Origin of the sequence: Paenibacillus sp. PCH8, from assembly GCF_002968835.1 — a bacterium.
Classification (GTDB): domain Bacteria; phylum Bacillota; class Bacilli; order Paenibacillales; family Paenibacillaceae; genus Paenibacillus.
In genome coordinates, this window is sequence record NZ_PKQK01000004.1 from 461,373 (window position 1) to 519,043 (window position 57,671).

Sequence of the window (57,671 nt, forward strand, 5' to 3'; positions counted from 1 at the left end):
GAAGTGCTGAGATTAAACGGCGTGATCTGGATACGAATGATGTATTAATCGAGATTAAATATGCCGGCATCTGCCATTCTGATATTCATACTGCCCACGGTGAATGGGGCCCTGTGAATTATCCACTCGTTCCTGGACACGAGATTGCGGGAATTGTAACGGATGTAGGAAGCGGAGTCTCCAAATACAAAGTCGGTGATCGAGTAGGGGTCGGATGTATGGTTGACTCATGTGGCGAATGTGAGAACTGCCGCAAAGGTGAAGAACAATATTGTCTCAAAGGAAATATTCCTACCTATGCCGGGGTAGACAAATACGGTGAGCCTACACAGGGCGGATATTCATCTCACATTGTCGTCGTAGAGGATTTCATTGTTCGAATTCCTGATAACATTGCGCTTGATGCTGCTGCACCATTGCTCTGCGCCGGGATTACGACATATTCACCACTGCATCACTGGGGAGCTGGCCCAGGTAAAAAAGTAGCTGTTGTGGGTATGGGTGGCCTGGGTCATATGGCTGTCAAAATTGCACATGCAATGGGTGCAGAAGTAACTGTTCTGTCCCAATCCTTGAGCAAAAAGGAAGATGGATTGCAATTTGGTGCCGAGCATTACTATGCCACAAGTGAGCCAGAAACATTCGAGAAACTTGCGGGTACGTTCGATCTCATGATTAATACGGTAAGCGCGAATATTGATATTAACGCGTATTTCTCACTGCTTACGCTGGATGGTACGCTCGTGAACGTGGGTGCACCTGCAGAGCCATTGGCAGTCAACGTATTTTCTCTCATCGGTCATCGTCGTTCATTCGCAGGATCCATGATTGGTGGCATCCGTGAGACACAGGAAATGCTGGATTTCTGCGCAGAACATGATATTGCTCCTAACATTGAAGTGATCTCGGCTGACCAGATTGACGAAGCATACAAACGTGTCCTTGCTTCCGACGTGAAGTATCGATTCGTTATTGATATCAGCACAATGTAAGATGCATGGTCATTGTTTCAAATAATAATTGTAGACAAGAAGAAGCAACTGTCGCTTACGACAGTTGCTTTCTTTGGTATATCTCTTTTTAGATGGAGAAAGATCACTGAAATAAAGTGGATAAAAAAATACTTTACCGATCGTTCTACAATTGATATACTAAACTCAAGTTAGATCTAACTATTTTTTTACCATAAGTTGAACGATCGTTCTCAAATCTTTAGTGTTATCCCAGTTCACCCATCGAAGGAGAGAATACAATGAAATATACCGTGATCACAGGAGCAAGTTCAGGAATTGGATATGAGACAGCATTGGCATTTGCAGCACGTGGCAAAAATTTGATTTTGGTAGCTAGAAGACTGGATAAATTAGAAGAGCTGAAATTAGCGATTCATACGAACCATCCGGATTTAGATATCATCGTTCGTACGAGTGACCTTTCTGTTCCGGATCATGCACACACACTGTATAACCACTTAACTGAATATGACATTGAGACATGGATTAATAATGCAGGGCTTGGCGAAGGTTCTTTGGTGGCAGATCAGAATCTGGATAAAGTATCAACCATGCTGCGTGTTAACATCGAATCTTTGACGATTCTATCCACATTATACGTACGAAATTACGCTGATGTAGAGGGAACTCAGTTGATTAACGTTTCGTCCGCGCTCGGATATACCATTGCTGTTGGCAGTGTTGCATACTCTGCATCTAAATATTATGTTAGTGCCTTTACCGAAGGATTGGCGAAAGAGCTTGAACTGAAAGGTGCGAAAGTTAAAGCCAAGATTCTGGCACCAGCCATCACAGAAACCGAATTCGTAAAAAAATCAATCGATGCTGAAGATTTTGATTACAAAGCAAATATGTCCAAATACCACACAGCCAAGGAAATGGCAGGCTTTATGGTTGAACTGTATGACAGCAACGAAGTAGTAGGGATTGTTGACCAGAACTACAATTTCAATATCAGAGGTCCTATTTATCCGGTGATTGGATAGTTTAAAGGATTAGAGGATGAATAATGGCGTACAGGTGAAGCTAAAACCTTACGCCATATTCAAATCCATTATGGATCATTGAAGTTAGTGCTTGATGTATAAATAACCTACACGGGAGAGACAGAATATGAAAGCAGCTCAATTGAGCAAATATTCAAAAGAAATTCAACTGGAGCTGAATGAAGTCAAAGTACCTGAAATAAAGAGCCATGAAGTTCTTGTTAAAGTAAAAGCAGCAGGTGTGAACCCACTCGACATCCTGATTGGTAATGGAAGTATTCGAATGATGTATGACTATACGTTTCCTTTAACTATGGGAAATGAATTATCTGGTGTCATTGAGGCTGTCGGAAATGACGTCGAGAATTTTCATGTGGGCGACCCTATATATACGAGATTGCCGATGAGCCACATTGGAGCTTTTGCCGAGTATGTAGCCGTTGATGAAAAGGCGATAGCCATCATGCCTGATACGTTATCCTTTAATGAAGCGGCAGCTGTGCCTCTTACAGCCTTGACTGCTTATCAAGCACTTCAAGACGTACTTCATGTTCAGCCTAATCATAAGCTTTTCATTCCTGGAGGTACAGGTGGTTTGGGCGCCATGGCGATTCCGATCGCGAAATCAATGGGGCTCTATGTGATCACAAGCGGAAGCGAACGAGGCAGATCTCGTTTAATGTCGATTGGTGCTGATCGGTTTATTAATTACCAAGAGGAAAACTATGCGGATCTGTTATCAGGTATAGATTACGTCATTGATACCTTGGGAGCGAAGGAAATCAAAGCAGAGCTGAGTATCCTGAAACCTCAAGGCAAACTGGTATCACTCAAAGCTGCACCGAACTATCGTTTTGCGGTCGAACAGGGATTTCCCTTGTGGAAAAAGCTGTTGTTCGGTTTGGTAGGCTCACGTATGGACATGTTGGCACGGAATAATCAGAATGAATATCATTTTTTGTTCGTACAGGCGAATGGAAAACAGCTACAGGAAATCACAGATCTTGTCGTACAACAAAACATTAAGCCATCAATAGATTCTACCTATAAAATGGAAGACATTAATCAGGCATTAACGAAAGTATCGACCGGTCACTCTCAGGGGAAAGTAATTGTGACGTTCTAAACAATGAGTTGAACTTTCACCGAAGGGGTTTTGAAGTTACATATTCGTGATAGAATAGGAGTGAATTGTATTGTTCATTTCATAAAATCAGGAGAAGAAGTGGAATGAATAATAATATATATTTCTTAGTATAGGGAGGGGTATAATGGAGAACTTTGCAGAATTCTTGGCACGCATCGATAACCCGGAACATCAGGCACGGACAGAAGAAGTCTTGAATTGGATCACTGAAAAATTCCCGAGTTTAAAGCAAAAAATCGCTTGGAATCAGCCGATGTTTACCGATCATGATACCTTTATTATTGGTTTTAGCGTCTCCAAGAAACATTTGGCCGTTGCTCCTGAGAAGGCTGGAATGAACCATTTCTCGGAGGATATCGTTAAAGCGGGTTATGAGCACACCAAAGAGTTAATTCGTATGAAGTGGAATCAGCCCATTGATTTTACCTTACTGGAGAGAATGATCGAGTTTAATATAACGGATAAAGCAGATTGTTCAACATTTTGGCGCAAATAAAGGATTAAATGATCCAAGCAGAGAGAAGCCCCCAATCTTCCAACTGTGGAAAATGGGGGCTTCTGTATTAAAGCCAGAGCACTCACTGAGCACCTACAACAGCATGAGGTACATAAGGTTCTTCGAGGAATGCAATGTCCTCCGGGGCCAACTGAACGGATAGTGCACCTACAGCATCTTCCAGATGCGATATTTTGGTGGCTCCGATAATCGGAGCGGCAACCGTATCTTTTTGTAATAACCAGGCTAGGGCAATGTGAGTCCGAGGTACACCATACTTGTCTGCCATGGAGGCTACTCGCTCCACAACCATTCGGTCGGCATCGCTAGTTGCATCGTACTTCGATTTCTGAACCGCGTCGGTCTCGGATCGATGCGTGGTTACGGACCAGTCCCGTGTTAATCTGCCTGATGCAAGAGGGCTATAAGGCGTTACACCGATCTTTTCTTCCTTGCATAAAGGCAGCATCTCTCGTTCCTCTTCACGGTATATGAGATTGAGGTGATTCTGCATGGAGACGAACTTGGTCCAACCATTCTTTTCAGCCACATGCAATGCTTTTTGGAACTGCCATGCGAACATGGCTGAAGCGCCAATATATCTTGCTTTTCCGGATTTCACCACATCGTGTAAAGCTTCCATCGTTTCTTCAATAGGGGTGTTGTAATCCCAGCGATGAATGATGTACAGATCTACATAATCGGTTTCCAGTCGTTTGAGACTTTTATCGATCTCACTCATGATAGCCTTTCTGGAAAGACCAGACCCATTGGGTCCTTTATGCATCTGTCCATGTACTTTGGTTGCGATGACTACCTCATCACGATTGGCGTAATCTTTCAATGCTCGTCCTAGATATTCCTCACTTGTACCAAGTGAATAAATGTTAGCTGTATCGAAGAAATTAATCCCTAAATCAAGAGCTTTTTGGATGACAGGGCGAGAGTCCTCTTCGTTAAGTGCCCATTGATGCACCCACTTGCTCGCGTCTCCAAATCCCATGCATCCCAAGCAAAATCGGGACACATCCAAGCCTGTATTACCCAGTTTTACGTATTCCATATAATGCACCAACCTTTCTATTTTAAGTTATATTATAACCACTTATGGATGACCTATTTATATTGTATTATGTCATAACGAATGAACTAACCTATACCACATTTCTATCATAAACTTGCCTAATCCTCTCACAATCTTAGATTCCGTTGATTATATGCAGGTTCGCATATGAAAAAACAAGCCATTCGTATCTCCGTTGGAGGTTCAAATGGCTTGTTCTTAAATAGTAGGAGAAGCGATGACTACAAATGAATACTATTGTTTAATCATGGTTTGATGAATCCATTCACTCATTGTGGTTAATTGAAGATTTGCTTGGATGTTCTCATCCAGTTCATGGTACCGCGGAAGAAGATCTGTATGTCCATCGATCCACTGATACAATCCTTTAAGACCTGCTGCAGTCTCATCTCCCAATAAATGCTGAATCGCTGCTTCAAAATGATCAAAAGGTAGAGACATAAAGCTGATGTCTTCGCCCAGTGAAGCGCTAAATTGTTCGGCTAATTGTGCACCTGTCAGGGCTTCCAATCCGGGTGCTGGTATAATGCTTCCTGCCAGTTCCGAATGAGTCAAGGCATAGTAGTGGAATTGAGCTGCATCGTTTAAACTAATCCAGGAGATCGGCTTGTCTGCAGGTACCGGGTAGGCCAAAACGCCATTATTCAATATTCCGGGAATCAGGAAGTTTTCCAGATATACAATGGGCTCCACAATGATATATGGAAGACCACTTTGCTGTACTTCGTGGATAACTTCACGTTTCAATTCAATTCCTGTTGATTGGGTGATGGGGCCAGGAACAAAGGTACTTGTGTTAACCACAATCAATTTAACGTTTGCCTGTAAAGCAGCGCCAATTGCGTTTTTGGTGTATTGTCTAATCTTATTCGGATTGAACTCGACAGGCAGGTTCAAAAATACTTTCGTGACACCCTCATGTGCTGCATGGAGTCGTTCAACATCTGACAGATCCCCGAGGAAGGCTTCAATGTTTTGTTCTTTTAGCGTGTTTGCCGTTTCCTCGTTTCGAGTAATCGTGCGCACCTCACAACCGTTTTGAACGAGTAATTTGGCGACAGCGCCGCCTTGTGAACCCGATGCTCCATATACTAAAAATCGATCATTGTGTGTCATAGTGGTCAATAACTTCCTTTCAAATCGTGATTGGAATGGATGAGTTAATACTCAGCATTGACCTCAGCATAACGGATTAAGAATGGGAGCGTAAGTACGCACATTAATGATATAAAGTATCCCTTGAGATACTATGGGAAGGTGGTTACATATGTTTTGATCCCCAATCACCTAGTTGAAACAGAATCGAAGTCAGACTTTGTCCTTTCTCAGTCAGGGAATACTCGACTTTAGGTGGAACTACGGGGTGGGTAACACGGTTGATCAAACCGGCTTCTTCAAGTTCTCGTAATTGCCTGGTTAACGTGCGATGCGTAATGGGGTCAAGCATTTTCTGCAATTCATTGAATCGAATGGTTGAATGGCGGATGAGCCGATTTATAATTAATAACTTCCACTTCCCACCAATCATATTCACTGCAAACTCAACCGGACAGCGGTCCTCCACAGGTTGTATGTTCACGTTCGTATATTCCTCCTAAAAAGCATCATGTCATAGCTCATGTTTCGTTCATTCTATCTAATATATAAATGGGTGTATAGCTTATAGCCCATTCAGGGTATACACCCATGCCCAGGGCATAAAAAAAGATGCCCCCAGTTCAATGCTCAAGGGACATCTCCTTCAATATAATAATCATTCAACTCAGACAGAGATAAAAAAAGGATTGAACGAAAAATAACGCCATGATATAATCTATAGCGCGATTGACAATTCGATTGATAATAAAGGATTAATCATTATTTATCCTAATTTAATTTTACATCCGACATTCCGATTTGTCAATGCTCTTTTTTGGTCCTAATAAATGGAAAAGGGAGTGGACTCATTCATGGTAGAAGCAAACGAATGGAAGTTGGAAGAAGAAAGACTGTTGCAGGTGAGGAACAAACTTCAGGCACGACTCGACGAGCTGGAGCCGAAGGTTGCCGGACTGCATGAACAGGCTGCAGAGATTCGTAAACGGTTTTGGGAAGAAGTTACGATTAACACAGGCTCGTATACGGATTTTGAAGATGCATTCTATACAATCAATCAACAGTCGAGGGTACTTGCCGAAAGGGAGCGCGGACACAGGCTGTTAGTACAGCAATGGAAAAATATAAATCGGCTGCTCCCGACCCCTTATTTCGGTCGTATCGACTTCAAGGAAAGGGGTATCTCTTTCACCGAACAGATATATATTGGTGTTTCCTCCTTCTTGGATGAAGATGGGTTGAACTTTCTTATCTATGACTGGCGGACCCCGATTGCGAGCTTGTACTATGATCATTCTCCAGGGTCAGCAGATTATGACACACCGACAGGACTAATTGAAGGTACGATGGAGCTCAAACGACAGCTTCAGATTCAACATGGACAGATTCACAGCATGTTTGATGCGGATGAAACGATTGGTGACGAGCTGTTGCAGCAAGTGCTTGCCAAAGGCGCAGACTCTCAGATGAAAAGCATTGTAGCTACGATTCAGAAGGAGCAAAATACGATCATTCGTGATGACCGAAGTCGGATGTTGATCGTACAGGGAGCCGCAGGCAGCGGCAAAACCTCAGCAGCGTTGCAGCGAGTGGCCTTTTTGCTATATAAGCACCGTCAGACCATTAAAGCCGATCAGATTGTACTGTTCTCGCCGAATCCGATGTTTGCAAGTTATATCTCGACTGTACTTCCGGAGCTTGGTGAAGAGAACATGCAACAGACGACGTTCCAGGAGTATCTGAACTATTGGTTGGAGTCGTCTTTGAGACCCGAAGATGCCTTTGATCAGATTGAATATGTGCTAACCGAGAAGGAAGATCCGGGGTATGGTGCGCGTCTTGAGGCGATCCAATACAAGGCTTCAGATGTTTTTCTGCAGGCTTTGCAGAACTATGGTGTATGGCTTGGACAAGAAGGTATGCAGTTCAACGCAATTCATTTTCGGGGCCGCGAGTTCATTACTGCGGATCGAATGAAGGCACAATTCTATAGTTATAATCCTCAACTGTCGCTGTCCAATCGTATCCTTCTTTTGCAGGAATGGCTGCTGAAGGAACTTGCTTCACTGGAACGTCTGGAGCGGGAAGCGGACTGGGTTCAGGAAGAACTGAACTATCTGGACACGGATGAATATGTGGAAGCTTTCGGCATGTTGCACAAAGAAAAGTCCGTATTCGATGTCGCAGAGAAATATGCAGCCCGAGAGAACGGGAGTAACGGACATGTACAAGATGAAGGTGCCTTTGACTTTGCAGAAAGGGAAGAAGAACTGCTTCGCCGAAAATTGGTGAAAAATATATTTAAACCGCTCCACAAAGGTGTGAGAAAATTCATGTTTGTGGATGTGAAAGGCATATATGAACAACTATTTGTTAATGAATCCACATATTCGAAGCAAACCAACGGGGCGGTTGCCCCACCGTATTGGCCAGAGATTTGCAGACAGACGAAGGAAATGATGCTCCAGAATAAGCTACTTCATGAGGATGCTACTCCCTATCTATATGTGAAAGAGCTGATCGAGGGCGTTCGGACAAATACGGAAATCCGGTATGTCTTCGTGGATGAAGGTCAGGATTATTCGGCGTTTCAATACGAATATCTCAAAAAGCTGTTTCCTCATGCCCGTATGACCGTGCTTGGCGACTTCGGGCAAGCGATCTTTATGCAGGCTACCGATATAGCGGCATCCGAATCACCGCTCGTTCAGCTATATGGAGAAGCTGAAACCAAAGTGATCCGGCTTGCACGCAGCTATCGTTCGACCCGCGAGATTGTTGAGTTCACGAAGGGCATGTTGCCAGGTGGGGAAGAGATCAGGCCGTTTGAGAGGGGGGATCGTAAACCTCTGCTGACCAGAATAAACGGTAATGAGAAGCAGCGTGATACTCAGATTTTGGCAGACATTATGGCGCTCCAGACACAGCGATTCGATTCTATCGCTGTGATTACGAAGACCGCTGCCGAAAGCCGACAAGCCTATGAAGGTTTACGAACTCAAGGAGGCGATGCTCTACAGCTTATTACGAAGGAGACACAGATCTTTGAAAAGGGAGTCATGGTTATTCCTGTCTACCTCGCCAAAGGTGTCGAGTTCGATGCGGTCTTGATCTATGATGCTTCCCCGGAAGCCTATAGTCAGGAATACGACCGCAAGCTTCTATATACAGCGTGTACGCGGGCAATGCACCGACTTCATCTCTATACAACAAACGAGTGGTCACCCTTTGTGCAGGTGTTACCTGCGAATCTGTATGATAAGGAATCGCACTGATACAAATTAACATATAATATTCTTTTTCAAGTCGCCTATGGCGGCTTTTTTATTATACAATTCAAGCTTTATCCTAAAGATCGACTAAGTCATTAAGTGTAATGATTCTCTTGTGACATGTCTTTGAAATAGTCTATAACAACATTGCGAAACTCTGAAGCTGCTATAGAGATGTATCTGCGTTTGTGTGACATCAAAGCAATCTCACGCTTCAGTTGATGGTCCTCCAAAGGGAGGTATCTAACGCGAATTAGTGGATTTCTTGCTGTACTTGGTATGAATGCGAGACCAATTCCTGCTTCTACTAGCGCGATTAATCGTGCAGGTTCGTCTCCCTCGTACACATACTTGGGTACGAATCCGGCGGCCTCGCAGATGGAGTCTATCTGATCACGGACCCCGTAACCTTTCTTGACGCCTACAATCCATTCATCCTGAAGTTCTGTTAAAGATATACTGCTTCGATTCGCGTATGGATGACTAAGGGGAACGGCGACTACGATAGGATCTACATAAAGAATCTGACATTCGATTCCATCCCCTTGAATAGGAGGAGAGGATAGACCAAAATCGACATCGCCTCGATGCAGAAGGGTAGACAACTCCTTTAATGTAACCATTTGTACATGAAATTGAATATTGGGCTTTTTCTTTCGGAATTCCTGGAGTATGCCTGGTAATGTGCTCGCGGTGGTCACTGCCAACTGGAGGGTACCTTGATTCGGATGGGTCAGATCTGCAATTTCCTGTTTTCCTTGTTCCAATTCAAATAAGGCTTTGTCCGTTCGGCGAAGAAAGGCTCTTCCATAATCGTTTAATCTAAGCTTTCTTCCGATTCGGTCAAATAGAGGTGCGCCAAGATCATCTTCTAATCGTTGTAACGTTTTGCTTAGTGAAGATTGTGTGACATGCAGCATTCCTGCCGCTTCTGTAACATGCTCACATCGCGCCAAGATCTGAAAATATTGTAGTTGTAGAAGTTCCATAGAGTATCCTTCTTTCATTCCTTCTGAGTCATCAAATCATAACATAAAATGCGTTGGAATAAATAAGAAATGTCGATTACGATAGCAGAAGTAGAAGGAGGTATCATACAATGAAAGCTCAAAATAAATGGTTAATGCTAGCTGTAGGCTTGGGAATCATGTTGAATCCATTAAACTCTTCCATGATTTCTGTAGCCATTACAAGATTACAACAAGTGTATCAACTGGATTATACAGCGGTCTCATGGATAATTTTTTCGTTCTATATTGCGAGTGCTGTTGCTCAACCCGTCATGGGCAAATGTAGTGATTTGTTTGGACGCAGAAAAATATTTCTCATGGGTCTGGTTGTCGTCTTTGTTTCATCGATGTTGGCCCCATTATCACCGAGCTTCTCGTATCTCATCATCTTCCGAGTAATTCAATCCATTGGTACGAGCATGATGGTTGCAGTTGGAATGGCGATTGTAAGAATCTACGTTACTGAAAAACAGGCGATGGCCATATCGATATTGGCGATGTTCCTGTCTGGTGCTGCCGCAATCGGTCCATTTATTGGTGGCTTATTGATTCACTGGTGGGGTTGGCCCAGCATATTCTTGATGAATGTTCCTTTTGTAGCCGCAAGTTTTTGGTTTGCCTGGAGGAACATTCCCAAGGATAAACCCATTCAATCCCCTCAAGATCAAGCCAATCGTTCATGGCTAGCATCGATTGATATACCGGGTATCCTGTTGTTTACCATAGCTCTGGTGACGCTGCTAATTGGGGTACTTTCAGTCAAGTCAACCGGTCATATATCTTTATGGAACATGGTGACCATGGGGTAGGTATGGTAACGCTAACCATGTTTGTACGCCAAGAATTAAACACGGCTACTCCCTTTATACCGCTCCGGGCATTCGTTCAATATCCTGAAATGACTTGGGTGAATGTACAATTTATGCTCGTTAATCTTCTGTTCTACACCTTGTTTTTTGGAATGCCGTCTTACTTACAGCAGGTGCGTCATCTGGATGTGGCCCATACAGGAATGGTCATGCTGATGTTGGGTTTATGTTCGCTCGTTAGTTCTCCAGTCGCTGGACGATGGATTGGCAGATCAGGGCCTCGTCCCGCTTTAATCGTTTCAGCCATGTTGATGATCATTGGCTCCGTTTTGATTGTGGCATTGGATGAAAATTCGCCAATAATGAATGTGATCTTGCCCTTGGTTATATTTGGAATTAGTAATGGGTTGAACAGTGTGGGGATGCAAGCAGCTTTGTTCAACCATACCCCGAAAGAAATGATTGGTGTGGCATCGGGTATTTTTAATACGTCCAGATATATGGGTACCATTTTGTCATCACTATTGATTGGAATGGTCATGGGGGATTCGTTCAGTATAACGGGATTTCAATGGCTGGGGGTTATCCTTATGGTATTAGCAGTATCCTTAACGCTTATGACCTTACGACGTCAGCATCCAACGAAATTGACGTAATATGGTTTCGGATAACCTGATTGAATGCTGGTGGAAAGTGGATATATGGGTATTCAGACCACTTTCTGATCGGGATATTGACTTAACCCCTCACCAGTTCTGGTGGGGGGTTAAGTCTGCTATTTTTACCCTTTAACTGCACCGGCTGTAAGGCCGCTGACGATGTACTTTTGACCGAATAAATAGAGAATAAATACAGGCAATGAAGTAAGCACGAGATTGGCAAAGATCAGGTTCCAGTCCCGGCTGTATTTCCCGTAGAAATTGTAGATGGAGAGTGGCATCGTCCAGGTGGAGCTGTCTGTGAGGAAGTACACCGGAATAGTGATGTCGTTCCACACGGACATGAAGACCATGATCGCTACCGTTGCGTTAACAGGCAGAATGAGTGGGGTCACGATGCGGAAAAACACACCGAACACACTTGCACCTTCCAGGAACGCCACTTCATCCAGCGCTCTTGGAATGGTTTTGATGAAGCCGCTGTACAAAAATACGCTGAATGCCGTATTCAGAGCGGCATAGATCAGAATGACACTCGTAATACTGCCGTAGAATCCCAATCCCTGTACGACACGTATAGTCGTAATGATCGACATCGGTGCAATCAGTCCCATGAAGAAATACATGTAGATGGTGCCCGATAATTTGGTTTCCCGACGTGCTAGAATGAATGCCGCTGCCGAAGAGGCAACGATGTTAATGATAGATGAAACGCCTGTAATCAAGATACTGTTGAGAAATGCTCGCGACAGACCGCCTTCCTGGAAGACGCGAACATAGTTCGAGAATTGCCATGTGTCAGGCAGACTCAGGGAGAAGCTGAGCACTTCGGCACTGGTTTTGAATGAACCCAAGATCAGAATGACAAGGGGTAACAGGACGACCAGGGAGGCCAGGATCAGGAAACCTTCCACAATAAAGTTGCGGATGGCGAGTTTGCGTGTGTAGCCCATATTATTCCGTAACCTCCTTACGCCGCATGAAGACCAATAGCGGTATGGCAATAATCGTTACAACGACGAACAGAAGTGTGTTGACCGCAGTACCAAGTCCCCAGTTGCCTTCACCGAAGGAACGCAGGATGATTGTACCCACGACCTGGGAAGCATTACCTGGGCCACCACCTGTCATGACGTAGACTTCCGAGAATACTTTAAGTCCACCGATCAAGGTCAACATCAGGTTAATGTTGATGGCTGGCAGCAAGAGTGGCAGTGTGATTTTGAAAAAACTTCTCCACGAGCTTGCCCCATCAATCTTGGCTGCTTCGTAATACTCCTGTGAGATGGACTGCAGACCGGCCAGATAGATAGCCATCTGGAACCCGGCGCTTTGCCAGATCGAGACGATGGCAATCGTCCAGATGACAATGGAAGGGTTGGTTAGCCAAGCTTGGCTTAATGAATGTAAGCCTACGGCTTCCAGCAAATTGTTAATTGTACCTTCTGTACGCAACATGGGCGTGAACAGAATACTGATCACAAGAATGCTGAGTATGGAAGGGGAGTAGAAGATAGCCCGCAACAGGTTTTTGGTTCTTAATCGCATGTTAAGTCCTACAGCCAACAATAGACCGATAACGTTTTTGCCAACTACTGTGACGATCGCAAATATGGCGGTGTTTTGCAGCGCCAGAATCAGCGTTTTGTCCGAGAAAATCTTCCTGAAATTATCCCAACCGATGAACTTGAGCTCCAGCCGATCCAGTCGCCAGTCCGTGAATGAATAGTAGAAACCAGCGATAGCAGGCACGACGAAAAAGATGGAGTAGATAATCAATGCGGGAAATATCATGTAATACGAATATAAGTTTTTGGTCCTTTTCATGTCTCACACTCCGTTATAGCTAGGCAGCATAACATTTCTTCATGTTATACTGCCTTGTATTTCACTCTTTAGAAACCGGCTACGCCTTTGTCCTGCATCAGTTGACTGAACTTCTCATCCCAGGCTTTCAGTACTTCTTCCGGAGACAGTCCACCTGCAAATTGATCCTGTAACAATCGGTACAGTTCGCTGCGATCGACCAGCATGTAAGCATCCGTGGTCAGTACCGTTTTCTTAGGCGTAATGTAATTGTCTACAATATCCTGCTTATAGGCAGGCAACTCTGGAGTTGTAACGTCGTTGAAATTGGATACATACCCTTTGGAGTCCACGATCTGTTGGGCTACATCTTTGGAGGCGATATAGTCGAGGAACTGTTTGGCCTCTTCCAGATGTTTGGATTTCTTAGGAATGAACAGTTGTCCGCCGAGTGGGCTTGCACCCAGACTTGCATTGTCAGACGAGGGAATCGGGAATACACCCAGTTCCATGCTTGGATCTTGCTCGGCAACCCCTTCAATCAGCCAGTCACCCATAAACATCATGGCTACTTCCTTGTTCAGGAACTTACCTACGGCCATGTCATAGCTGTCGCTGAGTACGTCGGTATTCGTGTAACCTTTGGTGTACACTTGATATTGTTGTTCGAGGAACGTTTGGAATTCCGGGATGTCGGACCACTTCTTCTTGTTACTGTTCAAGTCTTCAAAGAACGTCGGTTCATTCTTGGCTACGAAGTCTGCAAAAGCGGCAGCAGGCCAGATGTTGGCAGCCCAGGCATCTTTGTAAGGCATGAATACAGGCGTAATGCCACTCGCTTTGATTTTTTCGGAAATGGCCAAAAATTCTTCGTAGTTGGTTGGAATGGACAAGCCCAGTTCTTCAAAAATCTGTTTATTATAAACGACACCTTGCATTCCTGTATCCTGGCTGACATGGAAACTGTAGATATGACCGCCGGAGGAGAGTACGTCTTTGTTCACAATTCGGCTTGCCCAGGGTTCGTCATCCAGAATCTCGAAGTTGCGTTCCAGGTTCAGATCCGTGACGGCGCTCGCCAGATTGTACTGAATGATATCAGGTGTCTCATCCACGGCCAGCTTGGTTTGTAAGACGGTTGTCGTCTGTTCTGCTGGAATCAGCTGCAGATTAACGCGAATGTTTGTCTGTTTCTCGAATTCATCCAGAATGTCCTGTTGAATGAAAGCAGAGTCCTGTGAGCTTTTGGAGATCGCGAGTTCCAGTGTCACCTTGCTGCTTTTGCTGTCTCCCCCAGCAGATGAATCGGAATCCGTGCCTGCCGCTCCGCAAGCGGTTAACGAAATGCATAACAAGCTAGCCAAAATAACGGATGTGGCCTTTTTTCTATAAAGTCTCTTCATGTGAAATCCCCCTCTAAAACATGTGGTGAATCCGTTTACAAGTCCGATTATAGATTCTTTTATCTCTCCAGTACATGTCTGTGCTTGAACGTTGAGGTGTAAAATCCTGAACTTGAAATCGCTATCATTTCATAAGGACACATGATACAGTAGGTCATAAATGATTTGGGATATGACATCATATCAGAACAGGGGGTCTGGTCGCAGGATGGCGAAATTCATACATAGAGCAACTCAATTCAGTCTGCAAACCAAGGTGTTTTTGATGTTTTTGGCACTGCTTTTGTTCGTGCTGGGCTGCTTTATCGTCTATGTAAATATTGTAGTTATTCGCCCCTCAAGCAGAAAACGGAACAGGATACACTCGTAACAGCTACGAAGGTAAGAGAGCAGGTCGACCTTTATGTGGAACAACAGAATCAGATGTCGCAGCGAATTTTGTCTAATAAAGATATTTTTGCAGCGATGGAAAAAAGCTCCTTAACCCCTAGCAACTATGAAAGACTGAAGCAGATTCGGATCTTGAAAGACATCATGTTTCAGGCCATCGGGCCCAGTATGAATATGAAGGACATGTCGATCTATGACAAACAAGGCGTTCTGCTTACATCCTATCTGGGTTCAGGCAATCCGCCGGCAATCTTGAGTAGCATGCTGGACAGCAGCAGTGTGGGACGAGGGTGGGCGGAAACCGGCTTTGTGTTGCTCCGCCAGAACGATACCATTTCCTTTGTTCGCACCATCAATGATCAGAATGGCAAGGTATACGGTTACCTTAGCATTCAGATGGATCAGGTCTATATACAGAACCTGACTGGAGGCATCACCGCTGGAGAGGTCTATATTCTGAATGAGCAAGGAGAGCAGATGACTGGCACGGGGGCGAGTGCAGAACTGTTATTACGGTGGACCAATCCCATAACTGGCGAGGGATTGGATGTCGACAAAGACAACAATTATATCACGCATTCCACATCACCCAACACTGGCTGGATCACGTATATCATCACACCCAAACAATCGGTACTCGGCTCGATCCATTCAGTTCAGACCCTGTCGATTCTGCTAATTACGGCACTGATGCTGGTTTCATTTGTATATATCTTCCTGTCGACACGCAATCTGCTGCTCCCCATCCGCAAGCTCCGCAGTCAGATCTGGCGCATGAACTACAGCAATATGAATCTTAAAGTGGATGAAATGCCTAAGAATAACGACCTGCTGCTGTTGAATGAAGCCTTTCAGGATCTAATGGAACGATTACAGCAATCCATTGATCGAGAAAAAGTGGCATTGCATGAAGAGATCATGGCACGTAATTCGGCGCTACAAGCTCAGATTGCCCCTCATTTTATCCATAATGTCCTGTATCTCATCAGCATTGCTGCACAGGAGGGAAAGACTAAAGTGGTATCGGATATGTGCAAACACCTCTCGGACAGCCTGCGCTATATTGTATCTTCACCATATGCACATGTGACCTTGGCCGAAGAACTGGAGCACACCAGGCATTATTTATCACTTGTACAGCAGAAGTATGAGGAAGATCTGGAATGGGATATTCGTGCAGATGAGCTGGCAAGCGAAATACGGCTGCCACGATTGGTCATTCAGCCGTTTGTGGAAAACTGCATTGAACATGCTTTTGCCAACACTGCGCCGCCTTGGCGTATTCAGATTACTGTGAAGCAATATAACGACTTATGGGCTCTGGAGATCAAGGATAACGGAGAAGGATTTCCGCCGGACAAGATCAGGGAGATTCTGAACAGAATTCAGACATCCGGCTCTGGATTGGATCAACAAGCCAATCGACCAACAGCTCTCGGTAACATGGGTATCATGAACAGTGTGAATCGACTGAAACTGATGTATAACAACCGGCTCTTTATTAACATATTCAACAATCATACGGAAGAAGAGCATGGTGCAACCGTTCAAATCATCGGCTCATTGACGAAGGAATTCTACTAGAAGGCAGGGACAGCGGATGTATAACGTCATGATTGTGGAGGACAGCAAACCGATCTTGCGTAATATTAAAATGCTCCTGGAGTCGCTAACCTATCCGATTCGTATCGTTGCTACGGCAACGAATGGAGAGCAGGCTTTGGCAGCCATTGAGCAGGGATCCATTGATCTGCTCCTGACCGATATTCGAATGCCCAAGATGGATGGCCTGTCCTTGATCGAGCAAGCAAAGCATATCAATCCTGATCTGAAGGTCATTCTGATTAGCGGGTATAGTGATTTCGAATACACCAGAAAAGCGTTGAACCTACAAGTGTTCGACTATTTGCTGAAACCAGTGGAACGAGAGGCTCTGGACGAGGTCATGGGCCGGGTCATTGACCAGCTAGATCAACAAATGTCGAAGAGCCTGCGGGATTTGCAGAACATCATCTATCCCCAATCGGACATGGAAGCGAAGCAAGGAGAGGACTTTCCTCCTTTATTCAGTCAATTGATGATCCTTATAAGCAAACAACCTTTCACTACAGGGCATGAACGATGGGAGCAGCCGAAGCTTCAAGCGATCTTGCATAATTTTTTCATAACGCATGCATGTCGAGTGTACACAAGTCATGCTGCGTATCAATATATTGTTTTCGTCAACAAGAGTGCAATTGACTTGTATTTATCCGTACATGAGTGTCTGGAAGCATTGCGACGTCATCTGGTTGCTCATGACATGCATGCAATCATTGGCGGCCAACTGCTGCTCGCTGAGTCTGACAATCTGCCTGAACTCTATCACCGGATGTCATCGCTCATGTCTGCACAGCAACGAATGAAACAAGGGTTAGCACTGGATACGAGTAATCCCGTGTCGATGGCAAGGGCAGAGACAGGCTGTCTGGATTCGGTGCTGGAATGTGCTTTTGTGCAAATGATACAGGCTCGTCGAAAAGAAAAATTTATTCTCAAACTATCCGAGCTGCTGAATCGATGGTCCGAGAAGAATGTTCATGTGACAGAGGTGGAAAGGTTTGTTGGGGTAGTAGTTGACACGTTCGCTCATCTATACGAAGAACAGGGTTCGGGGATGAGACTCAGTCTTGAACTTCGGGCGAGTGAGCTATACGAGGCACAGACGTATGCTGATTTTTGCCGGGAACTCATTGAATGGACCAGGCAGTGTTTTGATATGCTGCAATCCCCCGTTCGTAAAAGCCAAGCGCTTTGGTTCGAGCAGATTGATGAATACGTTAAAGTGAATAAATACTCATCATTGTCTATTAATGATGTCGCCACGACATTTCACGTAAGTCCTTCTTATGTCAGCAGAGTGATCAAGAATGCCACTGATTATACGTTTGTCCAATATTACACCCGGCTTCGAATTCAGGAAGCTTGCAGCCTGATGGAATCACAACCGGACATGAAATTCAAGGAGTTATCCGATCTGCTGTCGTTCAGTGATCAGCACTATTTCTCGAAAGTGTTCAAAGAGTATACGGGATTCAGTCCCACCGAATATAAAGAACGTATGCCCAGCGCTTCAAATCATTCATAAATCTCTCGAAGAATGCAAAGCTAACTCAGTCTTACTATAGGAAAAGTTACAAATACTTATTTAATTGTGATATAATACTAGACAAATAAGGCTTGTTACTGATTTCTTTCAGGCAAAACCTATGTGTATTTATGCTCAAAGTTTCTTTGAGTGTGTATATATATGGGTTTTTTTTGTTGTCTTATTTGAGATTAACGAAGAGAGGGCGATACATTTTGAGAGTGAAAAAAGTAAAACAAGAAAAGAATGAACGATCATTTTATAGGAAAGGAGGGTCAGTTTTACGTTTAATGAGTACCAGACTCATTGTAGCTTTCCTGGCTGTTCTCATTATCCCAACTGCACTTATCGGATTTTTCTCCTATTACAGTGCCAAAGATCAAGTTCAACAAAAAATGACCGAACCGATCAACACCATAATAACCATGACAGGGCAGCATATTAACAATCTGGTGGGGGAAAAAGCGAAATTATTGAGCTATATAGACCGTATATCAGGCTCTGCGTCTACCCTGGCGGACAGCGAAGCCATGCAATACGAAATCAATCAATTAGCTAATACATATCCTGATATACTTGCCATTACAGTGGGCGACGAACAGGGGAGTTATACTGCTACTCCAGAGATCGAGGAAGCAGCATACGATCCACGCACCACGGAATGGTATACACATGGTAAGAATAACAATAATGGGTCACTCTATTTTTCGGATATCATGAAAGATCCGGTTACAGAGAATATCTATGTGGAGATATCCAAAGCACTCTCAGATGGACAACGTGTAGCAAGTATTAAACTTGATCTGGCCCCATTAGCACAAGAACTATCTCATGTGGATGTTGGAGGCAATGGAAGTCTGATTGTTGTCGACGCCAATCGAACCATCGCGGCTTGGTCTGGTGCAATTGTTGAAATGGGTGGAGGAGGAGAACTCGGTGGAGCACTTGTTGACGGAATTCCGCTCCAGCCTAATACGGCTTCAAGTCCCGACGAACCCATAGCATTCTCCAAATATGTAAGAACTGATCTGGAGTACGATGTGGATATTTATAACGGTGTCAATGCATTAACAGGTTGGAATGTTATTGCTTTGATGGGTCATGAAGATTTTATCGCTGCTGCCAAACCAATTCTGGTAACGAGTCTAACTGTAATTATTATTTCCGTACTGATCGCCGGCGTCATTATTTTCTTTATTCTGAGGTCCTTTATGGTACCTATGAAAAAACTGCGAACGGCTACCCGCAATGTACGAGAAGGTAATCTCTCGGAACGTGTTAATCTCCGAAACAAAGATGAATTTGGTCTATTGGCCAATGATTTTGATCAAATGACCATTTCACTGCAATCGGTTGTTACCGAACTTAATCAGACATCGTCGTTGCTAAGTCACTCTTCACGAATGATACAGGAAAGCACAGAACAAACCACCGTATCGGTACAGCATGTTGCTGAAACCATGCAGCAGACTGCCGAAACAGCTGTAATTGGGGCTGAGAATTCGGAACAAACTGCAAACGCAGTGGAAGAGATGGCGAGAGGCATTGGCACAATAGCGGAATCAGCCAGTGCAATTGTAAATTCGGCCGAAGCGACGGAACGTGCTGTCGCAAACGGAGGAAAAACCATTAACCAAGTCGGTGAACAAATGGAACACATTCTTGGAGCTGTTGAAGAAACGTCAGCATTGATTAACGAGTTGTCCAATCTATCTGCAGAAGCCAATAGAATGAACGAAGCTATTGCCGATATCTCTCGGCAAACCAATCTGCTGTCGCTGAATGCCTCCATTGAAGCATCCAGAGCAGGAGAACACGGGAAGGGTTTTGCTGTCGTTGCAGGTGAAGTACGCACGTTATCTCTACAATCCAAACAAAGTGCGGACGAGATTGGTGCAACAATGAGCAAAATGCTCGATCTGATCGGGAAATCCACATCGCTTATGAATGATAAAGTTCGCAACCAAGTCGGTGAAGGAATACGCATTAGCAGAGAAGCTTCTGCAACCATAACCAGCATTGAACAATATACGACGCATATTGTGGGTCAAATACAGGATATTTCTGCTGTTTCAGAACAGTTGTCAGCAAGTACAGAACAAGTCTCTGCTACCGTTGCCGAGATGTCTAATATCTCTAAAGTGTCGGCAGATAGTGCCCAGACGACTTCGGCGGCAGCCCAAGAGCAAATGGCCGCAATGGAGGAGATATCCGCATCATCTGTACAACTATCCCAAACAGCTGAGAATATGCAACAACTGGTTCGTCGATTTACGCTCTAGGTTAAGCTATGAAAAGTCGCTATTAAGCGGCTTTTTTTGTTGCATGCTTCCGGAGTATATGAATGCAATAGAAGGTGCACGCGAGGAGTTATGTATTGAACGGGATCGAATGGAGTCGCTACTTTATCATAAAGTACTTGAAGAGATAACCGCGTCATGAAATTAAAGAAAAAAAGACCTCCTGTTCTATATAAGAGAGGAGGCCTTGCAGTATTTTACACCGTCATTCTATGGGCAGTATTACTTGGATTGAGACTTGGAATCTGCTTGTTCTTCGGCGCTAAGTGTAGCAATCAACTTCTCACCTTCGACATCCAGATTCGGCAAGATACGATCCAGCCATTTCGGAAGCGACCAGGCTTTGTCACCAAAGATCGCCATGATTGCTGGCACCAGACCCATTCGAATGACGAAGGCATCAATCAGAATGCCCACAGCTAGTGTGAATCCAATTTGTTTGATCATGACATCATCCGTGAAGATGAATCCTGCAAATACCGAGACCATGATCACCGCTGCGGCAACAACCACGCGGCTTACCTGGTTATAGCCATGAACAACTGACTCGGTACCTCTATGACCATGTACATATGATTCTCGCATAGAGCTAACAAGGAAGACCTGGTAGTCCATTGCCAAGCCATATAGGATACCTGTGACGATGATCGGCATGAAGCTTAGTAGTGGACCGCCGGTATCAAAACCAAAGAGCGAATGAAGCCAGCCCCATTGGAATACAGCTGTAGTAATCCCGAAAGTAGCCAGGATACTTAGAAGGAAACCGATGGTTGCTTTAATCGGAACGATGATTGAACGAAACACGAGTAACAGGATAATCAGCGATAGTAGAATGATAATTCCTACATAGATCGGGAACACCTGCGCCAGTTTGGCTGACATATCGATATTAACGGCTGTAAGTCCAGTGACCCCAAGCTTCACATCATATGTCTGAGCGATACTCGAATCTGCCGAGCGCAGATCATTAACCAGCGTCTTAGTGACTTTATCGTTAGGACCTGTTTCCGGGATGAGACTAAAGATCGCTAGATCTTCTGTCATACCGAGCGGTGTAACCTGTGCAACGTTATTTTGACCTTGGAGCTCCATCACCAGACCACCCAAGAGCTCTGGCGTAACTTTAGCGGATGAGTCCTGAGGTTCTGCGACCAGAATAAGGGGGCCGTTAAAACCTTCTCCGAAGCCTTCAGAGATTGCATCATAGCTTTGTCTTGCGGCAGTATCCAGGTTCGCTGAGGAAGCTCCGGGAATGCCCATATCCATCTTGGTGATCGGTGTTGCAGCAAATCCGAGAACGACGATAATGACAATAATGGTAGCCCAGCGATGTTTGATAACTAATTTAACCCATTTGTCAGCAATTCCGTGGTTAGTCGCTTTAGGATTCTTCGTGCTTTTCTCGCGAGTTTTGGTCGAACAGATGCGTTCACCAACCAACCCAAGCAATGCCGGCAAGAGAGTTAAGGCAATGAATACGTTGATGAGCACGGTCGCAGCAGCAACCAATGCCATCGTAGACAAGAACGTGAGTCCAATGACCAGCATACCGCAGAGTGCAATAATAACGGTTAATCCGGCAAAGAATACCGCGCTGCCTGATGTACCGATGGCTCTTGCCGTCGCCTCTTGTGCACTCAGGCGCTGATCAATAATCATGCGACGCTGGCGATTGACGATGAACAGAGCGTAGTCAATTCCAACGGCCAGACCAACCATAAGAGCCAGAACCGATGTGACGCTAGGCATTTCTATGAATTTGGAGATCGAGAACGCTCCGCCTACGCCAATAGCAACGCCGAGGAGTGCGGTGATCAGAGGAAGACCTGCTGCAACGACGGAACCAAGGGTGATCAGCAATACAATCACGGCAATAACCAGTCCGACAATCTCTGCCGATCCTACACCGATGGATACCGATTTGAGCGTTTCGCCCGGTAACACGGTGATGTTGGTTCCTTGCTCTACCGTCATGACGGAATCAATAACGGAATCGAACACATCCTGTGTAATGGCAGATTGCTCGATCGTGAACTGGAATTGGAACAGGGCAATCTTGCCATCCGAAGAGATAAGTACACCCGGTACAGGAACACCTTCCACCATTAGAGGGCCATATGGAGGAGGAGATGTTGCTTGAGATTGAGCCATGTTGGCAGCCTGGGCATTCTGTGCCTGAGCCATCTCAGCGGTAGCTCCGGAAGCGCTCGCTTCAGCTGCATAATCTGCGGGGTTAATGACTTTGTCTAATCCGTATACTTCACTAACCCCTTTCATCATTGCAGCTATACGTTCAGGCGTATCCAAACGCTCGTTGTCCGGCGCTTTGAACACAACACTTCCTTGACCGCCAGAGGCAGCCGGCAACTCTTTGGCTAGTTGATCCAGCACCTTCTGTGACTCTGTGCCTTCAATCTTCATTTCAGAACTGATGTGAATCCCGTTGATGCTAATCATGGAGATGACAATACCCAGAATCAATACCCACGCTAAGATGAAATATCCAGGTTTGCGATAAGCAGTTTTCCCTATTTTATATAATAATGTAGACATTTCTGTAATTTACACTCCCTCTAAGATGAATATGGATGGTTAGCTTACTCGAAACCTGTTCGCAAACGTCCAAACACACTCTCCAAAAATTGATCAAACGTTACTGCATCAGCCTTCGTGTCCTCAGACATGGTCTGTCCCGGCAGCAGCACATTCAATCTTCCGTCAATTAATGGCAGTATGGTACCGTATATAGCGTTAATGAGAAGATAAGTATAAACCTCATCATACTTTCCGTTAGACAAATCCAGCAGCGTATCTTGAGCTTGTGTCTGCATCTGGTGCATGGCCCCGAGGTAGTGCGGTTCAAGTACAGGATAAGTCTGAGATAAGGCTACAAGCTGATGCAATCTTCCTATGAGTTCGGTTGTAAGTTGCATTTTGATCAGATTGTACAGTACATCAAGCAGAGAGGCGTTGTCGGGAATTTCTGTAAGCAAATGCTCAAGCTCCGTTGTATTCGGAACCGAGGTCGCTCCTCTCGCGACAGCTTCTTCCTTGCACGTAAAATAGTTCGCAAAAGTTCTGCGGGAACATCCCACTTTTTGCACGAGTTCTTCGACCGTAAAACCGTCGAGTCCATGTTCAATGGTGAGTTCAAATGCCGTTCCGGCAAGTGCTCTTTCTGTGGCTTCTTTCTTCAAATGCCTCAAATTTCGTGTGGTCATTATGCTCCGCTCGTGCGTTCACCTCCTCTTGCTGAAAAGTAGTGTAAAGCATGAAGAACAAGTTCATGTTTCATTCGCTCTATGAAAATAATCATAACAACAAGTTGCTCATTGTGCAAATTTACTCATTGTGCAATTATTTTATTTGTCTAACAGGGATAACTTGCGTTATATTCCCATTAAGATTCGCATTTTGGAGACAGCGCTTGCACTATTTTTGGAGCATAGCTTGGTGGCATTTGGAGCTGGTGAAACAACGTAATTAATGTGGAGGTTGGCTATAACCCTACCTCCCGGAAGAGCTGGATATTGATGGAGGTAATTGATTAATGAATAAAAATGAAGTTTTTATGCAAAAAGCTATTGAGATTGCACTGCAAGCCCGCAAGGAAGGGAATGAGCCTTTCGGAGCTATTTTGGTAAGAAATGATGAAATTGTGATGATTGGTGAAAATAAAATCAACACGTTCTGTGACCCTACACACCATGCAGAAATTGGGCTCATACGTAAATATTGCTCCGAACATCAGGTGTTTGATCTGAGCGAATACACCCTGTACACAAGTTGCGAACCATGTGTGATGTGTTCTGGAGCGATGGTTTGGTCGAATCTGGGGAGATTGGTGAATAGCGTGTCACATGATCAATTAGCCGAAATTGCTGGAAGCAACATTATGATTTCGTGTGAAGAAATATTTGAGAAAAGTCCTCAAAAACCTGAAGTAGTGGGAGAATTACTTAACGAAGAAGGCTTGAAAGTATTCGAAGGATACCGGTTTCATTCGTAGTCGTCATCGGAGTGGGAAAATTTTTATATAATAATTGCTTGATTTTTTTTTCAACGTCTGATAGTGTAAGACCTGTGATTTTGGAAAGTTGATGTATCAATATGAATTAGAGCTTTCCAGCAGATAATTTTTGACCACTTCAACCAGGAAGTTAAGGCCATACGGACAGCCGGGTCAAACGCCGATTGGCAACTTATGTTGCTTTATTGATTGAGTTCAAAGCTCAAATTTTATAAGTTGGTTACTTTACAACCAGTGCAATTGCACATCAACTTGTGAAACGGTCAATAAGAGTAGTAAAGGCGAATTATTTGCTATATAGACTCTGATCCAGTATTGATATACATGAAGGAGCTTTCCGCCAATTGAATTCTTATGAATTTTATTTGGTCATGGAGACTTCACGTCTTTTTTATGATGTATATCAACAAGCAAGTGTGATGATGCGCGATTGCGGGCATTTTTCACCTTGCTTTTTTTGTTGTCTTGTTGTCACCGTTTTAAACCAATTAAATAAAATACATATTGGAATAGGAGAATGTAAAATGGGAAAAGCACTAATCATCGGCGCCGGCGGCGTTGCTTCCGTGGCAGTACACAAATGCGTTCAAAATAGCGAAGTTTTTGAGGAAATCTGCATCGCGAGTCGTACCAAATCCAAATGTGATGAGCTCAAAGCCAAGCTGGACGGCGGAAAAACCAAAATCACGACAGCACAAGTAGATGCTGATAATGTTGACGAACTGATCGCACTGATCAACGAAGTTAAACCGGATATCGTGATGAACCTGGCTCTGCCGTATCAAGATCTGACGATCATGGATGCATGCCTTGCAACCAAAACGAATTACATGGACACAGCAAACTATGAGCCACATGATACAGCGAAGTTCGAATACAGCTGGCAGTGGGATTACAAAGAGCGCTTTGAAAAAGCAGGAATCACGGCATTGCTTGGAAGTGGATTTGACCCAGGCGTGACTGGCGTATTCTCTGCTTATGCCCTGAAGCACTACTTTGACGAAATTGAGTACATCGACATTCTGGACTGCAACGGCGGTGACCATGGTTATCCGTTCGCTACGAACTTCAACCCGGAGATCAACATTCGCGAAGTTTCGGCGAACGGAAGATACTGGGAAAATGGGGAATGGATCGAAACGAAACCAATGGAAATCAAACGTGTCTACGACTTCAAAGAAGTTGGAGAGAAAGACATGTACCTGTTGTACCATGAAGAGTTGGAATCTTTGGCGAAAAACATGCCTGGTCTGAAACGCATTCGTTTCTTCATGACATTTGGTCAAAGCTATCTGACTCACTTGAAAGCACTTGAAAATGTAGGTATGACTTCCATCGAACCAATCGAATATGAAGGCAAACAAATCATCCCTCTGCAATTCCTGAAAGCCGTACTGCCTGATCCAGCATCCCTTGGACCACGTACGGTTGGCAAAACGAACATCGGTTGCATTTTCAAAGGTAAAAAAGATGGTCAAGACAAAACATACTATGTGTACAACATCTGCGATCACCAAGAGTGCTACAAAGAAGTGGGTTCCCAAGCGATCTCGTATACAACAGGCGTTCCTGCGATGATTGGTGCGGCAATGGTGATGACAGGCAAATGGAACAAACCAGGCGTATACAATGTAGAAGAGTTCAACCCGGATCCATTCATGGAAGAGTTGAACAAATGGGGCCTCCCTTGGGTTGAAGATTTCAACCCGGTACTCGTTGATGAACTGCCAGAAGAAGTTAAAGAATCGGAGCTTGTTCGTTAAAATGAAGTTCGAGCAATTACCGACACCGTGCTATGTTGTTGACGAGGGACTCATTGAGAAAAACCTGAAAATCCTGAACGGTGTTATGCAGCGTACAGGTGCCAAAATCGTGCTTGCTCAAAAGGCATTCTCCATGACGGCGATGTATCCGTTAATCGGAGAATACTTGAGCGGTGCCACGGCGAGCGGATTGTATGAAGCTCGCTTGGGTCACGAGGAAATGGGCAAAGAGAATCATGTCTTTGCCCCGGCATACCGTGAAGATGAAATAGACGAAATTATTTCGATTAGTGATCATATTATCTTTAACTCTTTTTCGCAGCTTGCGAAATTCAAGGATAAGGCGCTTCTGGCTGGTCGCAAGGTCGGCTTGCGTGTTAACCCGGAATGCTCTACCCAGGAGGGACACGAGATCTACGATCCATGTTCTCCAGGTTCACGTTTTGGTGCAAAACAAGAGGATTTCCGCGCAGAGCTGCTGGAAGGCGTCTCCGGACTGCATTTCCACACGCTGTGTCAGCAAAACTCCGATGATCTGGAGACTACGCTGAACGCAGTCGAAGAGAAGTTCGGACAGTGGCTACCACAGATGGAGTGGATCAACTTCGGTGGAGGGCATCACATTACGCGTGAAGATTATGATATTCCAAGGCTCGAAGCTTGCATCAAGCGTATGCAGAACAACTATGGCCTGGAAGTGTACTTGGAGCCAGGAGAAGCTGTTGCACTGAACGCTGGGTATCTGGTGACTTCTGTGCTCGATTTCCATAAAAACGGCATGGACATCGCCATTCTCGACACTTCAGCAACATGCCACATGCCGGATGTGCTGGAAATGCCATATCGTCCATCGCTTATTGGATCGGGAGAAGCTGGGGAGAAAGCTCATCTGTATCGCCTTGGTGGACAAACCTGTCTGTCCGGTGATGTGATTGGAGATTATTCATTCGATCAGCCGTTGCAAGAAGGCGACCGTCTCGTATTCGAGGACATGGCGATCTACTCCATGGTGAAAACCAATACCTTTAACGGTATGCCACTGCCTGCGATTGCTGTCAAAAGAATAAACGGCGACTGCGAAGTGGTTCGCGAGTTCGGATACCAGGATTTCAAAATGAGACTGGCATAAATTTCTTCTATTATAATAGTAAGCATTTAATTAAGTACAATACAAAGAAGGGAACCTGGAGACAGGTTCCCTTTTTAATGTGCAACGAAGTTTAGCGGTTAGGTTCGATGATGTTTAACGGTATTCAGGCGACTTGGCTTCGACTACGATTCATTCTGGGGCTTCGATGCTGCTCTTGCAGCATACGGAAAGATCGGGTCTCTTAGTTCGAAGTCATAGGTCAACCCATCTACGATACCGACTACTTTCTCACTATCATATAGATCAAGCAAGAATCCCGCCATTTGTTCCGCCGTATGGAACTTGGGTACTCTGCCTTCATATTCGAATTGATCCAGATCAAAGGCGCGTTCTGCAAACTCCGTCTCTGTCGCAGCCGGAGCGAGCACTTTTGCTTGCATTGCTGCGTTCTTGCCTTTTAACTCTTGCGCAAGTCCTTCGGTAAAGGCACTTACATAGAACTTGGTTGCGCAGTAGGTTACGGCATCCGGCACGATCGTATATCCACCACCGGATGAAATATTGATGATTTGTGTACCTTCAACCTCTGCATAATCACGTACATATAATGAAGAGAGAATCGTTAGAGCTTCAATATTGAGGTGTAGCATCTGTTCGATTTTGGGTAAGTTCTGCTCACCAACCGACGCAAAATTTCCAAATCCGGCGTTGTTAATCCACGTTTCAATGGAATAGTCCTGAAGGCTTTCATAGAATTCATGTACTTTGGCGGCAATGGACAGATCCACTGTACGAATAACAACGTCCAGATGAGGATCGATTTCAGCTATTCTTAATTTTAAATTTTCCAACTCATCCGTTCTGCGAGCTGCCAGAATTATATTTTTGCCGCGAGCTGCAAAAGCTAAAGCCGCTTCATATCCAATGCCTGAACTGGCCCCTGTAATGACTGTGTATTTCATGAAAATTCCTCCTGGATCTGATTTCATTATTTATTGTGATATAACCACGAGTTGATTATACTGATTAGAGCTTACTCTAAGTCAAGTAGAAAAATAGAAAGGGAGGTTGACCATGCATACCATCGGTGAAGTTGCAGAATTGCTTGGCATCAGTGCACATACATTACGCTATTATGAGAAGGAAGACATTATCATACCACTTCGTGATGCTGGTGGAGACAGGCGTTACAACGAGTCACACTTGAAATGGCTACAATTCGTTATCAAATTGAAAGAGACGCAAATGCCCATTGCCACAATTAAGAAATATGCATCTTTATTTCAGGAAGGTGAGCATACAGCGGCAGATCGATTGAAGCTACTGGAGGAACATAAAGAATCGATCCAACATCAGATGCACACGCTCCATACAGCTGATGAGATGCTTGAGCATAAAATCACGGCATATCGTACGTTTATCGGGAAATAATGTAATCAGATTAATGTAGCGAATACGATGGATTCACCTAGTACACATATAACGATCTATTGCCAAAACAGTGATTTTTATTATAGACTGTTTTTTGTCGGTTCTTTATCAAGGGGGAAATGGAATGAGTCAACACAGAAACAGAATACAAAAATCGAACAAGCTGAAGATCCTTTCTAAAGTATTATTGATTATCATTGGCGGTTTTATCACGGCATATGGCCTGGAAGCCATATTAATCCCGAATAATGTCTCAGACGGTGGTGTGACAGGTCTGAGTATCGTCGGTTCACAGTTGTTCGGACTACCTCTAGGAATGTTAATCGGAATTATTAACATTCCATTTGTGTGGCTCGGATATAAGCAAATAGGTAAAAGCTTCGCGCTTTATTCGGTTATTGGCATTGCCTCACTTGCAATCAGCACCAGTCTTATGCACCATATACCAACGATTATTGAAGGTGATACGTTGCTGGTTACGGTAGTCGGCGGGATCATTATCGGTTTCGGTATGGGACTTGCGCTGCGTAATGGCGGGGCATTGGACGGTATAGATATGTTAGCTGTACTGCTTTCACGAAAAGTCCCTTTTGGTACCAGTGATCTCATCCTGTTCCTGAACATGTTTGTCTTTATTGTGGTTTCTACCGTATTTGGTTTACAAGGAGCGATCCTCTCAGGACTTGCTTATTTTATTGCTTCCAAAGTAATACATATTGTTGAAGAGGGCTTGAGCGGCTCTAAAACGTTCAAAATTATTACGAATCAACCTGAAATCATGGTTGAAACCATTCGGGACAGGCTGGGCCGTGGAGCAACCTATACCGAGGCATACGGTGGTTACTCTAATGAACAATTTAAGGAAATCACCTGTGTGATTAACCGGATGGAAGAAAGCAAAATTAAAGATATCATTCATGAAATTGACCCAACTGCCTTTATTGTTGTCTACGATGTGGCCGAAGTAAAAGGTGGCAATTTTAAAAAGAAAGATATCCATTAATAATGTAACGATAAAAAACACGCGGGGGAGAGAATCCATCTCCTGGCGTGTTTTTTGATATGCATCTGTTTGGTGAACAGGACAAGCTCGCATCGCGATTTGTATACGCGGTAACTAACGCGGTTCTGTAAAAATGGTACTGAAGCTGCTATCTACACCTTCAATAAATAAAGGTACTGCGTACACAACACCGATGTTGGATAGATCCTGATTCAGATTCATATCCTCAATTACCAGAATAAACTTACCATCTACTCGGTCTTTCCCCAGGATCTTCTGATGAAAAGCAACAGCTTCGTCCTCATGAAGCGAAGGGCCTGCAGAGATCATATCCATGCCGATGGCACGCAATGAATCAAATATCATGAGGTAACTGGCAGCAGAGGCTGAGAAGCCAGGGTTGTGATGACTATAACGAACAGGATCGGATGATCGATATTTGCCAAAACCAGTGCGGATGAGCAGCAAGTCGGCACCAGCGATCTGATGTTCATAAGGCTCCAGATCAGCCTTGGTGATCAGTTCATCATCCCCTTTGGGAATATCAAGGATTGTTGGATGGGTGAAGATGAAGTAGTCTATTGGAATTTCGCTTAGCTTTTTGCCTTGCGGGTTGAAATGCCAAGGGCCATCAATATGAGTGCCGTTATGGTTAAGGGATGTGATGATGAACTGATTATACAGATCTCCTTTTTCTATACTGGACTGCTGCTGGATCTCGACCGGTGGATTATCCTTGTATACGGGAGTATTTGTACTAAGCGGATAGGACAAGAGCATTCGGGTCATCTTCCGTACTCTCCTTTGTAATACGTATAGAAATCTAATCTGAGTTTATTTTATGTATGTGAATCAATTTCATAACTCACTAAAATGGATTTTTTGTAACTAGATATAGACAAAATGAACCGGTTTGATCTATATCTAGCCTTGATTGAAGCAGCTAAAGGTATTATGAAATTGATTCATGTGCAGAATATTTATGTTTTTCTCATCTTCTAAGATGTATATCGTCCAATTGTGTACTTGATGCATAAGAATGGCTCTCTTATGGAAAACTTCTGTAGTGCGAACACATTGCATGATTTCATAATATGGGAGGTTAGCGAAGTGACCAATCAGGACCCGCAAGAGCTTTTGAAGCAAAAACACGAGCTGGATGAGCAAAAAAGACAGTTCACTAATTTTTCTCGAAATATTTCCGGTCATGGTGAGGTAGAAGCAGGTCAAGAGTTCAGTATTGATCGAGTACCTGATGATCAGAACCGTATGAAATCTGTTGAAAATAAACGTGCATGATCTACTAAAGCGATAACAATAAGCTGATCCTCTCTGGATCGGCTTATTCCTGTCCCAGCTATTCTCCGCCATATGGATGGAATACATGTATTATCCCGTTTAATCAATAGCTCGTTCGGGTGATTTTTGTATTTTTCACTTAGATGTCAGAAAGAGTTGATCCTTTCTTGAACGTTTGGGGAAGAAGTTGTGTCCATGATTGAATTACTGAAATTCAAAGATATAATAATTTTAACTATTAGATCTCTTTCAGGGCTTTGGAGTACATATATGTGTGGCGAACCATCACTTGTTCCTTACTTTGTGAAATTTTTCTCTTTCGAAAACAAAGAAAGCTTCTACTATAAACAGAACATATAACTGGGGAGTTGAGCCTTCTAAACGCGCCTTGAGTGAGATCTACTAGTTGGCAAACCATGATACGAAGCCCGAAGTATCAGAGAATTTACGAAAATGAAAACGGCAATTGAAAGGAGAGAGTGAATGATGGTAGTTGATACGGTGTTGTGGAGTAAGCTCGTGACAGGCATGACGCTGGCGTTCCACGTTATATTTGCCACGATTGGCGTCGGCATACCATTAATGATTGCGATTGCAGAGTTCATTGGGATTCGCAAGAACGATCCCCATTACACATTGATGGCGAAGAGGTGGTCAAGAGGGTTTGTCATTTCTGTGGCAGTTGGAGTTGTGACAGGTACGGCGATTTCACTGCAGTTGGCCCTGGTGTGGCCGAATTTTATGAAACTGGCTGGGAATGTCATTGCACTCCCTCTATTTATGGAAGTGTTCGCATTCTTTTTTGAAGCCATTTTCCTGGGCATTTATTTGTACACATGGGATCGGTTCAAAAATCCATACATCCACTGGCTTCTAACGATTCCCATTGTCGCAGGGCAGGCATGTCTGCCGTATTTATTACGACGGTGAACGGATTCATGAACCAGCCTGGAGGTTTTGTCATGGAAGCAGGCCAATTCACGGCAGTTGATCCGGTGCAAGCGATGCTGAATACGGCGACATTCTCCAAGGTGTTTCATGTATTAAGTTCGGCCTATCTGACTGGAGCAGCCCTGTTAGCCGGCATTGCGGCATTTGCAATGCTGAGAAAGGGTGTGTCCGCATACCACAAAAAAGCTTTAAATCTTATGATGGCAGTTGTTCTGATCTTCGGATTGCTCAACACGTTAGCTGGAGATATATCCGCCAAGTTTTTGGCTGAGCATCAGCCGGAGAAACTTGCGGCAGCAGAGTGGCATTTTGAGACTGAACGTAGCGCGGATTTGATTTTGCTCGGATGGCTTAATGCGGAGCATGAAATTATAGGGGCTCTTCATGTACCGAAACTGCTTAGCTTCCTAGCCTTCGGTGACTTCGATGCAGAGGTGACAGGACTGGAAGAGTTCCCCGAGAATGAATGGCCGCCGCTGCTTGTCCACTATCTGTTTGATTTCATGGCCGGAATCGGATTTGCTCTGGTCGCCATTTCGCTCCTGTATTTCTTGTTAGTGTTCTGGAAAAGGCGAAATGAATTGAACAAATGGATGCTTGGCATCATTGCACTAAGTGCGCCACTTGCTTTTCTTGGTGTTGAACTGGGCTGGTTCTATGCAGAGATTGGCCGGCAGCCGTGGATTATCCGAGGATATATGCGTGTAGAGGAAGCGGCAACGTCATCACCGAATATCAGGATTTTATTTTTCTTCTTCTTACTCCTGTACATTGTACTAGGCATCATGTGTGTTGTTGTACTGAGACGCTTGTTCAATAATAATCCAGCAGAAGCCGAGATGGAGAAATGGTTAAAGGAGAAGCACAATCAATCTACGGAAAAGGGTGAGTCTTCATCATGAGTTACGAGCTGATTGGCATCTCGGTGCTCTGGTTGTTCTTGTACGGTTATCTAATTATAGCCTCCATTGATTTCGGAGCGGGTTTCTTCGCCTTTTATGCACGCCTGACGAAGCAGGATCACTTGATTAATCGTCTGATTTCCCGTTATTTATCACCCGTATGGGAGATCACGAATGTATTTTTTGTCTTTTTCTACATTGGCATTGTCGGATTTTTCCCGGATACGGCCTATTATTATGGCTCCGCATTGCTTGTTCCGGGAAGCATAGCCGTTATTTTACTTGCTATTCGGGGATCGTTCTATGCCTTTGAAAATTATGGTTCCAAAAACAACATCGTATTTCTATTTTTATACGGGGCTACCGGGTTGCTTATTCCAGCTTCATTATCCGTCGCGCTGACGTTATCTGAGGGTGGATTTATTCTGAAACAAGGGGATACCGTCTCTTTGGATTACTGGATGCTGCTCACGAATCCGTTATCATGGAGCATCGTTGGATTGGCAATCGTATCCGTGTTGTTCATTAGCGGCACTTTTCTGACATTTTACGCTTCACGGGCAGAGGACCATTCCGCGCTGAAGCTTATGCGGAACTATGCCTTGTTCTGGAGCACACCGACGATTATTCTCGCGCTGACATCCTTTATTTATTTGGGTCAACACAACGAGCGACATTTTCAAAATATGATGGATTTATGGTGGCTGCTTGCACTTTCTGTTGCTTTCTTCATGATTGCCATGTGGCTGCTATATACGGGACGCCGCTATGGACTAGCGTTTATAAGTATCATGCTACAATTTTTCTGTGCTTTTTTTGCTTACGGGATTGGGCAATACCCTTATATCCTGGACCCATACATCACCATTCAGAGCAGCGCTACCTCGCCAGCGATGGGATTTGCGTTAGTTGTGGTGTTTATCGGTGGACTATGTCTGTTGATCCCTTCTCTAATCCTAGTCTTCAAACTGTTCCTGTTTGATGCCGATTATGTAAAGGGAAAAAAATAGAGCGAATGTATCCATGAGTCGTGTGAGGGTCAACTTCACACGACTGTATATAAAGGAGGAGAATTCTGTGAAGAGGAGATCCGGTCTGATCTCTCAGCAAATGTCTGCGCAACGAAGAAATATGCTTCTCCTTGCGCTACTTTCACTGGCCCTCGGTGCGGCTATTATAAGCCAGGCCGCATTGCTTGCTGAAGCAGTTCAGCGGATTTTTGTGGAGAGAGCTTCCTTTTCAGCAGTGATCATGTTACTCGTTATACTGCTCACTGTTATGGGAGTTCGTACGTTGTTGTCATATGGAAACGGAAAAGTTGGATTGCGTATGGCTGCCCAAGCCAAGACGAATATGCGAAGAGCTGTGCTTACAGATCTGACTCATGCTTCCATGCCATCTACCCTTCGTGGACAGACAGGAGGAAAGGTCAGTATTGCTATGGATGCTGTAGATGAGGCTGACAGTTATTTCAGTCAGTACATGCCACGTATGATGGAAGCGGCTATGATCCCGATCTTGATTCTGGTCATTACGTTTACTCAGCATGCCAATACGGGTTTCATTATGTTGTTTACGGCTCCATTTATCCCGTTATTTATGATTCTGGTCGGACTGAAAACAAAAAATAAATCAGAAGAAAAATATGCACAACTCGCCGAGTTTTCCGGTACGTTTCTGGATTCGCTTCAAGGGCTGGTTACGTTGAAAATATTCGGACGGGCTAACCGTCAGGAGAAGGAAATTGAACGCAGTAGCCTGGGTTACCGAGATGCCACGATGGGTATTTTAAAGATTGCATTTACGAACACCTTCATGCTGGAATCGATTGTAATGCTAAGTATCGGCATCGTTGCTCTTGAACTGGCGATCCAATTACTGGTGTTCAAATCGATGACATTTCACACTGCTTTTCTCGTTCTGCTGCTCGTTCCCGAGTTCTACAGCCTGTTAAAGAATACGGGAACCGCTTTTCACAGTGGACGGACAAGTATGGGGGCCATTCGTAAAGTAGAACTTATGCTTGAGGCAACAGCAGGGGTGAGCGAGGAACTGGACGGGAAGGATGTCGTTGGCAGATCCGATGAAACCGAAGAGGCAGCGACACAAGCACAAGGCTTACAGGTGGCTCGTACGGATATGCTTCCCATGCCACCGACTATCAAACTGGACCCTATTCGTTTTGCGTATACATCTGATTCATTTGAGCTTGAGACAGGCCCGATCACGGTTAAACCGGGGAACACATCGCTATTGTTGGCCAAAGTGGTTCCGGCAAAACAACATTGTTGCATCTGCTTTCGGGGTTGTTGAAACCGACTGCTGGAGAGGTACTGGTGAATGGAAGCCCACTCTCGCAGTACGATGAGTCCGCATGGTTCAAGCAGATTAGCTACATTACGCAGCATCCGTATATTTTTGCAGGTACCGTTAGTGAGAATATTGCGATAGGTGCTGGTCGAGACGTATCCAGAGCTGATATTGAACAGGCCGCGGAAAAGGCTGGACTTGCTTCCGTGGTTGCGCAGTTAGAGCAAGGGTTGGACACCATGGTTGGTGAAGGAGGCAGAGGACTGTCTGGTGGGGAGAAGCAGCGGCTTGCCTTGGCACGTGCTTTTTTGAAGCAACCTGTCATTATTTTGTTTGACGAACCGACAGTTGGACTGGATTTGCACACCGAGCGGGTGCTGCAACATTCGATCGCCACCTTGGCAAAGTCAGCAACGATGATCACGGTAGCCCACCGGTTATATACGATTCAACGTGCCGATAACATTTTGTACATGGATCATGGCGTGTTATTGGATTCAGGACGTCATGATGAACTTCTGGAGCGCTTGCCACAATACGCCGAGATGGTAGATATTCAACGAAAAGGAGGGCTCTCATGAAAGAGCTAGCTATTCTGTCCCGAGCGATGATTCAGGAGCGCAAAGATATTATTCTATCGATCATGGGCGGATTCATCGCCGGCATTGCAGGTGTGGCCCTCTTCTCCGCGAGCGGGTATGTGATATCCCAAACGGTATTTGCACCACCACTGTACACATTAATTGTACTCACCTCACTGGTGAAGTTGCTTGGGCTGCTGCGAGCAGCCAGTCGTTATGGCGAACGCTTATATTCACACCGGGCGACGTTCTCTATGCTTAGCAGACTGCGTACATCTTTTTTTGCCAAGCTAATTCCTTTAACGCCCGGGATATTGAACAAAAATCGCAGCGGTGATCTGCTTGCGCGAATCGTTGGCGATGTGGAAAGTTTGCAACATTATTTTTTGCGGGTTGCTTATCCACCAGTCATGGTCGTCATGGTCTTTTTGAGTACAGTGTTGTTTACTTCTGCCTTTTCTCTCTGGATCGCGTGCTTGTTTGTACTGGGCATGCTGGCAACCACATTGGTTGTGCCTGGAATGGTATTGATTGGGCAGCGAAAGATACACGGACGTGTTCGTCAGCAACGAGCGATGTTATCCACGGAGGTAACCGAAGTGCTGTATGGGTTCCGGGATTTGAAAGTATATGGGCAGTTGGAACAAAGGGAGCAGCAGCTTCAGCAGGCTTCCGCTTCCTTGTCAGCCGAGCAGCAACGAGCCGCTGGACACTTGTTGCGTGGACAATCCATGCACGCCTTTGTAACGTTTCTCATTTCGTGGGGAGTGTTAGTGCTTGGAGCTTATTTAATTATGGATGGTGCTCTTGCGGGTGTATATCTTGCCATGCTAGTCATGGCATCACTAACGGTATTCGAAGAAGCGGCAGCAATGGCTACATTACCGGCATACAAGCAGGATAGCGAGCATGCCGCTAAACGATTGACCGAAACGGTCCAGACCTCCAATGTGCAATCCGTGCAACCCAATGGTGTGTTGTCACCAGATCATGCCGTTTCGATGGAGTTATCCAATGTTACTTTTCAATATGAAGGGGAGGGTAGACCTGCGCTACGGGATATGTCTCTGCATATTACACCAGGCTCCAAAACGGCGATTGTCGGGCCGAGCGGGTCAGGAAAGTCAACGATTATCGAATTGTTACTCAAGCTGCGTCCACCAACTTCGGGGGATATACGATTAAACGATGTTTCGGTGAAAGAACTGGATGAACATAGCATTTGGCAAACAACGAATGTGGTACTGCAACAAAGTCATTTCTTCCGGGGAACAGTTCGGGACAATCTGTTACTGAACGACGAAGAGCATACGGACGAACATTTGAAGGATATACTGGCTAAAGTACAACTGCCGAATGTATCATTGAATGATATGGTATATGAAAAAGGGGAGAATCTGTCGGACGGCGAGAAGCAGCGGTTGGCTCTAGCGCGGGCTATGCTCCGCAAAGGACGATTATGGCTTCTGGACGAACCTACGTCTTCAATGGATTACGTGACAGAGCAACGTGTACTGAAGCATCTCTATGCACAGGCAGCCGAAGATACACTTTTACTGATATGTCATCGGCTAATGGGGTTGGAAGAGATGGATCGCATTATGGTGATGGATCAAGGAAGGGTAGTGGAAGAAGGTTCTTATACGGAGTTAATGGAACAAAAAGGATATTTTTATGAGATGAAGAACATTGAGCAACAAATGATTGGAGAAGCAGGGGCTTATTAGATTAAAGAAATAACCAGCATATTCACTATTAATATAGGGTCAGCCAGAAACTTCGGGTTGGCTTTTTTGGTATAGTTGGTGGTCAACAGATACGAAAGGTCGTATATTAATAGTATGTGAATGATGGGAGTGTACATGGACCACATCGCAAATGGATACATGATTCTACATAGAAGGACGGGAAGAACATGGACTTTAAACCGCTTGCTTCATTTATTGACCGTATTACATCTTGGCGCATTCCATGGGCTGAGGTGCTCGTGATGCATCGAAATGATACCGTTTTCCATTATCGTAACGGGTACGCCAACCTCGAAGAGAAAACGCCCATCAATGACGGGGCCATATTCAATCTATACTCCATGACCAAAATTATGACTTGTGTGGCTGGGCTTCAGCTAGTGGAGAGAGGGGCCATGTTGTTAAATGATCCGCTGTCCGATTATCTGCCAGAGTATGCTGAGATGCTGGTAAAGAAAACAATGGCGAATGGGGATGTCAGACTTGAAAAAGCGATTCGCCCCATTACGGTACGTGACTTGTTTACGATGACTGCTGGTTTTTCCTATGACGTGGGTTCACCCTCTATACAGGAAGCTGTGAAGAACACCAACGGGACATTGCCGACACGTGATTTTGCGAAAGCGCTTGCCAAGGAACCGCTTCTGTTTGAGCCAGGTACACATTGGAACTACAGCATGTGCCACGATGTGCTGGGTGCCTTGGTGAAAGTGGTCAGTGGCAGAAGCTTTGGTACGTACCTTCAGGATGAAATTACCGGTCCACTTGGCATGAACGATACGGCATTCGATCTGAACGATGAGCAGCAGGCACGTCTGATCCCGCAGTATGCGTACAATGATGAACTTGAGAAGGCTGTGCGTATGGACGGAAATGGTTTCCGTGTCGGTACCTCACTGGAGAGCGGTGGAGCTGGACTGCTGTCTACGGTGAGTGATTATGCACTGTTCCTGAATGCACTCACGGGACGTGGGACGAGTCCAGCAGGCGTACGTATTCTGTCACAAGCTTCTGTGGAACTGATGCGAACGGATCACCTGAACGAGATGACCCGCAGTGATTACTCATGGGATCATATGTATGGGTACGGTTATGGGCTGGGTGTCCGTACGCACATCTCCAAAGCAGGAAGTGGATCGTTAAGCCCACTTGGTGAATTTGGCTGGAGTGGCGCTGCTGGTTGTATGGCCATTATAGATCCGGATTCAGAGTTGACGGTAATGTATGGGCAGCACCTGCTGAATAGTCAGGAGCCTTACGTTCAGCGACGTTTACGTAATGTGGTGTATTCCTGCCTGTAATTTCATACCTTTAGTATCATATCAGATCCATGTGAAGCCGCTAATCTAGCGGCTTTTTTTGCTTTGAAGACTAAACGGGCAACACGTCCTAATGTTTTTTCGCTTCCAAGGGGAAATTTTCTAGATCCAAGGTTACAAGCGATTTGAACCAGTTTGATCTAGATCTAGCCTTGATTGAAGCAGCTAAAGGTATTATGAAATGGATTCATTTATTTCTTTATTAAATAGGTTGTGTTATTATTTATTAGGAAAATAGTACCAGTGGAAGGGGGATATAGAGAAGTTGGAAGTCTCATATACATAGTTGGATCAAAATTCAAATCTAACAAGTCTTTATTTTTTACTCAAAGGAGAATCAACGATGATACACCCCAAGCACAATGCAAAATGGGCTTCTCTGGCCTTATTGACCCTAATCGGGTATGTTCTTAGCGTATTTCTACTTTTACCGGCCAATGTCGCTGCCAAAGGAGAGCAAATCTCAGCCAAACAACTGGAAAGTATGAGTCGACTTTCATTTACGCTTCGCGATGCCAAGCAAACTGCTTACAACGTTTACATCTTCGCTTATGATGAACAGAAGAGCACGTTGTCCGAACCGAATGATTGGACCAATAATAAAAAAGGTGATAAGAGCCATTCGGGCACGTATCGTGCGGCATTGCTGAAAAAAGGTGCAGCATATGGAACCGTTCAGGCAGCCAAGCTAGATCTGAGTACAATTATTTTGCCACAAACTTGGAATTTCGTAGTGAAGAGTAAAGAGGCTGGAACACCGGACATGTTAATGATTACAGAGAAGCAAACATCCAATTATAATGAGGCCAAAACATTTATTGTTCGTTCTGGAGAGTTGCACCGCGTAATGTATGTCGATAACAATGGCAAAAAAATAGATGACTCTTATTCTGCAATCGTGAATGATGGAATTCGTACTCTCTCAGGTTCCAGAGTGCAGTTCAAAAATTTTAACAATGTTTATTCCGTCTATGAATTTAGTACGTTTAAGCTAAATGTAAACAAAGCGCAAATGCGAATGGAAGACACACGCAATCTCCGCTCAAAAACTTGGCCGAACTCGGGTGGTGGTGATCGCGCTTACCTGAAAAGTTTGAAGGAATCTGCTTCCAAGGGCTTGTTACCAGGGCGGACGGACATCAAGATCGGCATGACGCTCCAATCTGTGCAGAAGAAGCTGGGGAAACCCCAATCTCGCTCGAACGAGGAAGGGACTGCGTACTATTATTATTCCAAATATGGCATCGGCTTCGATTCTTACATGCACGAACTTAATAACAAATCTCGTATTGCCGCTATCCAGCTGTATAACGAGCAGCAGTATCTCTCACCATGGAATGTGAAAATTTGGATGGGGAAACCTTCTTCCGAATACTATAATGAGCTCATAGGTGGGTATGAAATGGTATACAAGTTAGGTAAACATTCTATTGTGTTTAATTATGAGGAAGATGACGACTTGATTGACTTCACGAATATATATTAATCTACATCATCGCAAGATTCGAGATTGGATCGTATGTACAACAAAAGCCGCTATTCAGCGGCTTTTTTGTGTTATCCATTCTTTTTGATGAACCTTTCTACGCAGTTAGAACTTTACGAAGAACGTACTCGATTGACCAAGTAGATGCCAACGGACACGAACAGCAATGCGGCCAGATTTTTCAGTTCCAGAATCGTTTCTCCCAGAAATAATGCGGATAACAATGCGCCAAAAATAGGGATGAGGAAGTTATATACAGATACTTTTCCAACCTTGTTGTATTTAAGTAGGGTGTTCCACAAAGAAAACGCCACCGATGAAAGCAAAGCCAAGTAGATTAAGTTACTGGTGGACTCCAGAGTGAAATGGGTGACACGACCGCCGAGCAGTAGACCTAGCGTGGTGAGTACCAGTCCACCGATGAACAGGCTGACTCCGGTGATAACGATAACGTCGATCGAGGCGGTTAGACGTTTGGCATAAATGGCCGTAATTGAGAACACGAGTGCAGCTATAACGACAAAGCCTTCACCTGTCAAGGAAAAGGAGAATGCCAGCAGATCCGTATGGAAGTTCACGATGATTACGCCCACGAATCCAAGTAAACAGCCAATGATTTTATTTCTGCTTAATTTATCGTTTTTATAGATATAATGGGCCAGAACGACACTGAAAAAGGTCGTTGTTGCGTTCATAATCGAACCTTTGACACCTGTCGTATTGGCTACGCCCACGTAGAAAAACATGTATTGCACCCCCGTTTGCAATACACCAAGCATGGTCAGGCTAGTCCATTGCGTTCTGGACAATTCAAGCTTACGTTTTCTTACGATACGAAATAGGAACAGGAGCAGCAATCCCGCTAATGTGAATCGATATCCAGCAAATACGTATTTGGATGCAATGTCTTCGGGCAGGATGTTAAATGCAATATATCCAAGCTTGATAGACGGATAAGCACTTCCCCATAAAAGGCAACAGAGACCTGCCACGAGCATTACAAAAACGGGATCACTAAATTTACTTCGTTTCTCCAATCCATGATTCTCTAATGCAGACTTCTCTAACACGTTCAATCTTCTCCTCACAATTCATGCAAATGATATATGTAATGATCTACTATCTTCATAGACCATATCACATATCGCCAGAGCTTGTATCAAAAATTAATACAGGCAGCGAACCAAGATCCCTCATACTGGACGACCCACTGCCAGTCTGGACATGAACCGGTTTCGTTATCCTAACTCCAAAAATCGCTTTAAATGACGATCAATAACGAGTGAATCCGTTTCGTTAGCTCCAATTCCAAAGCAGTGTCCCCACTTCGATTCTATGGGGCGATATACAGCATTCGGCATATGTTGAACGTCATACGCGCTGTCTTCCGGAGTGAAAAATAGATCACTTGACCCTGGCATAACGAGTGCAGGAGAGGAGATTTTACTTAGCGCCTGTTCGAAGTTGCAGCAGTCCACGGGATTATCGCTAATGTCTCCATGTATCCCTGTACGTAACATAGCAATCAAGTCATTCGCTTCAAAGGACATAAACACCTGATCCCAGTATTCTTCTACATATTGTTTCAATGAATCATATCCCTCGGATTGATACAATTTCTCCAAGTAGTACGATTGTGAAAAGCCCCAAGGGGCATAGGCTCTACCCATCGCTGCGAGACCGTCAACAGGTTGATGCTTGTAATGTCCCCTGTCCCATGTTGAATCCGCTTGTAATGCTGCGATCATGCTCTGGAATACCAGTTGTGCGAGTGGCCTGGTTCTCGCTGTTCCGCCAAATGGAGCAATACGTTCGACCATTTCAGGATAACTCGTTCCCCATTGAAAAACTTGCATTGCTCCCAAAGACCAACCCACGACGAGCTTGATGATGCGGATACCGAACTTTTGAGTAATGAGTTGATGTTGCAAACGGACATTGTCATACATGGAAATGAGAGGGAAATTCGACTTATCAAAAGGTGCTGGAGTGTTACTGGGGGATGATGATAATCCGTTACCCAACATATTAGGCACAATGATAAAATATCGATTCGGGTCGAGCGCCTTGTTCTCTCCGATTAACCATTCATTATCTGTGTGAAGACCAGCAAACCAAGTCGGATATACAATAACATTGTTTTTAGCAGCATTTAAGGTTCCATAGGTTTTGTAAGCAATATGTGCTTGAGGGAGTAGGTGACCCGATTGAAGCACTACATCTCCAAGGGGATAAGTTTCATAATCGTTCATTAATGGATGCTCCTTCTTAATAAAAGTAGTAATAACTTGTTTTCACTCTACAATACGTATATCATCAAATCAATGAAACGTTTTTGAACATAACATTCATTTTATTTGAACGAAGAAGGTGCTGGAGTAATGGAAATACGCCAACTAAAAACATTTTGGACGCTTGCGTCTACCTGCAGTTTTAGTCGAACTGCTGAACTTTTGAGCTACGTACCCTCTACCATAACCATGCAAATGAAGTCTCTGGAAGAAGAGTTGGGCGTGAAATTGCTGGATCGCTTAGGCAAGACTGTCATGTTAACAGATGCCGGGCAACAATTCTTGCCGTATGCTACTAAAATCTTGAATGATGTAGAAGAAGCGAAGTACGTAACTAGTCAGCACGGAGAAGCGACAGGAACGGTTACGATCGGAGCAGATGAAGTTCTCTGTGCTTACTTTCTTCCCAGCTTGTTTAAACGTTTCCGTGAAGACTTTCCTGGTGTTCGTCTTTTGTTTCGTCCCTTGTCCGGGCAAGAGCTTAGATATAGCCTAAGAGAAGGGCTTACAGATGTGATATTTGTATTGGATGATTTCGTTGAATCTAAAGATCTTCATTCAGAATTTTTGAAAAATGAGCATTTTCGAATGGTCGCTTCTCCAGATCATCTGTTAGCCACTCATTCCTCATTGGTCATTGATGACTTCCACAAGCAGCATTTTTTGTTGACCGAAAAAAACTGTTCTTATCGGACTTATTTTCACCAGTCCTTATTAAACAAAGGCGCCGATGCTCTGACAGAGCTGGAGTTTCATAGTGTTGAAGCGATTAAACAATGTGCTATGGCTGGTCTTGGAATTGCGCTATTGCCTGAAATGGCTTTGCAGGAAGAATTGAGAGAGGGCAAACTAATGGTTTTACCTTGGGATTTGTCGGGTGTATCCTTTTCGGCACAAATGCTCTGGCATCGGGAGAAATGGATTTCTCCATCCATAGCGGCCTTCATTCAAATAGCTAAGAGTGAGTTGAAAACAGAAGAAGTATCTCGCACATAAGAGGAGCAATCCATACGGCATCATTCATTAAGATCACATTGCAATGTCAGCGGGTACACCGGAACGGTCATTACTCTAAGGGGGATGGCCTTTTCGTCTCGTGCATGTTTAGACGTTAGAATAGCGGTTATACCTGTGATACAAGGGTGGTTCAGATTCCTTTCTACTGGTTAGAATAAATTTCCAGCCTTAATAAGCTTGTCAAACTAAAAAAAATGTGATAATTTAATGTCTGTAACCGGTTACACATAGAGGAGATCAGTTTATGACAACCATTAAAGACGTAGCTCAACTGGCAGGCGTATCTGTAGCCACCGTATCAAGAGTCATTAATGACAGAGGTTATGTTCATGCGGATACACGTAAAAAAGTGGAAGATGCTGTGAAGGCGCTTAACTTTTCGCCGAATGAAGTAGCCCGCTCATTATACAAGCGCAAGTCCAAACTGATTGGCCTGTTGTTGCCGGATATTACTAACCCTTACTTTCCGCAGCTCGCTCGCGGTGTAGAGGACCGGATGCAAGAACAGGATTATAGACTGATATTTGGAAATAGTGATGAGAATGAACGGAAGGAGCAGGATTACATCCAGACGTTTATCCAGAATAACGTGGTTGGTGTGATCTCTTCAACGAACTACCCTCATTCTTCAATATACGAAAATCTGAAGATACCTGTGGTGTTTCTGGACAGAACTTCACTAGATCGTCCTTCCGTGTATGCGGATGGCAGGGAAGGTGGAAGACTAGCTGGGCAGGAAATTATTAATCGGGGTAGCCGCCGAATCACAGTTATGCAAGGACCGTCACATATTAGGCCCGCTCAGGATCGTTTCGAAGGAGCAATAGAAAGTATCCGCGATGCAGGGCTTGACTACAGTGTCATCCAGACGACCTCATTTTCATTTAACGAGGCAGGTTTATGTGCTGAAGAGTTATTCAGGAAATATCCTGACACGGATGGCATCATTGCCAGCAATGATATCGCAGCCATGGCGGTATTGCATGAGGCATCACGAATCGGTAGAAAAGTTCCTGATGATGTACAAGTCATCGGCTTCGATGATATTCCTATGAGTAGCCTGCTATCTCCGGGGTTATCCACCATCCATCAGCCGGCATATGAGATGGGAAGGGAAGCAGCAGGATTACTTATCGGGCTTGTGGAACAGGCTCCTATCGAGAACAAAATCATACAGCTGCCCGTCAGATTTGTTGAACGGGGCACAACAAGAAAGGTGAGATCAGATGGCTAAAATATGCGTAATCGGAAGTAGTTCGATGGATCTGGTAGTTACTTCTTCAAGACGGCCGGGAGCGGGCGAAACCGTTCTTGGCGAAAGCTTCAAAACCGTTCCGGGTGGCAAGGGAGCCAATCAAGCTGTTGCCGCCGCACGATTGGGGGCCGAAGTTGTGATGATCGGCCGCGTAGGCGACGATGCATTCGGCGAAGACATTATAGAGAACTTCAGAGCAAATGCTGTAGATACGCAAAATGTGAAACCGGTTACACATCTGGAAAGCGGAACGGCTCATATCATTCTGGCGGAAGGTGATAATAGTATTGTAGTCGTTGAAGCAGCGAACCGTGAAGTCACTCCTGCCTATGTGGATGAAGCAGCTGAGGTGATCCGCAGTGCAGACATCGTCCTGATTCAGCAAGAAATTCCAGAGGAAACCGTAGTGCATGTAAGTGAATTGTGTGCGGAGTTCGGAACACCCCTACTACTTAATCCCGCTCCTGCGCGGACTTTGCCGCAAGAAGTCATCGACCATGCAGCTTATATCACACCGAACGAGCATGAAGCCGAGATTTTATTCCAAGGCATGAGTCCTGCAGAAGCATTGCGTCAATATCCCAATAAGTTGTTCATTACAGAGGGAAGTAAAGGCGTTCGTTATTTTGATGGCACACAGGAAATCGTTGTCCCAACCTATCAGGTAGAGGCTGTAGATACCACAGGAGCAGGGGACACCTTCAACGCCGCATTTGCAGTTGCCTTGGCTGAAGGTAAACCACTGCAAGACAGTATACGCTTCGCGAATCGGGCTGCATCGTTGTCTGTCACCAAGTTTGGAGCGCAAGGCGGAATGCCCATGAGGGATGAAGTGGAGGAGAGTCTGTAATGAAGAGAAATGGCATGCTGAATAGTCACATTTCCAAGATTCTGTCTGATCTGGGCCACACGGATATGATTGCGATTGCGGATGCAGGTCTACCCGTGCCGGACGGGGTACTCAAAATTGATCTGGCCCTCAAACTGGGATCACCCAGTTTTCGCGAAGTGGTGGAATTGATTGCAGAAGATATGGTCATTGAGCGAGTGATTGTGGCAGAAGAGATTCGGGAAGGCAATCCGGTGACCCTGCAATTCATTACCGAGCAATTCGGAGAAGATGCAATCGATGCTTCGATCAACCACGAGCAATTCAAAGTGTTAACCCGGCAGGTGAAGGTGGTTATCCGAACAGGTGAAGCCACACCATACGCCAATTGCATTTTACAATCGGGAGTCCATTTCGGTTAAAAGGAGGTTATATGATGCACATTCAGATGCAAAATATTCATAAGGCATTCGGCACCAATCAGGTGCTGAGCGGAGTGGATTTCGAACTGAAAGATGGCGAAGTCCATGCCCTGATGGGGAGAACGGAGCCGGCAAATCTACGTTGATGAACATTCTGATTGGTCTCCATCAGCGCGATCAGGGAACCATCATCATAGACGGTGAAGAAAATTATTTTGCAAGCCCGAAGGAAGCAGAGAAGCTGGGTATTACTTTTATCCATCAGGAGCTGAACGTCTGGCCTGAAATGACGGTGTTAGATAATCTTTTCATCGGCAAGGAAGTAACGTCTTCCCTCGGATTGCTTAATACGAAACATATGAAAGCGCTTGCCGAAGAGCAATTCGCCAAATTATCCGTGCAGATTCCACTGGACCGTCCTGCGGGAGAGTGCTCTGTCGGGCAACAACAAATGATTGAAATCGCCAAAGCGCTAATGACGAATGCCAAGGTCATCATTATGGACGAACCAACGGCAGCCCTCACTGAACGTGAAATTCAAAAGTTGTTTGGCGTGATTGCCTCGCTGAAGAAGAACGGTGTGTCCATCGTATATATTTCTCACCGCATGGAGGAGATATTTACGATCTGTGACCGGATTACCATTATGCGCGATGGCAGAACGGTAGATACCAAGGCTATTGCACAGACAAGCTTTGATGAAGTGGTGCGAAAAATGGTGGGTCGGGAACTTACCGAGCGTTATCCCGTTCGAAACCCATCTTATGGAGAAGTGGCTCTGGAAGTTAGGGATGCAAGCATCAAAGGCTTGTTCAATCAAGTAAGCTTCACTGTAAGAGCGGGAGAAATACTCGGTTTCTCAGGTCTTATGGGTTCAGGACGGACAGAGATGATGAGAGCTATCTTTGGTCTGGATGCGCTGGACAGTGGTGAAGTCATTATCCGGGGCAAAAAGGCGAACATTCGTAAACCAGCAGACGCGGTCAAACACGGAATTGGTTTTATTACAGAAGACCGCAAGGATGAGGGCTTGGTGTTGGATTTCTCCATTCGGGAGAATATGGCGCTGCCGAATCTGTTCAGCTTCTCAAGCAAGGGCTTCATCTCGGCTGCCAAAGAACAGGAATTCGTCGATACGCTGATCAAACGTCTGCAGATCAAAACACAATCTTCGGAAACGGCAGCCCGGAATCTGTCCGGGGGTAACCAGCAAAAGGTCGTTATTGCGAAATGGGTAGGGATCGGTCCAAGTGTACTTATTCTGGATGAACCTACACGAGGGGTCGATGTTGGAGCGAAGCGGGAAATCTATCAGCTCATGAATGAACTGACGGACCGCGGCGTTGCCATTATCATGGTATCGTCAGAACTGCCTGAAGTGCTCGGCATGAGCGACCGGATTGTAGTTGTGCATGAAGGACATATCAGTGGTGAGCTTGCAAGAGAAGAAGCAACACAGGAAAATATTATGACATTGGCCACAGGGGGACAGTGATATGACAACTATGCAGGATAACAAAACCGCCAAAAGCGGCTTCCGTTTCTCAACCGTGACACAAAAATTGGGACCGTTACTCGGTCTGATCATTCTTATTCTCATCGTATCCATATTGAATCCAAGCTTCTTGGAACCGCTTAATATCTTGAATCTATTACGTCAAGTTTCGATTAATGCGCTGATTGCCTTCGGTATGACTTTTGTTATTCTGACGGGCGGAATCGATCTGTCGGTTGGCTCAATTCTGGCTTTATCCAGCGCTTTTGTAGCCAATATGATGTTATCTGGTCTAGATCCCATCTTGTCCATCATTATCGGGGTAGCACTCGGTGGGGTTATGGGTATGGTGAACGGACTCATGATTACTAAAGGCAGAATGGCACCATTTATCGCCACACTGGCGACCATGACGATATTCAGGGGATTAACGCTTGTGTACACGAATGGTAATCCAATTACAGGACTCGGAGATAGCCTGCTCTTCCAATTGTTCGGACGGGGTTATCTGCTTGGTATTCCAGTGCCTGCCATCACGATGTTGATTACCTTTGTCATTCTGTGGATCATCCTGCATAAAACAGCTTTTGGCCGCAAAACGTATGCAATCGGTGGAAATGAAAAAGCCTCCATTATTTCGGGTATCAAAGTAAACCGCGTGAAAATCATGATTTACTCCCTGACAGGTATGCTCGCTGCTCTGGCAGGTGCAATTCTGACCTCGCGCTTGAATTCAGCACAACCAACGGCAGGTACATCCTATGAGCTGGATGCGATCGCAGCAGTTGTATTGGGTGGAACAAGCCTTGCTGGAGGACGCGGACGAATCGTCGGTACACTGATCGGTGTTCTGATTATCGGCGTGTTGAATAATGGATTGAACTTGCTACAAGTAAACTCATTTTACCAAATGGTTGTAAAAGGCATCGTAATTGCCATTGCCGTCCTACTGGACCGCAAGAAAACAGCATAAGGAGAGAAGCGAATATGAAAAAGTGGACTTTAACACTCGTAAGTCTGATGATCATCATTGTTCTGGCCGGATGCTCCTTGGAACCACCGGGTTGGGCGAAACCTGATGCCACTGGAAGTAACGGACCTAAGAAAATCGGGCTGTCGATCTCTACACTGAACAATCCATTCTTTGTATCACTGAAGGACGGGGTAGTGGCTGAAGCAAAAAAACAGGGAATACAGGTCATCGTGGTTGATGCGCAGAACGATTCAGCCAAGCAAACCAATGATGTAGATGATCTCATTCAGCAGGGAGTCAATGCACTTCTGATTAACCCAGCGGACTCCGCAGCGATCTCCACGGCGGTTCAATCCGCCAACAGTGTGGGCATTCCCGTAATTACGCTGGATCGTTCGGCAGACAAAGGCGAAGTGGCAGCATTGGTGGCGTCCGATAATGTGAAGGGCGGACGCATGGCAGCGGAATACTTCGTTGAACAACTGGGTGAAGGAGCCAAAGTCATCGAACTTGAGGGTGTGCCGGGCGCTTCCGCAACAAGAGAGCGGGGAAAGGTTTCCATGAAGTGGCTGACGAGAAACTTAACGTGGTTGCCAAACAATCTGCCGATTTCGATCGGTCCAAAGGATTGAATGTAATGGAAAATCTGTTGCAAGGCAATCCTGATGTGCAAGCCGTCTTTGCCCATAATGACGAGATGGCACTCGGTGCGATTGAAGCGATTCAAAGCTCGGGTAAAACTATTCCGGTCATCGGATTCGATGGCAATGATGATGCAATTAAATCCATTCAGGATGGAAAATTGACAGCTACGGTTGCTCAACAGCCTGTACTGATTGGCCAGTTGGCCGTGCAAGCTGCTCTGGATGTACTGGGTGGCAAGCAGGTAGAACAATCGATTCCGGCTGAATTGAAGCTGGTGACCAAGGAAAACGCGAATAATTAAATCGTCAACGAAGCCGCTAACTAGCGGCTTTTTTTCTATTTGGGGCGAAAAGGAAGTGCAACATCAGTCGGTCATGAACTTTCTAATTTCTTTTGGATTGCTCAAAACGTTTGTTTTTGGATATATATTAACAATCCATAGGTTGATATACTGGCATAACGTTCTACACCGTATTCACAAGTACACAAGGAGGGGCGAATATCAATCCTGCATTCCGATGAGGAATAGAAAGAAGGTATGGACATGGAGCATCTGGTTGAAGAAAATCTAAAATCAGTAAGACAGCAAATCGCTCTGGCCTGCCAGGCTTCAGGGCGCAACATCGAGGATGTCAAGCTGTTGCTGGCGACCAAAACGGTACCGCTTGAGAAATTACAAATTGCTATCCAAGCAGGTGAGAAGTTATTCGGAGAAAATAAAGCTCAGGAACTTAGGGACAAATTCCCGCTTATGGAACAATCTCAACAGGTGGAATGGCATTTTATTGGACATCTTCAAACGAATAAAGTGAAGGATGTTGTGAAATATGTGACACTCATCCATTCTGTGGATCGTTTGAAACTAGGGCAGGCTTTACATAACCAGCTTGTCAAAGAAAATAAGACTATGGACATTCTAGTGCAAATTAACACTTCATATGAAGAAAGTAAATTTGGAGCATCTCCAGAAACAGCAGTAGAACTCGTAGAACAGTTGTCGCAATTCGAGACGTTGAATGTAAGAGGGCTAATGACCATTGGTAAACTGAATGCGACGAATGATGAAACAAGGCATTGTTTTCGATTGTTAAACCAGATCCGTAATCAAATAAAAGAGATAAACATGCCACGCGTAGAAATGGATATTCTATCGATGGGCATGTCTGGTGACTTCAAAGTCGCGATTGAAGAAGGAGCTACAATCATTCGTGTCGGGACAAGTGTATTTGGCCCACGTTACTTACCTGATGAATACTACTGGAATGAAAATACACGCATGAATGATTAGGTGAGAGGCAGGTTTTAAAAATGAAGACATTAACCACATCGCTACGTGGCCGCGATTTGATATCGCCAGTCATAGCCGCTTTAATATCCGTTATTGTGAATTACGGAGGTACGTTTATTCTTGTTTTTCAGGCAGCAAAAGTTGCTGGTTTAAGCCCGGAAATGACGGCTTCCTGGATATGGTCCATTTCGATTGGCGTAGGCGTTACGGGCATATGGCTCAGTTATCGATATAAGGAACCGATCATTACAGCGTGGTCTACACCGGGCGTGGCTTTCCTCGTATCTGCACTAGCGGTAACCCCTTACCCGGAAGCTATTGGAGCTTATATGATTTCAGCCGTCGGATTTATTATTTTGGGCATGTCAGGCATGTTTGAACGCTTCGTTCGACTTATTCCCCCAGGCATCGCTTCTGGATTGTTAGCAGGTATTCTACTACAGTTTGGTATCTCGGCCTTTGCAGGCGCGAAGGTTGACCCTTTGCTTGTGATTGTACTATTTGCAGCCTATATCGTGCTACGACGGTTTACTTCCCGTTACGCTATTGTTGGCATATTGACAATCGGGTTGATCTATTTAATTTTCATGGGCAAAACAAACTTCAGCACGATCCAATTGGCGATCGCTTCACCGGTATTTATTGTTCCGGAGTTTTCGTTACATGCTGTACTTGGCGTTGCGTTGCCGCTATTCATTATTACGTTAACGGGACAGTATATGCCCGGAATGCTTGTGTTGCGTAATGACGGATTCAAGACGAGTGCTAATCCCATTCTGGCTGTAACAGGTCTGGGTTCACTTCTTGCCGCTCCATTCGGCTCACATGCATTTAACGTGGCCGCCATTACAGCAGCGATATGTACAGGGAAAGATGCGCATGAAGATCCAACTAAACGGTATATCGCTGGTATTGCTTGCGGCGTCTTTTATATTTTTGTCGGTATTTTTGGCGTAACCTTGGCTGCTCTGTTTCTGATTCTACCTGCTACCTTTATTGCCACATTAGCGGGTCTGGCTTTACTTGGAACCATTGGTGGCAGTCTTGCGAACGCATTAACGGACCCTAAGGGACGTGAAACTGCACTAATTACGTTTTTGGCAACAGCAGCGAATGTGACTTTGCTCGGTGTCGGTGGTGCATTTTGGGGACTGCTTGCAGGAATGATAGCGCATCTGCTGATGAATAGCACATTTCCCCAAAAAAAACGTGCACCCAATGCGTAACTAACATATCGAAAGGAAGATGTTTATGAAATATTTGGAGAAGCAAGATAAATTCGTTGCGGAGGCTACCCGACAAGAGCTTGTAAGGCAGCGGAATACCATAGAACTCATTGCGTCAGAGAATTTTGTGAGTCAAGCTGTGATGGAAGCCACGGGTACGGTATTAACGAATAAATATGCAGAGGGGTATCCGGGAAGAAGATATTATGGCGGATGTGAGCATGTCGATACGGTCGAAGATATTGCCAATCGCCGTCTGAAGGCCCTTTTTGGTGCTGAACATGCGAATGTTCAGCCTCACTCTGGTGCTCAAGCTAACATGGCTGTATATTTTGCCTCGGTTGAGATTGGGGACACGATCCTTGGTATGAACCTATCCCACGGCGGCCATCTAACCCACGGAAGTCTGGTTAATTTTTCTGGCAGATTCTATAACTTTGTTCCATATGGTGTCGATGTACAAACGGGTCGTATTGACTTTGACGAAGTCCGCAAACTTGCTTATAAGTATCGTCCACGCATGATCGTTGCAGGTGGAAGTGCATACCCGCGAACCATTGAATTTGAATTATTTGCCCAAATTGCTGCTGAAGTGGGAGCCCTTTTCTTTGTAGACATGGCGCACATCGCAGGAATTGTCGCAGCAGGATTGCATCCGAACCCCGTGCCGCATGCGCATTTTGTATCCACGACCACACACAAGACATTACGAGGACCACGAGGAGGAGCCATCTTGTGCAAAGAGCCGTGGGCACAGGCGATCGACAAGGCCGTATTCCCGGGAACTCAGGGTGGACCATTCATGCATGTCATCGCGGGAAAAGCCGTCGCATTCGGTGAGGCGTTGCAATCCGATTTTACAGATTATATGGAGAAGGTTCTGAATAACGCCAAAGTCATGGCCGAAACCTTGATCAATGAAGGGCTTACCCTTGTATCAGGAGGAACAGATAATCATTTGATGTTGGTTGATCTACGAAACGTTGGGCTTACAGGCAAAGAAGCACAAGCCATACTTGAAGAAGTAGGAATTACGGCGAATAAAAATACAATCCCTCATGATACGACAAGTCCGTTAGTCACGAGCGGTATTCGATTTGGGACTCCGGCCATGACGTCCAGAGGACTTGGCGCTGGAGAAATGAAAGAAATTGCTCAGCTTATAGGACTTGCTTTTAAAAATCCAAAGAGCTCGAAGGTAAAAAATCATATATTGGGCAGTACCCGCGAAATCACATCGCGATTCCCTCTGTATGAAGAACTTGAATAGTTCCGACAGCAGATTCATAGAGAGTCTGCAATGGCCTTCACAGGTACCATTGCAGGCTCATATTGTGCTTACCGTTCTGGCAAATCGATATATGCCTTCCTCAATCTGATGCTCATCCACTTTCGCAAAACCTAAAATCCATCCTTTTCGATTACTTTCCAGACAATATTTACTAAGCGGGTACACACGAACGCCTTGATCAAGAGCAGCATTCGTCATGGCTTGCTCGTCATATGAAGTTTCAGATTCAAGAAGCATATGCAATCCCGTTTCCACTCCACTTAATGTAAATCGTGAACTTAGCCCGGAAGCAACAATGGCTTTTGTCATGACTTCATGTCTGCGTCGATAGATGTTCCGAACTCTTCTCATGTGACGCATAAAATGACCACGTTCGATAAAATGAGTTAGCGTTAATTGTTCCATAATCGGCAGATGACGATAGGTCAGTTCATGAACTTGGGTGAGCCGGTCGATGGCTATTCGTGGTCCAATGATCGCTGATAATCGAATACCAGGCGCAACCATCTTGGAAAAACTCATCATATAAAGCGTATTCTGAGGTTGCTGACTGAATAGGGTCGGAAGTGGATCTCCACGGTACCTGAATTCACTATCGTAATCATCCTCAATGATCCAATATCGATGATGAGCAGCCATGTGCATTAATTGTTGCCTGCGTGGCTCCGACATAATTACGCCAACGGCACATTGATGAGAAGGCGTGACGAATACGAGCTTCGTTTGAGGGTGAATCCTATCTACACATAATCCATGCTCATCGACCGGAACGGATTCGACCTGCATCCGACGATATTTCATTGTCATCCAAGCGGCAGGGAAACCGGGGTCCTCCACCGAAACTTTATCTCCCTCATTTAAAAGTCCCTGGGCAATTAAATCGATGCTATGTTGTGCGCCCGAAGTTAACAAGATTTGATCCACATCAATATGAATGCCCCGTTCAAGTGACAAATAACGTTGAATCTGCTCTCTTAACGGCAGTAACCCTCTAGCATCGCCGTAAGACCAAATGTCCAGATTGCTTTCAGTGGACGCCTGTAAGAACGATTTTTTCCAGGATTGTGTGAGATTTTCATCAATATAAGGTTCGTGGGGGTTAAAATCAATTTCTACTTTTCGGTTATCATGGTTCCCAAACCAACTATGTAGATGACCAATCGAATCGTTTAATGAGGGCAGCTCGGGAGGAATAGGTCCTTGAATTACGACATCCTCTGAAGAGCGAGGGGCATATGTCCAATCACTAACCCTTGTCCCGCCGCGCCGTGAGGTCACTGTATACCCTCGGCTGAACAATTCCTCGTAGACAATCTGTATGGTCGAACGTGAGACACCAACAAGTTGAGCGAGTTCACGTGATGGAAGTAGCAATTCGCCTGGCGGCCATTTTCCGGTTGAGATATTGTGAACCGCTTGGTCAAGAAGCTGCTGCCAGATGGGACGATGGTCATTTCGATTAACTTTTAGCATGGTATCAACTCCAGTGCTCCTGCTGACATTATGGATTGCTTTTTTTATTATATTTTGAATATTTTCAACACTCCATTGATTGATATACTATCATGACAAAAGTTTGTTTTGCAACATTACAACAAAGTAAAGTTAGATGTAAAAGATGTTTTCCATGCTATACTAACGGCTTTTTGTCTACGGATATTCATTGTATAGGACTGGTTCATTTTCAGTTCATTTTGAAGCAATGATCAGTTCATCTTCATGGATTACACTACGGGAGTACTAATACAGAGATTCCTAATCCATACATCAGACAGGAGAAGATGAGATTGACACTGAAAAAACGAACTGCTATCGCTGCCATAACTGTGGTATTGGCGATGATGGCTCCAATGTCTGCCATAGCTGCTTCAGCTACCAGCAACGGCAGTAATCTAACGTATGACGTAACTCAAAAAGCTGTGGCCGCGAAGGCCAAGGTACTCACGGAATCATACGCTACGACAAGTGTGCAATACGCACTGATAGATGAGGGGGAAATTGTGATCTCCGGTCAAGCAGGCAAAAATGACCTGAAGAACAACATACCTCTATCTTCTAATACAATGTACGGTATAGGTTCAACCAGCAAAATGTTGCTCACAACCGCCGTAATGAAGCTGGTTGAAGAAGATAAGGTTGACCTGGATATACCCGTAGTGAACTACATCCCGGATTTTAAGATGAAGGACAAGCGTTATGAGCAGATTACGCCACGTATGTTGCTGAATCACTCATCTGGACTTCTCGGTTCGTCAAGCAACAGCTCAATACTGTTTGGAGACAATGATACCTATGCACATGATACGTTACTGGATCAATTGGCGACGCAAAATCTAAAGGCAGATCCTGGTGCATACTCAGTGTATAGTAATGATGGCTTTACATTAGCCGAGATTCTGGTCGAGAGAGTCAGCGGCATGAGCTTCACGGCTTTCATGCACCGGTATATTACCGAACCCCTGGGTATGGAGCATACCCAAACACCGCAGGATGTGGTAGACATCAACCAAATGGCAGCAACCTACTCCCCGTCGCAGGAGGGACCACTTCCACTTGAGACCACCAATATGATCGCTTCAGGAGGCATATATTCCACCGCTGAAGACCTGGTTCAATTCTCGAAAATCTTCACGGGTGAGGTTGAGGGTGTTCTTTCCCAAGAGTCCGTAGATGCGATGGGACAAGAAGAATACAAGAGGGGCATGTGGCCGGCAGATAGTGATTCGTCTATTGGCTACGGCCTGGGATGGGACAGCGTGAACCTGTTTCCTTTTAATGATTACGGCATCAAAGCAGTAACTAAAGGTGGCAATACAATAACATATCACTCTTCATTAATTGTGCTTCCAGAATACAATATGGCTGCTGCGGTAACCTCTGCGGGTGGTTCGAGCACAACCGATCAATTGCTGGCGACCGAACTGTTGCTTGGCGCACTTGAAGAGAAGAATATCATCCCGGAGCGCAAGCCTGAAAAGTCACATGGGAAGCCTGTGGCAGCAAGCATGCCCAAGGAAATATTACAGCATACAGGTATATATGGTGGTGGAGCCAATATGTTAATGAAGCTGGAAGTGAAGGATGGCGGGAAGTTAACGATGTCTATGTTGTCATCTCCGAATAGTCCAGCTCAGACGTACACTTACATTGCTGATGGCTCATTTGTGAATGACGCGGGTACGGAAAAGTTGAAGTTCGTTCAGGAAGACAACGGGAATACGTACTTGTGGTCTCGCTTGTATCAGTCCGTTCCTGGTCTTGGGCAGATCGCTTCTTCGGAATACAAGGCAGAAAAGCTTGAAGCCAATCCATTATCTGAAGATGTAAAGGCCGCATGGCAGAAGCGAGAAGGAAAAGCGTATGTGTTGGTCAATGAGAAGTATACGTCAACCTTGTACAATACAGCTATGCCGATGATCCCTATTCAGACATTCCATGAATTGCCGGGTTATGTCTATACCAATAAGATCCTTGGAGCTAACCAGGCCTTGAACCAATTACAGATTTCTGGTGTGGCGGGTCGGGACACGATGGAGTTCAATTTCTATGAGGAAAATGGCGTGGAATACGTTACCGCTGGAGGAAACGTATATGCTGGACAAGAGATTATCAAACCGATCTATTCAGGAAATCAATCGAAGACAACGATTCAAACGAATGGTTATGCTACATGGTTTTCGATTCCGGCTTCAGCTGCAGGCAAAGAAATGACAGTCAAAATGCCTGTGAACGGCGCTTTTGCCGTGTATAATCAGGCCGGTGTCGCTATCAACCACACTGTAGTTAGTGGGATAAATAAAATGATTTTACCGGAGAACGGATATATTGTGTTTGCTGGTGAGGCTGGTTCGAAGTTCGAGATTGTATTGACAAGCCGAGCGAATTCATAGAAAATAAAAAAACTGTACAACAAAAAGTCGCGGAAACGCGGCTTTTTTTGATTTTTTTGGTTTCATTCTGTAATTTTGGGTTTCGTAAAGCTTACCTGAAGGGTAAGTATAAAAGGATATTTACTGGATGATGAAAAACAATGTACAGACAAACGATGAAGGTGGGTAGAAAGAGCATTGATTGTTAATATCCTGCAAATAATAACAATACAGTGTACAAAAGATCTTAAATAAGCACCACAGCAGTAACGATTTCAAGAAAATAATGATGATTCGGACAACACCGAGATGGGGAGGACATATGAAAACAACGAAGATCTCATTTTTTATACTTTCACTAGTGCTGCTCCTAGTGGCGGGGTTATCCGGATGGGTAGGAAATGCTGCAGCAGAATCCAATTCAAGCAAAACCTACGTAATCGGTACAGATATCACATTTGCTCCGTTTGAATATCAGGATGAGAATGGGGATTATGTAGGTATTGATATGGATTTGCTGGCAGCGATCGCCAAAGACCAAAATTTCAAATATGAGATTA

42 protein-coding genes and 5 pseudogenes (2 of these 47 cut by a window edge) are annotated in these 57,671 nt (G+C 44.8%); 33 read left to right on the forward strand and 14 right to left on the reverse strand.

Annotation, left to right across the window (positions count from 1 at the left end):
* The 4 genes from C0Q44_RS23630 to C0Q44_RS23645 all read left to right on the forward strand — a co-directional run.
* Nucleotides 1-992: the 3' portion of an NAD(P)-dependent alcohol dehydrogenase gene (locus C0Q44_RS23630; protein WP_105409657.1), read on the forward strand. 49 nt of this gene lie to the left of the window's left edge; the window shows 992 of its 1,041 coding nt (coding positions 50-1,041); its start codon lies beyond the left edge, outside the window; the stop codon is at nt 990-992.
* 260 nt (nt 993-1,252) lie between these two features.
* On the forward strand, nt 1,253-1,999 hold the full coding sequence (locus C0Q44_RS23635; protein ID WP_105409658.1) for an SDR family NAD(P)-dependent oxidoreductase: 747 nt from the start codon (nt 1,253-1,255) through the stop codon (nt 1,997-1,999).
* 127 nt (nt 2,000-2,126) lie between these two features.
* Nucleotides 2,127-3,125: an NADP-dependent oxidoreductase gene (locus tag C0Q44_RS23640; protein ID WP_105409659.1), complete on the forward strand. Its 999-nt coding sequence runs from the start codon at nt 2,127-2,129 to the stop codon at nt 3,123-3,125.
* 145 nt (nt 3,126-3,270) lie between these two features.
* Nucleotides 3,271-3,642: an iron chaperone gene (locus C0Q44_RS23645; protein ID WP_105409660.1), complete on the forward strand. Its 372-nt coding sequence runs from the start codon at nt 3,271-3,273 to the stop codon at nt 3,640-3,642.
* An 82-nt stretch (nt 3,643-3,724) separates the two neighbouring features.
* Here C0Q44_RS23645 and C0Q44_RS23650 read toward each other — a convergent pair whose 3' ends face one another.
* The 3 genes from C0Q44_RS23650 to C0Q44_RS23660 form a co-directional block, all read right to left on the reverse strand.
* A complete protein-coding gene (locus tag C0Q44_RS23650; protein ID WP_105409661.1) occupies nt 3,725-4,705 on the reverse strand; it encodes an aldo/keto reductase in 981 nt (326 codons plus the stop codon).
* A 255-nt stretch (nt 4,706-4,960) separates the two neighbouring features.
* A complete protein-coding gene (locus tag C0Q44_RS23655) occupies nt 4,961-5,842 on the reverse strand; it encodes an SDR family oxidoreductase (protein ID WP_105409662.1) in 882 nt (293 codons plus the stop codon).
* Nucleotides 5,843-5,987: 145 nt separating this feature from the next.
* Nucleotides 5,988-6,305, reverse strand: coding sequence for a winged helix-turn-helix transcriptional regulator (locus tag C0Q44_RS23660; protein WP_105409663.1), 318 nt, complete (start codon nt 6,303-6,305; stop codon nt 5,988-5,990).
* A 370-nt stretch (nt 6,306-6,675) separates the two neighbouring features.
* Between C0Q44_RS23660 and helD the strand changes: the two genes are divergently transcribed.
* Nucleotides 6,676-9,096: an RNA polymerase recycling motor HelD gene (gene helD, locus C0Q44_RS23665; protein WP_105409664.1), complete on the forward strand. Its 2,421-nt coding sequence runs from the start codon at nt 6,676-6,678 to the stop codon at nt 9,094-9,096.
* 92 nt (nt 9,097-9,188) lie between these two features.
* Here helD and C0Q44_RS23670 read toward each other — a convergent pair whose 3' ends face one another.
* Nucleotides 9,189-10,082 (reverse strand): LysR family transcriptional regulator, encoded by an 894-nt coding sequence (locus tag C0Q44_RS23670; protein WP_105409665.1) that lies wholly within the window; start codon nt 10,080-10,082, stop codon nt 9,189-9,191.
* Between the two features lie 110 nt (nt 10,083-10,192).
* On the opposite strand from C0Q44_RS23670, the pseudogene C0Q44_RS23675 reads away from it, so the two are divergent.
* Nucleotides 10,193-11,568: pseudogene (locus tag C0Q44_RS23675) on the forward strand (MFS transporter).
* Nucleotides 11,569-11,693: 125 nt separating this feature from the next.
* On the opposite strand, the gene C0Q44_RS23680 reads toward C0Q44_RS23675, so the two are convergent.
* From C0Q44_RS23680 to C0Q44_RS23690, 3 genes are all read right to left on the reverse strand, one after another.
* On the reverse strand, nt 11,694-12,524 hold the full coding sequence (locus C0Q44_RS23680; RefSeq protein ID WP_105409666.1) for a carbohydrate ABC transporter permease: 831 nt from the start codon (nt 12,522-12,524) through the stop codon (nt 11,694-11,696).
* Between the two features lies 1 nt (nt 12,525).
* A complete protein-coding gene (locus tag C0Q44_RS23685; RefSeq protein ID WP_105409667.1) occupies nt 12,526-13,398 on the reverse strand; it encodes a carbohydrate ABC transporter permease in 873 nt (290 codons plus the stop codon).
* 68 nt (nt 13,399-13,466) lie between these two features.
* Complete coding sequence (locus C0Q44_RS23690) at nt 13,467-14,780, reverse strand: ABC transporter substrate-binding protein (protein WP_105409668.1); 1,314 nt, start codon at nt 14,778-14,780, stop codon at nt 13,467-13,469.
* A gap of 405 nt (nt 14,781-15,185) precedes the next feature.
* Between C0Q44_RS23690 and C0Q44_RS23695 the strand changes: the two genes are divergently transcribed.
* The 3 genes from C0Q44_RS23695 to C0Q44_RS23705 all read left to right on the forward strand — a co-directional run bounded on the left by C0Q44_RS23695 (nt 15,186) and on the right by C0Q44_RS23705 (nt 20,579).
* A complete protein-coding gene (locus C0Q44_RS23695; protein ID WP_258166520.1) occupies nt 15,186-16,754 on the forward strand; it encodes a sensor histidine kinase in 1,569 nt (522 codons plus the stop codon).
* Nucleotides 16,755-16,770: 16 nt separating this feature from the next.
* Entirely contained in the window at nt 16,771-18,297 is a 1,527-nt protein-coding gene (locus C0Q44_RS23700; protein ID WP_105409669.1) for a response regulator transcription factor, read from the forward strand.
* 290 nt (nt 18,298-18,587) lie between these two features.
* Nucleotides 18,588-20,579 (forward strand): methyl-accepting chemotaxis protein, encoded by a 1,992-nt coding sequence (locus C0Q44_RS23705; protein ID WP_181151149.1) that lies wholly within the window; start codon nt 18,588-18,590, stop codon nt 20,577-20,579.
* 240 nt (nt 20,580-20,819) lie between these two features.
* On the opposite strand, the gene C0Q44_RS23710 is transcribed toward C0Q44_RS23705, so the two are convergent.
* On the reverse strand, nt 20,820-23,150 hold the full coding sequence (locus C0Q44_RS23710; protein WP_105409671.1) for an MMPL family transporter: 2,331 nt from the start codon (nt 23,148-23,150) through the stop codon (nt 20,820-20,822).
* A 44-nt stretch (nt 23,151-23,194) separates the two neighbouring features.
* Nucleotides 23,195-23,794, reverse strand: coding sequence for a TetR/AcrR family transcriptional regulator (locus C0Q44_RS23715; protein ID WP_258166521.1), 600 nt, complete (start codon nt 23,792-23,794; stop codon nt 23,195-23,197).
* Between the two features lie 353 nt (nt 23,795-24,147).
* Here C0Q44_RS23715 and C0Q44_RS23720 point away from each other — a divergent pair, with 353 nt between their 5' ends.
* From C0Q44_RS23720 to nspC, 3 genes are all read left to right on the forward strand, one after another.
* On the forward strand, nt 24,148-24,606 hold the full coding sequence (locus tag C0Q44_RS23720; RefSeq protein WP_105409673.1) for a nucleoside deaminase: 459 nt from the start codon (nt 24,148-24,150) through the stop codon (nt 24,604-24,606).
* Nucleotides 24,607-25,151: 545 nt separating this feature from the next.
* Nucleotides 25,152-26,390, forward strand: coding sequence for a saccharopine dehydrogenase family protein (locus C0Q44_RS23725; protein WP_105409674.1), 1,239 nt, complete (start codon nt 25,152-25,154; stop codon nt 26,388-26,390).
* 1 nt (nt 26,391) lies between these two features.
* Entirely contained in the window at nt 26,392-27,519 is a 1,128-nt protein-coding gene (gene nspC, locus C0Q44_RS23730; RefSeq protein ID WP_105409675.1) for a carboxynorspermidine decarboxylase, read from the forward strand.
* 143 nt (nt 27,520-27,662) lie between these two features.
* Here the strand turns inward: nspC and C0Q44_RS23735 are convergent, their stop codons facing one another.
* Nucleotides 27,663-28,442, reverse strand: a complete 780-nt coding sequence (locus C0Q44_RS23735; protein WP_105409676.1) for an SDR family NAD(P)-dependent oxidoreductase — start codon at nt 28,440-28,442, stop codon at nt 27,663-27,665.
* Between the two features lie 112 nt (nt 28,443-28,554).
* On the opposite strand from C0Q44_RS23735, the gene C0Q44_RS23740 reads away from it, so the two are divergent.
* Both C0Q44_RS23740 and C0Q44_RS23745 read left to right on the forward strand, forming a co-directional pair.
* Nucleotides 28,555-28,911: a MerR family transcriptional regulator gene (locus C0Q44_RS23740; protein WP_105409677.1), complete on the forward strand. Its 357-nt coding sequence runs from the start codon at nt 28,555-28,557 to the stop codon at nt 28,909-28,911.
* A 124-nt stretch (nt 28,912-29,035) separates the two neighbouring features.
* Nucleotides 29,036-29,914, forward strand: a complete 879-nt coding sequence (locus C0Q44_RS23745; RefSeq protein WP_105409678.1) for a YitT family protein — start codon at nt 29,036-29,038, stop codon at nt 29,912-29,914.
* A gap of 114 nt (nt 29,915-30,028) precedes the next feature.
* On the opposite strand, the gene C0Q44_RS23750 is transcribed toward C0Q44_RS23745, so the two are convergent.
* Nucleotides 30,029-30,703 carry a cyclase family protein gene (locus C0Q44_RS23750; protein ID WP_105409679.1) on the reverse strand — a complete coding sequence of 225 codons (675 nt, stop codon included), beginning with the start codon at nt 30,701-30,703 and terminating at the stop codon, nt 30,029-30,031.
* A 321-nt stretch (nt 30,704-31,024) separates the two neighbouring features.
* On the opposite strand from C0Q44_RS23750, the gene C0Q44_RS23755 reads away from it, so the two are divergent.
* From C0Q44_RS23755 to C0Q44_RS23785, 7 genes and pseudogenes are all read left to right on the forward strand, one after another.
* On the forward strand, nt 31,025-31,213 hold the full coding sequence (locus C0Q44_RS23755; RefSeq protein ID WP_105409680.1) for a hypothetical protein: 189 nt from the start codon (nt 31,025-31,027) through the stop codon (nt 31,211-31,213).
* 486 nt (nt 31,214-31,699) lie between these two features.
* Nucleotides 31,700-33,066: pseudogene (locus C0Q44_RS23760) on the forward strand (cytochrome ubiquinol oxidase subunit I).
* A complete protein-coding gene (locus C0Q44_RS23765) occupies nt 33,063-34,076 on the forward strand; it encodes a cytochrome d ubiquinol oxidase subunit II (RefSeq protein ID WP_181151150.1) in 1,014 nt (337 codons plus the stop codon). Before C0Q44_RS23760 ends, C0Q44_RS23765 begins: the two are co-directional and overlap by 4 nt.
* A gap of 67 nt (nt 34,077-34,143) precedes the next feature.
* Nucleotides 34,144-35,957, forward strand: a pseudogene (cydD, locus tag C0Q44_RS23770) (thiol reductant ABC exporter subunit CydD).
* Nucleotides 35,954-37,684, forward strand: coding sequence for a thiol reductant ABC exporter subunit CydC (gene cydC, locus C0Q44_RS23775; RefSeq protein ID WP_105409682.1), 1,731 nt, complete (start codon nt 35,954-35,956; stop codon nt 37,682-37,684). The pseudogene cydD and the gene cydC overlap by 4 nt, the downstream one beginning before the upstream one ends.
* A gap of 188 nt (nt 37,685-37,872) precedes the next feature.
* Nucleotides 37,873-39,006: a serine hydrolase domain-containing protein gene (locus tag C0Q44_RS23780; RefSeq protein ID WP_105409683.1), complete on the forward strand. Its 1,134-nt coding sequence runs from the start codon at nt 37,873-37,875 to the stop codon at nt 39,004-39,006.
* Nucleotides 39,007-39,367: 361 nt separating this feature from the next.
* Nucleotides 39,368-40,510, forward strand: a complete 1,143-nt coding sequence (locus C0Q44_RS23785) for a DUF4309 domain-containing protein (RefSeq protein ID WP_105409684.1) — start codon at nt 39,368-39,370, stop codon at nt 40,508-40,510.
* A 113-nt stretch (nt 40,511-40,623) separates the two neighbouring features.
* Here the strand turns inward: C0Q44_RS23785 and C0Q44_RS23790 are convergent, their stop codons facing one another.
* A complete protein-coding gene (locus tag C0Q44_RS23790; RefSeq protein WP_258166522.1) occupies nt 40,624-41,580 on the reverse strand; it encodes a DMT family transporter in 957 nt (318 codons plus the stop codon).
* A 168-nt stretch (nt 41,581-41,748) separates the two neighbouring features.
* Nucleotides 41,749-42,762 (reverse strand): alpha/beta fold hydrolase, encoded by a 1,014-nt coding sequence (locus tag C0Q44_RS23795; RefSeq protein WP_105409685.1) that lies wholly within the window; start codon nt 42,760-42,762, stop codon nt 41,749-41,751.
* A gap of 105 nt (nt 42,763-42,867) precedes the next feature.
* On the opposite strand from C0Q44_RS23795, the gene C0Q44_RS23800 reads away from it, so the two are divergent.
* From C0Q44_RS23800 to C0Q44_RS23845, 10 genes and pseudogenes are all read left to right on the forward strand, one after another.
* The gene (locus C0Q44_RS23800; protein WP_308737460.1) at nt 42,868-43,797 is read left to right on the forward strand and encodes a LysR family transcriptional regulator; all 930 of its coding nucleotides are present in this window, start codon (nt 42,868-42,870) and stop codon (nt 43,795-43,797) included.
* Nucleotides 43,798-44,062: 265 nt separating this feature from the next.
* A complete protein-coding gene (locus C0Q44_RS23805) occupies nt 44,063-45,052 on the forward strand; it encodes a LacI family DNA-binding transcriptional regulator (RefSeq protein WP_105409687.1) in 990 nt (329 codons plus the stop codon).
* Complete coding sequence (rbsK, locus tag C0Q44_RS23810; protein WP_105409688.1) at nt 45,045-45,923, forward strand: ribokinase; 879 nt, start codon at nt 45,045-45,047, stop codon at nt 45,921-45,923. Before C0Q44_RS23805 ends, rbsK begins: the two co-directional genes overlap by 8 nt.
* On the forward strand, nt 45,923-46,324 hold the full coding sequence (gene rbsD, locus C0Q44_RS23815) for a D-ribose pyranase (RefSeq protein WP_105409689.1): 402 nt from the start codon (nt 45,923-45,925) through the stop codon (nt 46,322-46,324). The genes rbsK and rbsD overlap by 1 nt, the downstream gene beginning before the upstream one ends.
* A gap of 14 nt (nt 46,325-46,338) precedes the next feature.
* Nucleotides 46,339-47,819, forward strand: a pseudogene (locus C0Q44_RS23820) (sugar ABC transporter ATP-binding protein).
* 1 nt (nt 47,820) lies between these two features.
* Nucleotides 47,821-48,792: an ABC transporter permease subunit gene (locus C0Q44_RS23825; RefSeq protein ID WP_105409690.1), complete on the forward strand. Its 972-nt coding sequence runs from the start codon at nt 47,821-47,823 to the stop codon at nt 48,790-48,792.
* A gap of 14 nt (nt 48,793-48,806) precedes the next feature.
* Nucleotides 48,807-49,738 (forward strand): annotated as a pseudogene (rbsB, locus tag C0Q44_RS23830) (ribose ABC transporter substrate-binding protein RbsB).
* Nucleotides 49,739-49,981: 243 nt separating this feature from the next.
* A complete protein-coding gene (locus C0Q44_RS23835) occupies nt 49,982-50,725 on the forward strand; it encodes a YggS family pyridoxal phosphate-dependent enzyme (protein WP_105409691.1) in 744 nt (247 codons plus the stop codon).
* A 20-nt stretch (nt 50,726-50,745) separates the two neighbouring features.
* The gene (locus C0Q44_RS23840; protein WP_105409692.1) at nt 50,746-51,951 is read left to right on the forward strand and encodes a benzoate/H(+) symporter BenE family transporter; all 1,206 of its coding nucleotides are present in this window, start codon (nt 50,746-50,748) and stop codon (nt 51,949-51,951) included.
* A gap of 25 nt (nt 51,952-51,976) precedes the next feature.
* Nucleotides 51,977-53,221: a serine hydroxymethyltransferase gene (locus C0Q44_RS23845; RefSeq protein WP_105409693.1), complete on the forward strand. Its 1,245-nt coding sequence runs from the start codon at nt 51,977-51,979 to the stop codon at nt 53,219-53,221.
* Between the two features lie 57 nt (nt 53,222-53,278).
* On the opposite strand, the gene pdxR is transcribed toward C0Q44_RS23845, so the two are convergent.
* The gene (pdxR, locus tag C0Q44_RS23850; RefSeq protein WP_105409694.1) at nt 53,279-54,715 is read right to left on the reverse strand and encodes a MocR-like pyridoxine biosynthesis transcription factor PdxR; all 1,437 of its coding nucleotides are present in this window, start codon (nt 54,713-54,715) and stop codon (nt 53,279-53,281) included.
* Between the two features lie 308 nt (nt 54,716-55,023).
* On the opposite strand from pdxR, the gene C0Q44_RS23855 reads away from it, so the two are divergent.
* Nucleotides 55,024-57,132 carry a serine hydrolase domain-containing protein gene (locus C0Q44_RS23855; protein WP_105409695.1) on the forward strand — a complete coding sequence of 703 codons (2,109 nt, stop codon included), beginning with the start codon at nt 55,024-55,026 and terminating at the stop codon, nt 57,130-57,132.
* A gap of 301 nt (nt 57,133-57,433) precedes the next feature.
* Nucleotides 57,434-57,671: the start of an amino acid ABC transporter substrate-binding protein/permease gene (locus C0Q44_RS23860; RefSeq protein ID WP_105409696.1), read on the forward strand. It continues 1,211 nt past the right edge of the window; only the first 238 of its 1,449 coding nucleotides appear in the window; the start codon lies at nt 57,434-57,436; its stop codon lies beyond the right edge, outside the window.

Excerpts from the sequence above, each read along its gene's own strand:
- C0Q44_RS23635 (WP_105409658.1), top strand. The coding sequence starts at position 1,253 with ATGAAATATACCGTGATCACAGGAGCAAGTTCAGGAATTGGATATGAG.
- C0Q44_RS23640 (WP_105409659.1), top strand. The coding sequence starts at position 2,127 with ATGAAAGCAGCTCAATTGAGCAAATATTCAAAAGAAATTCAACTGGAG.
- C0Q44_RS23645 (WP_105409660.1), top strand. The coding sequence starts at position 3,271 with ATGGAGAACTTTGCAGAATTCTTGGCACGCATCGATAACCCGGAACAT.
- C0Q44_RS23650 (WP_105409661.1), bottom strand. The coding sequence starts at position 4,705 with ATGGAATACGTAAAACTGGGTAATACAGGCTTGGATGTGTCCCGATTT.
- C0Q44_RS23655 (WP_105409662.1), bottom strand. The coding sequence starts at position 5,842 with ATGACACACAATGATCGATTTTTAGTATATGGAGCATCGGGTTCACAA.
- helD (WP_105409664.1), top strand. The coding sequence starts at position 6,676 with ATGGTAGAAGCAAACGAATGGAAGTTGGAAGAAGAAAGACTGTTGCAG.
- C0Q44_RS23670 (WP_105409665.1), bottom strand. The coding sequence starts at position 10,082 with ATGGAACTTCTACAACTACAATATTTTCAGATCTTGGCGCGATGTGAG.
- C0Q44_RS23680 (WP_105409666.1), bottom strand. The coding sequence starts at position 12,524 with ATGGGCTACACACGCAAACTCGCCATCCGCAACTTTATTGTGGAAGGT.
- C0Q44_RS23685 (WP_105409667.1), bottom strand. The coding sequence starts at position 13,398 with ATGAAAAGGACCAAAAACTTATATTCGTATTACATGATATTTCCCGCA.
- C0Q44_RS23690 (WP_105409668.1), bottom strand. The coding sequence starts at position 14,780 with ATGAAGAGACTTTATAGAAAAAAGGCCACATCCGTTATTTTGGCTAGC.
- C0Q44_RS23700 (WP_105409669.1), top strand. The coding sequence starts at position 16,771 with ATGTATAACGTCATGATTGTGGAGGACAGCAAACCGATCTTGCGTAAT.
- C0Q44_RS23705 (WP_181151149.1), top strand. The coding sequence starts at position 18,588 with ATGAGTACCAGACTCATTGTAGCTTTCCTGGCTGTTCTCATTATCCCA.
- C0Q44_RS23710 (WP_105409671.1), bottom strand. The coding sequence starts at position 23,150 with ATGTCTACATTATTATATAAAATAGGGAAAACTGCTTATCGCAAACCT.
- C0Q44_RS23720 (WP_105409673.1), top strand. The coding sequence starts at position 24,148 with ATGAATAAAAATGAAGTTTTTATGCAAAAAGCTATTGAGATTGCACTG.
- C0Q44_RS23725 (WP_105409674.1), top strand. The coding sequence starts at position 25,152 with ATGGGAAAAGCACTAATCATCGGCGCCGGCGGCGTTGCTTCCGTGGCA.
- nspC (WP_105409675.1), top strand. The coding sequence starts at position 26,392 with ATGAAGTTCGAGCAATTACCGACACCGTGCTATGTTGTTGACGAGGGA.
- C0Q44_RS23735 (WP_105409676.1), bottom strand. The coding sequence starts at position 28,442 with ATGAAATACACAGTCATTACAGGGGCCAGTTCAGGCATTGGATATGAA.
- C0Q44_RS23740 (WP_105409677.1), top strand. The coding sequence starts at position 28,555 with ATGCATACCATCGGTGAAGTTGCAGAATTGCTTGGCATCAGTGCACAT.
- C0Q44_RS23745 (WP_105409678.1), top strand. The coding sequence starts at position 29,036 with ATGAGTCAACACAGAAACAGAATACAAAAATCGAACAAGCTGAAGATC.
- C0Q44_RS23750 (WP_105409679.1), bottom strand. The coding sequence starts at position 30,703 with ATGACCCGAATGCTCTTGTCCTATCCGCTTAGTACAAATACTCCCGTA.
- C0Q44_RS23765 (WP_181151150.1), top strand. The coding sequence starts at position 33,063 with ATGAGTTACGAGCTGATTGGCATCTCGGTGCTCTGGTTGTTCTTGTAC.
- cydC (WP_105409682.1), top strand. The coding sequence starts at position 35,954 with ATGAAAGAGCTAGCTATTCTGTCCCGAGCGATGATTCAGGAGCGCAAA.
- C0Q44_RS23780 (WP_105409683.1), top strand. The coding sequence starts at position 37,873 with ATGGACTTTAAACCGCTTGCTTCATTTATTGACCGTATTACATCTTGG.
- C0Q44_RS23785 (WP_105409684.1), top strand. The coding sequence starts at position 39,368 with ATGATACACCCCAAGCACAATGCAAAATGGGCTTCTCTGGCCTTATTG.
- C0Q44_RS23795 (WP_105409685.1), bottom strand. The coding sequence starts at position 42,762 with ATGAACGATTATGAAACTTATCCCCTTGGAGATGTAGTGCTTCAATCG.
- C0Q44_RS23805 (WP_105409687.1), top strand. The coding sequence starts at position 44,063 with ATGACAACCATTAAAGACGTAGCTCAACTGGCAGGCGTATCTGTAGCC.
- rbsK (WP_105409688.1), top strand. The coding sequence starts at position 45,045 with ATGGCTAAAATATGCGTAATCGGAAGTAGTTCGATGGATCTGGTAGTT.
- rbsD (WP_105409689.1), top strand. The coding sequence starts at position 45,923 with ATGAAGAGAAATGGCATGCTGAATAGTCACATTTCCAAGATTCTGTCT.
- C0Q44_RS23825 (WP_105409690.1), top strand. The coding sequence starts at position 47,821 with ATGACAACTATGCAGGATAACAAAACCGCCAAAAGCGGCTTCCGTTTC.
- C0Q44_RS23835 (WP_105409691.1), top strand. The coding sequence starts at position 49,982 with ATGGAGCATCTGGTTGAAGAAAATCTAAAATCAGTAAGACAGCAAATC.
- C0Q44_RS23840 (WP_105409692.1), top strand. The coding sequence starts at position 50,746 with ATGAAGACATTAACCACATCGCTACGTGGCCGCGATTTGATATCGCCA.
- C0Q44_RS23845 (WP_105409693.1), top strand. The coding sequence starts at position 51,977 with ATGAAATATTTGGAGAAGCAAGATAAATTCGTTGCGGAGGCTACCCGA.
- pdxR (WP_105409694.1), bottom strand. The coding sequence starts at position 54,715 with ATGCTAAAAGTTAATCGAAATGACCATCGTCCCATCTGGCAGCAGCTT.
- C0Q44_RS23855 (WP_105409695.1), top strand. The coding sequence starts at position 55,024 with ATGAGATTGACACTGAAAAAACGAACTGCTATCGCTGCCATAACTGTG.